Origin of the sequence: Paeniglutamicibacter sulfureus (genome assembly GCF_039535115.1) — a bacterium.
Classification (GTDB): Bacteria; Actinomycetota; Actinomycetes; order Actinomycetales; family Micrococcaceae; genus Paeniglutamicibacter; species Paeniglutamicibacter sulfureus.
Genome location: NZ_BAAAWO010000001.1, coordinates 2740795 through 2797372, shown reverse-complemented (window position 1 = coordinate 2797372; position 56578 = coordinate 2740795). Strand labels below are relative to the sequence as shown.

Annotated in this window: 54 protein-coding genes (2 of these 54 running past the window's edge); 26 read left to right on the top strand and 28 right to left on the bottom strand. The window is 66.6% G+C overall.

The annotated features are described in order from the left end of the window. Positions 1–1260, top strand: the 3' portion of a protein-coding gene (locus ABD687_RS12760; protein WP_310290647.1) for a 2-hydroxycarboxylate transporter family protein. Its footprint begins 150 nt before the window's first position; the window shows 1260 of its 1410 coding nt (coding positions 151–1410); the start codon falls outside the window, past its left edge; the stop codon is at positions 1258–1260. Between the two features lie 56 nt (positions 1261–1316). Here the strand turns inward: ABD687_RS12760 and ABD687_RS12755 are convergent, their stop codons facing one another. After that, the gene (locus ABD687_RS12755; protein ID WP_302263813.1) at positions 1317–2105 is read right to left on the bottom strand and encodes an IclR family transcriptional regulator; all 789 of its coding nucleotides are present in this window, start codon (positions 2103–2105) and stop codon (positions 1317–1319) included. A gap of 54 nt (positions 2106–2159) precedes the next feature. Next, the gene (locus ABD687_RS12750) at positions 2160–4073 is read right to left on the bottom strand and encodes an FAD-binding monooxygenase (RefSeq protein WP_310290650.1); all 1914 of its coding nucleotides are present in this window, start codon (positions 4071–4073) and stop codon (positions 2160–2162) included. A gap of 220 nt (positions 4074–4293) precedes the next feature. Between ABD687_RS12750 and ABD687_RS12745 the strand changes: the two genes are divergently transcribed. After that, entirely contained in the window at positions 4294–5091 is a 798-nt protein-coding gene (locus tag ABD687_RS12745) for a dioxygenase family protein (protein WP_302263816.1), read from the top strand. A 12-nt stretch (positions 5092–5103) separates the two neighbouring features. Here ABD687_RS12745 and ABD687_RS12740 read toward each other — a convergent pair whose 3' ends face one another. Then, positions 5104–5709, bottom strand: a complete 606-nt coding sequence (locus ABD687_RS12740; protein WP_302263817.1) for a GNAT family N-acetyltransferase — start codon at positions 5707–5709, stop codon at positions 5104–5106. Between the two features lie 604 nt (positions 5710–6313). On the opposite strand from ABD687_RS12740, the gene ABD687_RS12735 reads away from it, so the two are divergent. Further along, positions 6314–7774: an aldehyde dehydrogenase family protein gene (locus tag ABD687_RS12735; protein WP_302263818.1), complete on the top strand. Its 1461-nt coding sequence runs from the start codon at positions 6314–6316 to the stop codon at positions 7772–7774. Between the two features lie 143 nt (positions 7775–7917). Here the strand turns inward: ABD687_RS12735 and ABD687_RS12730 are convergent, their stop codons facing one another. From ABD687_RS12730 to ABD687_RS12720, 3 genes are read right to left on the bottom strand one after another with little or no spacing between them, the layout of a single operon-like run. Then, positions 7918–9462, bottom strand: a complete 1545-nt coding sequence (locus tag ABD687_RS12730) for a tripartite tricarboxylate transporter permease (protein WP_302263819.1) — start codon at positions 9460–9462, stop codon at positions 7918–7920. Between the two features lies 1 nt (position 9463). Continuing rightward, complete coding sequence (locus ABD687_RS12725) at positions 9464–10105, bottom strand: tripartite tricarboxylate transporter TctB family protein (protein ID WP_302263820.1); 642 nt, start codon at positions 10103–10105, stop codon at positions 9464–9466. Further along, a complete protein-coding gene (locus tag ABD687_RS12720) occupies positions 10102–11085 on the bottom strand; it encodes a Bug family tripartite tricarboxylate transporter substrate binding protein (RefSeq protein ID WP_264268627.1) in 984 nt (327 codons plus the stop codon). Before ABD687_RS12720 ends, ABD687_RS12725 begins: the two co-directional genes overlap by 4 nt. Positions 11086–11293: 208 nt before the next feature. Here ABD687_RS12720 and ABD687_RS12715 point away from each other — a divergent pair, with 208 nt between their 5' ends. From ABD687_RS12715 to ABD687_RS12695, 5 genes are all read left to right on the top strand, one after another. Then, positions 11294–12847 carry a sensor histidine kinase gene (locus ABD687_RS12715; RefSeq protein ID WP_344760996.1) on the top strand — a complete coding sequence of 518 codons (1554 nt, stop codon included), beginning with the start codon at positions 11294–11296 and terminating at the stop codon, positions 12845–12847. Next, a complete protein-coding gene (locus ABD687_RS12710) occupies positions 12844–13578 on the top strand; it encodes a response regulator (protein WP_310290655.1) in 735 nt (244 codons plus the stop codon). The genes ABD687_RS12715 and ABD687_RS12710 overlap by 4 nt, the downstream gene beginning before the upstream one ends. Positions 13579–13698: 120 nt before the next feature. Further along, entirely contained in the window at positions 13699–15192 is a 1494-nt protein-coding gene (gene tcuA / locus ABD687_RS12705) for an FAD-dependent tricarballylate dehydrogenase TcuA (protein ID WP_310290657.1), read from the top strand. 62 nt (positions 15193–15254) lie between these two features. Beyond that, positions 15255–15896 carry a GntR family transcriptional regulator gene (locus ABD687_RS12700; protein WP_344760995.1) on the top strand — a complete coding sequence of 214 codons (642 nt, stop codon included), beginning with the start codon at positions 15255–15257 and terminating at the stop codon, positions 15894–15896. A gap of 30 nt (positions 15897–15926) precedes the next feature. Further along, the gene (locus tag ABD687_RS12695) at positions 15927–16628 is read left to right on the top strand and encodes an NADPH-dependent F420 reductase (protein WP_310290662.1); all 702 of its coding nucleotides are present in this window, start codon (positions 15927–15929) and stop codon (positions 16626–16628) included. A 73-nt stretch (positions 16629–16701) separates the two neighbouring features. On the opposite strand, the gene ABD687_RS12690 is transcribed toward ABD687_RS12695, so the two are convergent. Together ABD687_RS12690 and ABD687_RS12685 are read right to left on the bottom strand one after the other, a co-directional pair. Next, positions 16702–17502: a 3-hydroxybutyrate dehydrogenase gene (locus ABD687_RS12690; RefSeq protein ID WP_310290664.1), complete on the bottom strand. Its 801-nt coding sequence runs from the start codon at positions 17500–17502 to the stop codon at positions 16702–16704. Between the two features lie 47 nt (positions 17503–17549). After that, on the bottom strand, positions 17550–18923 hold the full coding sequence (locus ABD687_RS12685; protein WP_310290667.1) for an MFS transporter: 1374 nt from the start codon (positions 18921–18923) through the stop codon (positions 17550–17552). 155 nt (positions 18924–19078) lie between these two features. Between ABD687_RS12685 and ABD687_RS12680 the strand changes: the two genes are divergently transcribed. Continuing rightward, positions 19079–20011: a LysR family transcriptional regulator gene (locus ABD687_RS12680; protein ID WP_310290669.1), complete on the top strand. Its 933-nt coding sequence runs from the start codon at positions 19079–19081 to the stop codon at positions 20009–20011. Positions 20012–20035: 24 nt separating this feature from the next. Here the strand turns inward: ABD687_RS12680 and ABD687_RS12675 are convergent, their stop codons facing one another. The 4 genes from ABD687_RS12675 to ABD687_RS12660 all read right to left on the bottom strand — a co-directional run bounded on the left by ABD687_RS12675 (position 20036) and on the right by ABD687_RS12660 (position 23471). Next, positions 20036–20995: a D-2-hydroxyacid dehydrogenase family protein gene (locus tag ABD687_RS12675; RefSeq protein WP_310290671.1), complete on the bottom strand. Its 960-nt coding sequence runs from the start codon at positions 20993–20995 to the stop codon at positions 20036–20038. A 193-nt stretch (positions 20996–21188) separates the two neighbouring features. Beyond that, positions 21189–22067, bottom strand: coding sequence for an SDR family oxidoreductase (locus ABD687_RS12670; protein ID WP_310290673.1), 879 nt, complete (start codon positions 22065–22067; stop codon positions 21189–21191). A gap of 246 nt (positions 22068–22313) precedes the next feature. Then, positions 22314–22736: an arsenate reductase ArsC gene (locus ABD687_RS12665; RefSeq protein WP_310290676.1), complete on the bottom strand. Its 423-nt coding sequence runs from the start codon at positions 22734–22736 to the stop codon at positions 22314–22316. Positions 22737–22796: 60 nt separating this feature from the next. Continuing rightward, positions 22797–23471, bottom strand: a complete 675-nt coding sequence (locus ABD687_RS12660) for a metalloregulator ArsR/SmtB family transcription factor (protein WP_310290678.1) — start codon at positions 23469–23471, stop codon at positions 22797–22799. A 46-nt stretch (positions 23472–23517) separates the two neighbouring features. On the opposite strand from ABD687_RS12660, the gene ABD687_RS12655 reads away from it, so the two are divergent. Beyond that, positions 23518–24255 (top strand): aquaporin, encoded by a 738-nt coding sequence (locus tag ABD687_RS12655; protein WP_310290680.1) that lies wholly within the window; start codon positions 23518–23520, stop codon positions 24253–24255. An 84-nt stretch (positions 24256–24339) separates the two neighbouring features. On the opposite strand, the gene pcaC is transcribed toward ABD687_RS12655, so the two are convergent. From pcaC to ABD687_RS12600, 11 genes are all read right to left on the bottom strand, one after another. Next, positions 24340–24747 (bottom strand): 4-carboxymuconolactone decarboxylase, encoded by a 408-nt coding sequence (gene pcaC / locus ABD687_RS12650; RefSeq protein WP_310290682.1) that lies wholly within the window; start codon positions 24745–24747, stop codon positions 24340–24342. Further along, positions 24744–25559: an alpha/beta fold hydrolase gene (locus ABD687_RS12645; protein WP_302263841.1), complete on the bottom strand. Its 816-nt coding sequence runs from the start codon at positions 25557–25559 to the stop codon at positions 24744–24746. The genes pcaC and ABD687_RS12645 overlap by 4 nt, the downstream gene beginning before the upstream one ends. Further along, entirely contained in the window at positions 25556–26965 is a 1410-nt protein-coding gene (locus ABD687_RS12640; protein ID WP_310290684.1) for a lyase family protein, read from the bottom strand. Before ABD687_RS12640 ends, ABD687_RS12645 begins: the two co-directional genes overlap by 4 nt. A gap of 171 nt (positions 26966–27136) precedes the next feature. Then, positions 27137–27730, bottom strand: coding sequence for a protocatechuate 3,4-dioxygenase subunit alpha (gene pcaG / locus ABD687_RS12635; protein WP_264268644.1), 594 nt, complete (start codon positions 27728–27730; stop codon positions 27137–27139). Between the two features lies 1 nt (position 27731). Beyond that, positions 27732–28565, bottom strand: coding sequence for a protocatechuate 3,4-dioxygenase subunit beta (pcaH, locus tag ABD687_RS12630; RefSeq protein ID WP_310290688.1), 834 nt, complete (start codon positions 28563–28565; stop codon positions 27732–27734). A gap of 58 nt (positions 28566–28623) precedes the next feature. Continuing rightward, positions 28624–29820 carry a 4-hydroxybenzoate 3-monooxygenase gene (locus ABD687_RS12625; RefSeq protein WP_310290691.1) on the bottom strand — a complete coding sequence of 399 codons (1197 nt, stop codon included), beginning with the start codon at positions 29818–29820 and terminating at the stop codon, positions 28624–28626. 202 nt (positions 29821–30022) lie between these two features. Beyond that, a complete protein-coding gene (locus ABD687_RS12620) occupies positions 30023–31069 on the bottom strand; it encodes a sulfate/molybdate ABC transporter ATP-binding protein (protein ID WP_310290694.1) in 1047 nt (348 codons plus the stop codon). Next, on the bottom strand, positions 31066–31917 hold the full coding sequence (locus tag ABD687_RS12615) for an ABC transporter permease (RefSeq protein ID WP_310290696.1): 852 nt from the start codon (positions 31915–31917) through the stop codon (positions 31066–31068). The genes ABD687_RS12620 and ABD687_RS12615 overlap by 4 nt, the downstream gene beginning before the upstream one ends. Next, on the bottom strand, positions 31895–32680 hold the full coding sequence (modA, locus tag ABD687_RS12610; protein WP_310290698.1) for a molybdate ABC transporter substrate-binding protein: 786 nt from the start codon (positions 32678–32680) through the stop codon (positions 31895–31897). Before modA ends, ABD687_RS12615 begins: the two co-directional genes overlap by 23 nt. Further along, entirely contained in the window at positions 32677–33087 is a 411-nt protein-coding gene (locus ABD687_RS12605) for a TOBE domain-containing protein (protein ID WP_302263855.1), read from the bottom strand. Before ABD687_RS12605 ends, modA begins: the two co-directional genes overlap by 4 nt. Positions 33088–33247: 160 nt before the next feature. After that, complete coding sequence (locus tag ABD687_RS12600) at positions 33248–33715, bottom strand: MarR family winged helix-turn-helix transcriptional regulator (RefSeq protein ID WP_310290700.1); 468 nt, start codon at positions 33713–33715, stop codon at positions 33248–33250. Positions 33716–33843: 128 nt separating this feature from the next. On the opposite strand from ABD687_RS12600, the gene ABD687_RS12595 reads away from it, so the two are divergent. The 10 genes from ABD687_RS12595 (at position 33844) to ABD687_RS12550 (ending at position 43940) form a co-directional block, all read left to right on the top strand. Beyond that, positions 33844–34770 (top strand): SDR family NAD(P)-dependent oxidoreductase, encoded by a 927-nt coding sequence (locus ABD687_RS12595; protein WP_310290702.1) that lies wholly within the window; start codon positions 33844–33846, stop codon positions 34768–34770. Between the two features lie 17 nt (positions 34771–34787). Beyond that, positions 34788–35681 (top strand): amidohydrolase family protein, encoded by an 894-nt coding sequence (locus ABD687_RS12590; RefSeq protein WP_310290704.1) that lies wholly within the window; start codon positions 34788–34790, stop codon positions 35679–35681. Beyond that, positions 35678–36865 carry an acyl-CoA dehydrogenase family protein gene (locus tag ABD687_RS12585; protein ID WP_310290706.1) on the top strand — a complete coding sequence of 396 codons (1188 nt, stop codon included), beginning with the start codon at positions 35678–35680 and terminating at the stop codon, positions 36863–36865. Before ABD687_RS12590 ends, ABD687_RS12585 begins: the two co-directional genes overlap by 4 nt. 76 nt (positions 36866–36941) lie before the next feature. Further along, entirely contained in the window at positions 36942–37397 is a 456-nt protein-coding gene (locus ABD687_RS12580) for a MaoC family dehydratase (RefSeq protein WP_302263863.1), read from the top strand. A 176-nt stretch (positions 37398–37573) separates the two neighbouring features. Beyond that, complete coding sequence (locus tag ABD687_RS12575) at positions 37574–39106, top strand: acyl-CoA synthetase (protein ID WP_310290709.1); 1533 nt, start codon at positions 37574–37576, stop codon at positions 39104–39106. Between the two features lie 271 nt (positions 39107–39377). Next, positions 39378–40376 carry an ABC transporter substrate-binding protein gene (locus tag ABD687_RS12570; RefSeq protein WP_310290711.1) on the top strand — a complete coding sequence of 333 codons (999 nt, stop codon included), beginning with the start codon at positions 39378–39380 and terminating at the stop codon, positions 40374–40376. Positions 40377–40503: 127 nt separating this feature from the next. Further along, positions 40504–41481, top strand: a complete 978-nt coding sequence (locus ABD687_RS12565) for an ABC transporter substrate-binding protein (protein ID WP_310290713.1) — start codon at positions 40504–40506, stop codon at positions 41479–41481. Continuing rightward, complete coding sequence (locus tag ABD687_RS12560; RefSeq protein WP_310290714.1) at positions 41478–42317, top strand: ABC transporter permease; 840 nt, start codon at positions 41478–41480, stop codon at positions 42315–42317. Before ABD687_RS12565 ends, ABD687_RS12560 begins: the two co-directional genes overlap by 4 nt. Continuing rightward, positions 42314–43087, top strand: a complete 774-nt coding sequence (locus ABD687_RS12555; RefSeq protein WP_264268660.1) for an ABC transporter permease — start codon at positions 42314–42316, stop codon at positions 43085–43087. The genes ABD687_RS12560 and ABD687_RS12555 overlap by 4 nt, the downstream gene beginning before the upstream one ends. Next, the gene (locus ABD687_RS12550; RefSeq protein WP_310290716.1) at positions 43077–43940 is read left to right on the top strand and encodes an ABC transporter ATP-binding protein; all 864 of its coding nucleotides are present in this window, start codon (positions 43077–43079) and stop codon (positions 43938–43940) included. The genes ABD687_RS12555 and ABD687_RS12550 overlap by 11 nt, the downstream gene beginning before the upstream one ends. A 71-nt stretch (positions 43941–44011) precedes the next feature. Here ABD687_RS12550 and ligM read toward each other — a convergent pair whose 3' ends face one another. Further along, the gene (gene ligM, locus ABD687_RS12545) at positions 44012–45418 is read right to left on the bottom strand and encodes a vanillate/3-O-methylgallate O-demethylase (protein ID WP_310290717.1); all 1407 of its coding nucleotides are present in this window, start codon (positions 45416–45418) and stop codon (positions 44012–44014) included. A gap of 300 nt (positions 45419–45718) precedes the next feature. Here ligM and ABD687_RS12540 point away from each other — a divergent pair, with 300 nt between their 5' ends. Continuing rightward, positions 45719–46717 (top strand): ABC transporter substrate-binding protein, encoded by a 999-nt coding sequence (locus ABD687_RS12540; RefSeq protein ID WP_310290719.1) that lies wholly within the window; start codon positions 45719–45721, stop codon positions 46715–46717. A gap of 79 nt (positions 46718–46796) precedes the next feature. Here ABD687_RS12540 and ABD687_RS12535 read toward each other — a convergent pair whose 3' ends face one another. Together ABD687_RS12535 and ABD687_RS12530 are read right to left on the bottom strand one after the other, a co-directional pair. After that, on the bottom strand, positions 46797–47648 hold the full coding sequence (locus tag ABD687_RS12535) for a methylenetetrahydrofolate reductase (protein ID WP_310290721.1): 852 nt from the start codon (positions 47646–47648) through the stop codon (positions 46797–46799). 196 nt (positions 47649–47844) lie between these two features. Beyond that, positions 47845–48432 (bottom strand): PadR family transcriptional regulator, encoded by a 588-nt coding sequence (locus tag ABD687_RS12530; RefSeq protein WP_264268665.1) that lies wholly within the window; start codon positions 48430–48432, stop codon positions 47845–47847. Positions 48433–48546: 114 nt separating this feature from the next. Between ABD687_RS12530 and ABD687_RS12525 the strand changes: the two genes are divergently transcribed. The 4 genes from ABD687_RS12525 to ABD687_RS12510 all read left to right on the top strand — a co-directional run bounded on the left by ABD687_RS12525 (position 48547) and on the right by ABD687_RS12510 (position 52306). After that, positions 48547–49641 carry a Rieske 2Fe-2S domain-containing protein gene (locus ABD687_RS12525; protein ID WP_264268666.1) on the top strand — a complete coding sequence of 365 codons (1095 nt, stop codon included), beginning with the start codon at positions 48547–48549 and terminating at the stop codon, positions 49639–49641. A 36-nt stretch (positions 49642–49677) separates the two neighbouring features. Next, entirely contained in the window at positions 49678–50688 is a 1011-nt protein-coding gene (locus ABD687_RS12520) for a PDR/VanB family oxidoreductase (protein ID WP_310290724.1), read from the top strand. A gap of 98 nt (positions 50689–50786) precedes the next feature. After that, positions 50787–51260, top strand: a complete 474-nt coding sequence (locus tag ABD687_RS12515) for a DUF3237 domain-containing protein (protein WP_310290727.1) — start codon at positions 50787–50789, stop codon at positions 51258–51260. A gap of 167 nt (positions 51261–51427) precedes the next feature. After that, positions 51428–52306 (top strand): formylglycine-generating enzyme family protein, encoded by an 879-nt coding sequence (locus tag ABD687_RS12510; RefSeq protein WP_310293432.1) that lies wholly within the window; start codon positions 51428–51430, stop codon positions 52304–52306. Between the two features lie 18 nt (positions 52307–52324). On the opposite strand, the gene ABD687_RS12505 is transcribed toward ABD687_RS12510, so the two are convergent. Together ABD687_RS12505 and ABD687_RS12500 are read right to left on the bottom strand one after the other, a co-directional pair. Then, entirely contained in the window at positions 52325–54661 is a 2337-nt protein-coding gene (locus ABD687_RS12505) for an arylsulfatase (RefSeq protein WP_310290728.1), read from the bottom strand. Between the two features lie 92 nt (positions 54662–54753). After that, complete coding sequence (locus ABD687_RS12500; protein WP_310290731.1) at positions 54754–56085, bottom strand: MFS transporter; 1332 nt, start codon at positions 56083–56085, stop codon at positions 54754–54756. A 107-nt stretch (positions 56086–56192) separates the two neighbouring features. Here ABD687_RS12500 and ABD687_RS12495 point away from each other — a divergent pair, with 107 nt between their 5' ends. Beyond that, on the top strand, positions 56193–56578 hold the beginning of the coding sequence (locus ABD687_RS12495; protein ID WP_310290732.1) for a LysR family transcriptional regulator. Its footprint extends 520 nt past the window's final position; only the first 386 of its 906 coding nucleotides appear in the window; its start codon is at positions 56193–56195; its stop codon lies beyond the right edge, outside the window.

Sequence of the window (56578 nt, the reverse complement as noted above, 5' to 3'; positions counted from 1 at the left end):
GCGCTCTTCATCGTGCTTGCCGCCATGGTGTTCATTGCCGCGGCCACCGGCAAGCTGCCGGACTCCATGCTCTCGGGCTTCACCGTCACGATCCTGCTCGGCGGGCTGCTGATCTGGATCGGCAACCTGTTCCCGGTGGTGCGCGACTTCGGCCTGCCCACGGTGCTGTGCACGTTCATTCCAGCCACGCTCATGTCCTTCGACCTCTTGCCTGCGAACCTGGTGGAGGTCGTGGAGAACTTCGTCAAGGGACACGGGTTCCTGGACTTCTTCGTCATCACCATCATCGCCGGCTCCATCCTGGGCATGCCTCGCGCCCTGCTGCTGAAGGCCGGACCACGCTTCGCGGTGCCGCTGGTCGGCTGCCTCGTGGCAACGTTCGTGTTGGTCGGTCTGCTGGGTGCTGCCACCGGCTTCGGGTTCATGGAGGGCATCCTGTTCATCGCCGCCCCCATCATGGCCGGCGGGCTGGGCGTGGGCGCGCTGCCGATGAGCGAGATGTACGCGGCCCGCACCGGTGAGGATTCGGCGACGTTCATGGGTGATCTGATGTCGGCCGTCGTGGTGGCCAACATCGTGTGCATCATCATTGCCGGCATCTACAACGGGCTGGGCAAGACCCGCAAGCAGTTCTTCGTCGGGTTCAACGGCCACGGCGAGCTGATGCGCATCAAGGGCAAGAAATCCGAGCTTTCCCTGCCGCCCAAGAACGAGTCCTCCTCGTTCATTGCCCTGGGCAAGGGCCTGCTCTTTGCCGGCGCGCTGTTTATCTTCGGGCAGCTGGTCGGCTCCTACCTCGAGGTCCTGCACCCCTACGCGTGGACCATCATCGCCGCCGCCGCGGTGAAGATCTTCGGATGGCTGCCCAAGGACATCGAGGAATCCACGGCCGACTGGGGCGACATGGTGGGCGCCACCATGGTCCCGGCGCTGCTGGTGGGCGTGAGCATCAGCTACATCAACATGGACGAGGTCGTAGCCTCGCTGAGCAACCCGAAGTTCATCCTGCTGACCGTCGTGACGGTGCTGATCGCGACGTTGACCTCCGGCATCCTGGGCTGGCTCATGAAGTTCAACTTCGTGGAAGCCTCCATCACCCCGGGCCTGGTCATGGCCGACACCGGTGGCAGCGGAGATGTCGCGGTGCTCAGCGCCGCGAACCGCATGCACCTGATGCCCTTCGCCGCGTTGACCAACCGGCTCGGCGGCGCGCTGGTGCTGTTCGTGACCTCGCTGCTGGTCCCGTTCCTGGTGCTTTAGCCGTTCCCGGCCCGCCGGAAAAAAGGCCCCCGACACTCGGTGTCGGGGGCGCTCCGTCATTCCGGGTGCGTGTCCAGGGTGCCGCGGATAGCGGCGCAGGCCGCCAGCAGCAGGGAAACGACCCGGGCGCCCTGCAGGTCCCCGGCGCGGGAGATCGGTGCGCTGAGGGACAAGGCAAAGGACTTCCCGTTGGCCAGCGGACCCACGGGAGCGCCGATGGCCGCGAGCTCCGGTTCGGTGCGGCCGATGTTGATCGCGTAGTTCCTGGCCCGGACCTGGGCGAGCTCGGAGAGCAAATGGGCAAGGCCCCCGGCATCCAGCTCGTTGCCCTCGCTCCGGGTGGCACGGCGGCGGTAGAGCTGGGCAACGGCCGCATCGGAGAGGACCGAGAGTGCGGCCAATCCGGCGGAGGACGTGCCGGCCGGGAGCACCGTTCCCGTGCGGTCGCCGATCCGCACCAGCTGCGGACCTTCGACGCTGTGGCGGAACCGGGCGCTCGCCCCGATGCGCTCCACCAGGTTCACGGTTTCGCCCGTCGCCGCAGCCAGCGCCTCGAGCTGCGGTCGCACCGCGGCGACCAGTCTTCGGGCCGGATTCCGTGCCGCATCGAGGTGCAAGTTGGGTCCGGCGGCGTAGTGCTTCTGCGGATCCTGCACCGCGAAGCCCCGGTAGACGAGAGTCGCCAGGAGCCGGTGGGCGGTGGAGGGTGCCACGCCCAGCTCCCTGGCCGCATCGACGATGCGCAGCGCATCGCGTTCCTGCAGCAGCACCAGGATGCGCAAGGCATTTTCCACCGATTCGACGGCGTGGACGGGCCGTTTGACGATCCGATTAGTTTTCTGCACAACAGAATCCTACGGGTGGTCGCGGGTTCCGTGGAGCCCGCGACCGCATCAAGGTCAGACGAGCGCCGGGGCGCGCATGATGCCTGCGAAGAAGGCGGCCAGCTCCGCGTGGGCATCCAGCGGCAGCACGTGGGCCACGTACTGGTCGGGGCGGACCACCACGATGGCGCCGAGCTCGCGGTCGATCCCGCGTGCGGCGAAGATGTCGTTCGCCGCATCCGCGGTGAAGACCTTCTCGTAGTCGATGAGTCCCAGCGGCGCCCTGCGTGGAAGCAGGAACGCGGGAACGTCCCCGGGCTCCACGTCGCGGTGGTGCTGCTGGAGCACCGCACGCACGTCGAAGACCGCGTCGTCGTCGACCCCGGCAGGGGTGAAGGAGCACACCGGGGAGGAAGGGGCCTCGGCCAGGAAGGTGCAGAGCGCGGCCAGGCGGGAATCGGCTGCGTCGGGGCGTGCGGCGTCCGCGAACACGTAGATCCGCCAGCGGCCGTCGGCCAGCGCCTGGTGGCCGAGCTGCAGCGGCTTGGCATCGGCGAGCCGGATGACCGGTGAGGAGTGGAAGCGCTCGCCGACCGGGAAGCCGGAGGCCAGGTGCTCGTGGGTGCCTTCCCCGGTGATCATGCCCGGGCGGTAGTCGGTGGCGAATCCGGCGGTGAATCGGCCGCCCTGGGTGAAGATGCCCTGGCGTTCGGCGGCATCCATGCCGCCGGCATCCGGGTTGGCGGGGTCCTTGGGCTTGGCAGCCATCGCGGTGGACCACTTGAGGTCGAAGTCGATCAGTTCCTGGGCGATCACCTGGCGTTCTTCGGAATAGGTGTCCAGCAGGGCCTCGGGGCTGCGGCCCTGCAACACCGCCGCCAGCTTCCAGCCCAGGTTGAAGCCGTCCTGCATGGAGACGTTCATGCCCTGGCCGGCCTTGGCGCTATGGGTGTGGCAGGCGTCCCCGGCGATGAACACGCGCGGGGTGCGGGTGCCGCGGTCCTCGGGAAGCACGTCGTCGAACCGCTCGGCGATGCGCTGGCCCACCTCGTAGACGCTCCACCAGGCGATTTCCTTCACATCCAGCGTGTAGGGGTGCAGGATCTTTTGTGCCGCCTCGATGACCGAATCGGCGGTGAAACGCCCGCGGGCCTCGCGATCACCGGGGTCGATGTCGCCGAGGTCCACGTAGAGGCGCACCAGGTAGCCGCCCTCGCGCGGGATCAGCAGGATGGATCCGCCGGAGGCCGACTGGATGGCGGACTTCAGGCGGATGTCGGGGAAATCGGTGACCGCCAGCATGTCCATGACGCCCCAGGCGTGGTTGCGGGCATCGCCCTGCATCTTGATGCCCAGCGAGCGGCGCACGTTCGAGCGGGCGCCCTCGCAGCCCACGGCGTACTTCGCGGCCACGGTGATATCCGCCCCTGGCTCGGCCCCGGTGCGGCGCAGCGTTGCTGTGACGGGGTGGTCGCCGGTTTCGGCGACGGATACGTCGATGAGTTCCAGACCGTAGTCGGGGACCAGCCGGGAAGGGGAGTTGGCCATGTGCTCGAGCAGCAGGTCCTGCATGCGGGCCTGGTTCACGATCACGTGGGGGTATTCGGAGAGGCCGTCGGCGACGTCCTGGATCCGGCCGGTGCGTGCGATCCCGTCGGCGGAGTCCGGGCCCCAGAAGCTGGTCTCATTGACCCAGTAGGCCTCGCGCATCAGGCGCTCGGCCAGCCCGAAGCCGTTGAACATCTCCACGGTGCGGCAGGCGACGCCGTCGGCGTGCCCCAGTTCGAGGGCCGCCTCGCGGCGCTCAACCACGAGCGTGGAGATGTCGGGGAACTCGGCCAGCTGGGCGGCCAGGACCGACCCGGCGGGGCCGGTGCCGGCGATGAGCACGTCCACCTGCTCGGGGAAGGTTCCCGGTGCGCGGCGGCCGGGTGCGGCGGGGCGGATGTCGGGGTCTCCCGGGCGGTAGCCATCCTGGTAGAACTGCATGCTGCTCCTCGGTATGCCGGCGCCCAAAGGCGGCGTTGTGATCTGGTTCATCAACCGTAGGGCCGGTCTCCTTCCCGGTGCCAGGACATTCTGCACAGCAGAATGTCGAGGCAACGCCAGGCCCGCACGAATCCGCGTCTGGCACCTCCGGGGTTTGGTGAGCGGTGAACAGCACCTTATTTACTTGAAGAATCAACTAAATAAGGTGTATGCTCATTACATGACTACTGCAGCCGACCGCCCACCGGTACTCTTTCTCTCCCACGGCGCCCCGCCCCTGGCCGACGACGCCACGTGGACATCTCAATTGGCAGGCTGGTCGGGGACCATGGAAAAGCCCAAGGACATCCTGATGATTTCCGCGCACTGGGAGAATGCACCGGTGTCGCTGAGTGCCACGCACCGGAAGCAGGAATTGGTCTACGACTTTTGGGGCTTCCCGCAGCACTACTACGACGTGCGCTACGACGCCCCCATGGCACCGGAGCTGGCCGACGAGGTCGCCCGGCTGACCGGCACCCACGGCCACCACGTGGAACGCGACGAGACCCGCGGCCTGGACCACGGCGCCTACGTGCCGCTGAAGGAAATGTTCCCCGACGCGGATGTCCCGGTGGTGCAGATGTCAATGCCCACCCTGGATCCCCAGGGCCTCTTCGCCCTCGGCCAGTCTCTGGCTCCGCTGCGCGACCGCGGCACCATGATCATCGGATCCGGCTTCACCACGCACAACCTGCGCTGGTTCAACCCGGCAGGCGGACCCGACGTCACCCCGCCGGCCGCATCGAGCGAATTCGACCACTGGGCCGAAGAGGCCATGGGCCGCGGCGACGTGGACTCCATCCTCGACTTCCTGCACAAGGCGCCTGCCGCCCGCGAGGCGCACCCGCGCTCCGAGCACTGGGCACCGCTCTATGTAGCCCTTGGCGCGGCATATGCCTCGGGAGGCATCGAGGCCAAGACCGCCATCGACGGCTTCTGGTTCGGGCTCTCCAAGCGCTCCTGGACGCTCACCTAACCCCGAAGTAGGTCAGGGATTCGATCGGAGGTCGCGGCGCATGATCAGCCGCGGCATCCTGCTGGCCACCGCGTCGGTGGTGCCGATGACGCGGAACCCGGCCTGCTCGAACATGGACCGGGTTCCGACGAACGCCATGGTCGTGTCCATCCTGCCCGGGGGATCCACGGGGTGTGCCTCGATGGCCGGCGCGCCGCGGGAAGCCGCGTACTCCACGGCCCCCTCAAGCAGGCGGGCCATGACGCCCTGCCGCCGGTGCCCGCTGCGCACCACCACGCAGATGATGCTCCACACCGGGACACCGTCCACGGGCCGGATGAGCTTTGACGCCGCCAGCCGCGGGATCTCGGCGCGAGGGCCAATGCTGCACCACCCGACGGGCTCGCCGTCGCGGTATGTGATCACGCCTGGCGGATTCTCCCGCTCGCAGAGCCTGCGCATGGCGGTCTCGCGATTGCCGCCGCCGAGCTCCTCGATGTCCTTGACGCCCAAGCGGTGCGAGAGGCACCAGCAGTGCGTGTCCCGCCGGGTCGGGTTGATGACGTCGGCGAAATCCTCGAAGTTCTCGGGCGTGACCGGATGGGTCTGCCACCGGTGGATCGATGCGGTCTCGGGCATATGCCCATTCTGCCGTTCCATCCCGACCCCGGCTACCACCCGGCGACCGTGGACACTGATTTTCATACCTTATTAACTGCCTCCGGCCGCGACATTGAGAATCACCTGAAGATCGCGGCCGGAGCTGTTGGGGCAGCGCTTGGCCTCGGGGCGTCTGGATCGACTTGGCGTGCGCCGATGCGGGTGGAATGCATCCGGCGTCAGCGGGGAGTTGTGTTCATCGACCAGTGATTAAGCGCTGGAAAGCTCCGCCACCAACTTGCGCCCGGGTAGGCAGACAGTGGCGAACACATGGAGGCGCGGCAGGTACTCCTCGACGAGCGGGGGCCAATGCCCAGAATCTCTGGACCCGTGAGCTTATCGATGAGCCCGATGTACACGGGGTGGCAAATTCGTTGGACTGTTGCCAGTTTCCGGCCTAGCGTGGGCATAGGGGGCAGGCCGCACGAGAAGGGCCAGGTTGGAGGGGCAACCAGCGAACCGTCACGGCCGGCGGGATGTTCCCATTACCTGGCAACCAACGAACCGCAAGTTCCCCGACCCAAGCAACCCGCCTGCGAAGCCCATGCACCGCACACCAGTCCACCAGATAAGGAACCACAAAGTGTCATTGCTTGAAGAATCACTCTGGAACTCGAAGATCAACGTCAACGGCTGGGTGGTCGGCGGCGCCGGCACCCAAGACGTCGTGGAGCCCGCCACCGGAAACGTACTTGGCACCCTCGGATTGGCCTCCGCCGACGACGTCTTGCGTGCTGCCACGGCGGCCGCCAAGGCACAGGTTGCCTGGGCCGCGAAGAAGCCGGAGGAACGGGCAGCGGTGCTGCGTAGGGCCGGCCTGCTCTGGGAGGAGCACGCGGACGAGGTCAATGAGTGGCTGGTGCGCGAATCCGGGGGCATTCCCGCCAAGGCTGCGCTCGAGACGCACACCGCGGCCAACGAGTGCTACGAGGCCTCCGCGCTGCCGTCGCTTCCGGCCGGCGAGGTGCTCACCACCAACGAAGAACGCTGGTCCTTCGCCCGTCGCCGCCCGGTCGGGGTCGTCAGCGTCATTGCCCCGTTCAACTTCCCGCTGATCCTGGGCATTCGTGCCGTTGCGCCGGCGTTGGCCCTGGGCAACGCGGTGCTGCTCAAGCCCGACCCGCGCACCTCGGTCTGCGCGGGTGTGACCATCATGCGGATCTTCGAGGAAGCCGGATTGCCCGAGGGGCTATTGCATCTGCTTCCCGGCGGCGCGGATGTCGGGGCCGCCGTGGTCGAAGCACCGGAGGTGCGCGTCATTGCGTTCACCGGGTCGACGGCCGCCGGTCGCAAGATCGGGGAAAGCGCCGCGCGGCTGCTCAAGCGTGCGCACCTCGAGCTGGGCGGCAACAGCGCCATGATCGTGCTCCCCGGTGCCGACCTGGCCAAGGCGGCATCCGCGGCTGCGTTCGGCTCCTTCATGCACCAGGGCCAGATCTGCATGGCCACCGGCCGGCACATTGTGCACCGGGACATTTACGAGGACTATGTGGCGGCACTGGCCGAAAAGGCACGGAACTTGCCGGTCGGCGACCCGAAGTCCGGCACGGTCGCGATCGGGCCGATCATCGATGGCCGGCAGCTGGAGCGGATCGATTCCATGGTGCAGTCCGCCGTTGCCGGCGGTGCCCGGCTGGCGGCCGGCGGGAAGCGCGGCGAGGGATGGTTCTACCCGCCCACCGTCCTGGCGGACTTGGACCCGGACCACGATGCGTGGAAGGAGGAGATCTTTGGACCTGTAGCTCCGGTGCGCAGTTTCTCCACCATCGACGAAGCGGTGCAGATGGCCAACGCGTCGAGTTACGGGCTCTCGGTGTCCATCCTCGGGGACGTGGGGATGGCCATGAAGATTGCCGACCGGGTCGATTCCGGAAAGGTCCACATCAATGAGCAGACCGTCTCCGATGAGCCCAACTCTCCGTTCGGCGGGGTCAAGGATTCGGGCAACGGCGGGCGCATTGGCGGACCGGCGGCCAACATGGAGGCCTTCACCGAGACCCAGTGGCTGACCATGCGCCCGGAGATCGCGCCCTACCCGTTCTAAACCGGACCAACTGACGATCCGTCCCGCAGCGAGGGGTCGGTTCCAGCCCAACTCAAAAAAAGGGGGTGAAGGTCGACACGGTCACAATCCGTGTCGACCTTCACCCCCTTAGCTGGTGGTTCGGGTCAAGCAAGCCCGAATGCCTAGACGCCGATCTTGTCGGAGTCGAATTTCATAGCCTGGTTCCGTGCCGCCTTGCTGTGGCGGAGGTGCTGAATGCCGGTGATCACGAGGGTGATGGCCAGCAGTCCGTACAGCACCATGGTGACCGGGCTGTCGATGAGGATCGACAGGTCGCCTTCCGAGACAGTCAGCGCGCGGCGCAGTTCCGTTTCGGCCAGCGGCCCGAGGATCACCGCGATCAGTACCGGGGCGAGCGGGAACTTGTAGCGGCGCATCAGGAAGCCCAACAGGCCGATGACCAGCAAGATCCACAGGTCGACGATCGAGGAACTGATCGCGTAGACGCCAAGTACCGAGAGCACCGTGATGCCCGCATAGAGGTAGTGCCGGGGGATGAGCAGAAGCTTGGCCCAGAGCACGGCGAACTGCATGTTCAGGATCAGCAGGACGACCAAGCCAATGAACAGCGACGCGAGCAGCGTCCAGACCATCGGACCGCTGCGTTCGAACAGCAACGGGCCCGGCTGCATTCCATACTGCTGGAAGGCGGCCAACATGATGGCAGCTGTTGCCGAGGTGGGAAGGCCGAGGGCGAGCAGGGCGCCCATGGCGGTGCCGGCCGTGGCATTCGCCGCGGCTTCCGGGGCCGCAACGCCACGGATCGAGCCGGTGGTGCCAAAATCGGTGTCTCCATTGCGGGCAGCGAGCCGCTTCTCCGTGCCGTAGGCCAGGAAGGTGGGTACCTCGGAACCGCCGGCGGGAATGACGCCGAAGGGAACACCGAATGCCGTGCCGCGCAACCAGGCAGGCATGGCCCTGCGGATGTCTTTCAGTTCCAGTCGCGGCCGGCCCTTGGATTCAACCCGGACGGCTGTCTCGTCGCGGTGGATACGCGAGGCGATATGCAGGACTTCACCCAGTGCCAGCAGCCCAACGGTGATCACGACGATGGACATGCCGTCGAAGAGCTGCGGCAAGCCCAGGGTGTAGCGGGCAGTTCCGGACGGGCCGTCCACGCCGACCAGGGCAAGGACGAGACCCAGTCCCAAGGACATCAGGCCCTTGACCACTGAATCGGAGACCACGGAGGAAATCGCAAGGAAGGCGAAGACCGCCAGGGCGAAGTATTCGGCGGGGCCGAATGCCGTTGCCATCTTCACCAGCACCGGGGCGAAGAATACGACTACCGTCGTCGCAATGAGGCCACCGATGAAAGCTCCCATGGCCGCAGTGGCCAGTGCCTTCGCGGCCCTGCCATCAAGTGCCATGCGGTGGCCCTCGAAGGTGGAGGCGATGGCAGATGAATTGCCTGGCGTGTTAAGCAGGATCCCGGAGGTTGAATCCCCGAAGAGACCACCAAAGTAGACCCCGGCGAACATGATGAATGCCGCGGTCGGATCAAGCGAAAAGGTAATGGGAAGCAACAACGCGACGGCCATAGCCGAACCGAGTCCGGGCAGCACGCCCACGGCGGTTCCGAGGACCGCGCCGATCAGCACCCACAAAAGATTCATGGGAGTCAGGGCCTGCGAGAAGCCCTCCATCAACAGGGATAAGGATTCCATGTTAGATCAGTCCTTCCAGGAAGCCGGAGGGCAGGTTGAGGCCGAGTCCGGCATTGAAGGCCAGCTGGATGACCGCGGAAAAAAGGATGGAGACGCTGAGGTCGAACAATGGACGTCGGCTTCCCAAAGCGCGGCACACGACCCAGAACAGGCCAGCAGCACTCAGTATCCAGCCCAGGACGGGCAGCGCCAGAATGAACGCAGCCACTGCTCCGATAACCATTCCGAGCGTCTTCCAATCCGAGTAGGCCTTGCGTTTGCCTGTGGCCGAAGGCAGCGTGCTTGGGCCGTAGATGGATGTGCGCTCGGTGTCGGCCAGATCGCCGAGCATGTCCGTGGAAAAGTCGGGGTTCTGCCCTTCGCTGTCCTCGTGCGGGAAACGCCGAGTGCGCAGGATCTGCACCGTGTGGATGGCGGCCACCGAGAACAGCAGCACACAGACGATGGTGGGGAAGAACTGCGGGCCCGGAACGCTGGTGCCCATCACCTGCATGGTCGCGGTCCCGTAGGAGAGGAAGCCGGCGAGGATGAATACCAATGCCGGGACGATCAGCTCGCTGCGTCCCGACCAGAAGCCGGTGATGCGTATCGGGTAGTCATCTGCCGTCCGCACGGTTGCGGAGGATTCGTCGATCGATTTCACAGTCCCAGTCCTTCCACGATGTCCTTGGTCACTGCGACCTCCGAGTCGATGAACTCCTCGAATTCATCGCCCGTCATGAAGCTGTCCGTCCAGCTGTTGCGTTCCAGAGCTCCCTGCCAGTGCTCGGTCTGGCGGTATTCGGAAACGATGTCCACGAATTCCTGCTTTTGCTCCTCGGTGATGCCGGGGGCAGCGGCGACGCCGCGCCAGTTGGCCATCGAGGCGTCGACGCCCTGTTCCTTGAAGGTGGGGATATCGACTCCGGGGAGACGCTCTTCCGAGGAAATTGCCAAGGCGCGCAGGCTGCCGGATTCGATTTGATCGGCTACCTCGTTGTAACCCGACATTCCGCCGACGGTCGTTCCGGAAAGCATCGAGGTCAGCGCCTCGCCGCCGCCGGAGTAGGCGATGTAGTTGGTCTCGATCGGATCGATGCCGACCTTCTGTGCCACCAAGCCGGTCAGCAGGTGGTCGATGGAACCCAGCGAACCGCCGGAGATCGAGGTCCCGCCGGGATTCTCCTTCCAGCGCTTGACGAAGTCATCCAGCGTCTTGAACTCCGACTTGGCCGGCACCACCAACACGGCGAAGTCATCTGCAAGCCGGGCAATGGGCACGATGTCGTCGAAGGTGGACTCGGAGTCGGAGAGCTCGATGGCGCCGACCATGACGCCGCCGGTGACCATCAACATGTCGTGGCGACCGTGCATCTGGACGAACTGGCTCAAGCCGATGGTTCCGCCGGCACCTGGCACATTGACGACCTGCGCGTTGTTCACCACGCCACCTGACTTCAGGGCCTGCTGTGACTCGCGGGCGAACCCGTCCCAGCCACCGCCGGGAGCCGCCGGGGCCATGAGGACGAGTTTCGAACGCGCGGTCGCCTCGCCTCCGCTTGCGGCCGCATTGACCAGTGCCAGGCCCGCCACGACAGCGACGACGGTGCCGTACAGCGTCTTCTTGATTATGCTCTTGCTCATTTTCATCCGTAATCTCATGGGTGGTGGACCGGGTGTCATTGGCGGGTCCCTCGACCACAAAGGTGCCAGAGAAGTGATCTGAAGCACAGCGAAAATGTGCTTTAGTTCATAAGAACAGTAAAGAAAACAAAGTCAACGAAAAGTGAAAGAGGCCCGAAGCACAGTGCGATCCCTGTCTAGACACCGCCGCCGGGCACAGCTCTTGGCCATGCAGCTGGGAATCGTGCTGGGGTTGATGAGCGCAGTGTCCGTGGTGATCCTGGTCTTCGAGGACCACCGGACCCAAGAAGTCGCCTTTGAGCGTGTTCACACCGTGGCTCTCCAGATGGCCGCCAACGGGTCAGTGCGGGAAAGCCTGGATGGACCCAGGGCCACCGAGGTGATCGCGCCAATTGCCGAGCTCGCGACTTCGGTTTCCGGTGTCCAGTATGTGACGGTGGCGGATCTGGCGGGCATCCGGGTGGCGCACCCGGAACCGGAACTCATCGGGGAGCCGGTATCCTCCGACCATGACGCGGTCCGGGAGGGGCAGTCCTTCAGGGGCACGGAGATGGGGCCGCAGGGCGTGACGCTTCGGGCGAAGGAGCCGGTGCGTTTCAACGGGAAAATTGTCGGAACCGTGTCGGTGGGCATCTTGCAGAGCGAGATTCGCGGGGAATTGCTGGAAATCGTGGCGGAGGTGGCTCCCTGGATCCTGGGCGCGGCGGCCGCGGGAACCGTTGCCTCGGCGGTGGTCGCGCGGGTGGTCCGCAGGCGGATCTACGGAGTTGAGCCCGAAGCCGTGGCGGGCCTGCTGCAGTCCCAGCAGGCGTTGCTGTTCAGCGTGCATGACGGCGTCGTCGGCGTGGATTCCGCGGGGCGGCTGACCTTGGTCAACGACGAGGCGCGGCGCCTGCTCGGGTTGACGGGGGAGGTCGTGGGGAAGCTGGCCTCCGAGGTACTCGATCCCACGGTCAGCGCCCAGCTCGGCAGTGAAGACCCGTGGGCCGAGGAAACGCAATACGTCCTGTCGGGGGAGCGCATCCTGGTGGCAACCCGGCGCGAGGCACTGGCCAACGGCAAGTCGCTGGGCCGGACGCTGACGCTGCAGGACCGCACGGAGCTGGAGGAAACGCTGCGCGAATTGCAGGGGCAAAGAAGCCTCGCCGACGCCTTGAGCTCGCAGGCCCACGAGTTCGCGAACCGGCTGCATGTGCTCTCGGGCTACCTGTCCTTTGGCGAGCCGGGGGAGGCCGCCGAGTACCTGCAGCGGATCAGCGGCGCCGCCCTCGGGGCAGACGCCGGGATCCTGAAAGATCCGGCGCTCTCCGGGCTCGTCGGCGCCAATGCGGCAGGTGCGCGCGAAGCCGGGGTGAGGCTGCTGGTGGATCCGGAATCCCGCATCGAACCGGGCTGGCGTGCGGACGAGGACGTCCTGACGGTGGTCGGGAACTTGCTGGGCAACGCGATCGAGGCCGCCGGTGACGGGGGAGCGGTGCGGCTGCTGGTGAAGGCCGGGCCCGGGCGCCTGGGCATATGGGTGGAGGACAGCGGACCGGGCATTGACCCGGGCGAGGTGGATCAGATCTTTCGCCGCGGGGTGAGCAGCAAGGCCGACACCGGGCGCGGCATCGGACTGGCCCTGGTGGACCGGGTGATCCGGCGCCGTGCCGGTTCGGTGTCGGTGGATACGGGGGAACTGGGAGGGGCCTTGTTCGCGGTCGAGTGGAATGGGGTGGCGCCGGGGACGGCGCCGGGAAGCCAAACGGAGGAACCGGCATGATCAGGACCTTGGTTGTCGACGACGATCCGGATATCGCACGCCTTCATTCCCGCTACGTGGCAGCGCTCGAAGGGTTCGAGGTGGCCGGCGTGCTGGAGCGCGGCGGGCCTGTCCTGGCGTTTCTCGAGGCGGAGCACGTCGACCTGGTATTGCTGGATGTGAACCTGCCGGACATGGACGGCCTCCAGGTGCTGGAGGATCTGCGCGGCAGCGGGCACGACACCGGCGTCATCATGATCACCGCTGCCAGCGAGCGCGACACCGTGCGCTTCGCCGTTGGCCGCGGCATCGACGACTACCTGGTCAAGCCCTTCACCGTGACCGATTTCAACCGCCGGCTCGAGGCTTTCAGGGCTTCGCGGTCAGTGGAGGCGGCGCAGGCCGAACCGTCCCTGGCCCAGGAGGACATCGATTCGATGCTGCGGGCCGGGGTGCCGGAGCGGCGCGGCGACGGACAGGCCGTGCCGGCTGCTGCGGCACATGACGCGCCGCTGCCCAAGGGATTTTCCCGGCCAACCGTCGAGCTGGTGGGCCAGGCGCTGCGCGCTGCGGCTGGCGCGGGCGGGACCGGCGACATGTCCGCCGCCGAGATCTCCGAGACCTGCGGAATTTCCCGGGTGAGTGCGCGGCGGTACCTGGAAATGATGGCCGGGCGCGGGCTGGCGGAATTGCGGCCCAAGTACGGCGCGCCCGGCCGCCCGGAACACCGCTACCGCTGGACCGGCCGGTAGCCGCGCCAAGCCCCGCTTCACCGACCAAGGAACGACACCCTCTGGCGCTCTTTGTATATTTGTGTATACACTCGTATCCAGAAGGTTCCGGACGGGGGCCGAAGACAGGGAGGCTCGATCATGGGCAGCATGGAAAACGAAGCAGGCAACGAACTCGCGGCAGACGTCATCGTCGTGGGCGGCGGCAACGCGGCCTTCACCGCGGCGCACGCCGCGAGGGAGCGCGGGCGCAAGGTCCTGCTGCTGGAGAAGGCGCCACAGAACCAGTTCGGCGGCAACAGCTACTACACCGCGGGCGCCACCCGCATCGCCCACGACGGGCTCGAGGACCTGAGCGACTTCATCGAGGCCGACGAGCGCCACGCCGTGAGCGTTGTCCCGCCGTACTCCGCCGCCGACTACGCTGCCGACCTCAAGAAGGTCACCGAGGGACGCAACGACCCGGAATTGACCGAGGTGCTGGTCACCGAGTCCGCACCGGGCCTGCGCTGGCTCCAGGGCCTGGGGTTGAAGTACCGCCTGATGTACGAGCGCCAGGCCTACGAGCGCGAGGACGGCAGCTACCTCTTCTGGGGCGGTCTGCATGTCGGAAACGTCGGCGGCGGAGAGGGCCTGATGCACGACCACGTCGCCGTCGCGGCCAAGCTCGGCACCGAGGTCCGCTACGGGCAGGACGTCTTCGACCTGATCATCGAGGACGGCGCCGTCAAGGGCGTCAAGGTCCGCGCCGAGGACGGCAGCGTGCAGGAGCTGCGCGCCGAATCGGTGGTCCTGGGTGCCGGCGGCTTCGAATCGAACCCTGAACTGCGACGCAAGCACCTGGGCGAAGGCTGGGAGAACGCCAGGATCCGCGGCACCGCCTTCAACCACGGCGAGATGATCACCGCCGGCCTGGCCGCCGGCGCGGCCAAGGGCGGGGACTGGGGAACCTGCCACTCCGTGCAGTGGGATGCAGACCCCGCCATCAACGAATCCAACCGCGAGCTGACCAACCGGCTGACCCGCCAGAGCTACCCGCTGGGCATCATCGTGAACAACCGCGGCGAGCGCTTCCTGGACGAGGGCGCCGACTTCCGCAACCTCACCTACGCCAAGTACGGCAGGGTCATCCTGCAGCAGCCGGATTCCGTTGCCTACCAAGTCTTCGATGCCTCGCTGCGCCCAATGCTGCGGGCCGAGGAATACGAGATGCCCGGCATCTCCGAGGTCATCGCCGACACCATTGAGGAACTGGCCGACAAGCTGGGCGTCGACGCCGCCGCCCTGTCCAAGACCGTCAGCGAGTTCAACGACTCCATCGACACCTCGATCGCCTACGACCCGAACGTGCTCGATGGCCGCGCGGCCAAGGTGACCCCGCCGAAGAGCAACTGGGCCATGCCCCTGGAGACCGGCCCGTTCTATGCCTACCCGGTCACCTGTGGCATCACCTTCACCTTCGGTGGCCTGAAGTCCGACACCCACGGCCGCGTGCTGACCGAGGACGGCGAGCACATCGACGGACTGTATGTCTGCGGCGAAATGCTCGGCGGGCTCTTCTCCGCCAACTACCCGGGCGGTTCAGGGCTTGCGGCCGGCGTCGTGTTCGGGCGCCGTGCCGGTACGCTGGCCTAGGCAAGAAATTACGACGGAGCCCCTTTTACGCGGGGCGGAGGTGGGTTGAGATGGCGGCAAAGGTGGATTCGGAGACGATCCATGCCGAACTGCGTGCCGAAATTTTGCACGGCTCCCACGCTCCGGGCACCGCGTTCAAGGAAGTGGCCCTGGCAGACCGCTTCGGCGTCTCGCGCACCCCGGTGCGCGAGGCGCTGGGCCGGCTGGCACAGGAGGGGTTGCTCGAACGCGGGGTCCGCGGGCTCCAGGTGCGCAACATCGACCCCGAGCAGCTCATGCAGGTCTACGACCTGAGGATCTTGCTGGAGGGGCAGGCCGCCCTGGAAGCGGCCGCCACGCGCACCGAGATGGACTTGATCCGCCTCGAGGGCCTGGTTGATCGGGACAGGGCATTGCCGGATCCGGATGACCAGACGCGTCTGCGCACCAACATCGAGTTCCACTCCGCACTCTGGACGGCGGCGCACAACCCGATCCTGAAGGACCTGCTGGACCGCCTGTCGACCCACCAGATCCACGCGCCCTCCTCGACCCTGTCGGTCGGCGCCAGGTGGGCGGATTCCCTGGACGAGCATGCCGAGATGGTGCGGCTCATCCGGAACCGCGATGGCGCCGAGGCGCAGGAGGCCATGCGCCGGCACATGGGCGAGGCGCGCAGGATCCGGCTCTCGCTCTTTGGGCAGATAGGCCTGCCCAACGGCTGAAACGCCGGCACCGCCCCGCCCGACACGGGCTTGACCGGGCCCCGCCGGTCCGCATGGAATGCCGAGGGCCGTGACGTTGTTGTGATCCACATGACAACCATCGGCATCATCGGTGCAGGAAACATTGGCTCCCAGATCGCACGCAAGGCCGTGCAACTGGGTTACGACGTGGTCATCGGCAACTCGCGCGGGCCCGAAACCCTCGCGGACCTGGTGGTCGAACTGGGGCCCCGGGCGCGTGCCGCGACGGCCTCGGAAGCGGGGACCGCGGCGGACTTTGCCGTGCTCACCATTCCGCTGAGAAACTTGGACCGGATTTCGGCGGAATCGCTGGCCGGCAAGGTAGTGATCGACACCAACAACTACTACTGGGAACGCGACGGCCACATCGAGGCCCTGGATCGCGGGGAGGCCACGACCTCGGGCATGGTCCAGGAGCACCTGCGGGACTCGCGGGTGGCCAAGGGTTTCAACCATATTCTCGCAGCAGAAATCACCACGACCGGAACCCCGGAAGGGACCGAAAACCGAAGGGCGCTGGCCACAGCCAGCGACCATGCAGACGCCTCGGCACTCGTGGCCGAGCTCTACGATGAGTTCGGCTTTGACACCGTGGACATCGGCCCGCTCTCCGAGAGCTGGCGGGTGGAGCGCGACCGCCCCGCCTACGTGGTGCGGCAGAATGCGGCAGAGCTGGAGACAAACCTGGCGCGTGCCCCACGGACCGTCTAGAACGCTGCGGCAAGCCGACCCGTGCGCCGTTCCCGGCAGCACACGGCGCACGACCACCGGGAGACGGTGAAAGCTAACGGGCCGACCAGCCGCCGTCCATGGTGTAGCTGGCGCCGGTGACCATCGAGGCCTCGTCACCGGCCAGCCAGGCCACCAGCGATGCCACTTCCTCCGGTTCGACCAGGCGCTTGATGGCGCTCTCGGTCAGCATGATCTTGGCCAGCACCTCGGACTCGGGGATGGAATGGACGCGGGCCTGGTCCGCCAGCTGCTTCTCCACCAGCGGGGTCCGCACGTAGCCGGGGTTGACGCAATTGCTGGTCACCCCGAACTCCCCGCCCTCCAGCGCGGTGACCTTGGACAGGCCCTCGAGCCCGTGCTTGGCCGTCACGTAGGCGGACTTGAACGGGGAGGCGCGCAACCCGTGCACGGAGGAGACGTTGATGATCCGTCCGAATCCCTGCGCGTACATCTTGGGCAGTGCCGCGCGGATCAACAGGAACGGGACCTCCACCATGAGGGTCATGATCCGGCGGAAGTCCTCCGGGGCAAAGTCCTGGATCGGGCTGACGTGCTGGATCCCGGCATTGTTGACCAGGATGTCCACCCCGTCCAGGGCTTCTTCCAGTCGGTCGTCGGCGACGGCGGCCGGGTCGAGCAGGTCCACCGCCCAGGCGGTGCCGCCGACTTCCGCGGCCACCGTCCCGGCTCCCGCCGCGTCCTTGTCAGCGACGACGACGTGGGCGCCGCGGGCGGCCAGCGTGCGCGCCGCGGCTAGGCCGATCCCGCTGGCGCCGCCGGTGACCAGCGCCCGCCTTCCCGAGAGCGGCTGCAGGGCGGACGTGGTCGCCCGTTCGGTTTCCTGGTTCGTCATGTGTTTTCCCTTGGGTAGAACGTGGTGGGTGCGGGGCGCGGGGGCGCTTAGCCGTTGACCCGGGCGGTGTTCAGCCCGTGCTTGCGGGCATCGGCGTCGTCGATGTCGTGCAGGGAAGCGCCACGGGTTTCCTTCAGGGTCACCACCGCGACGGCGGTGACGGCGCAGGCAGCGGCGACGTAGATGGCCACCGGCAGCCAGGAACCGAAGTCCTTGAGCAAGGCGGTCGCGATGATCGGCGCCATCGAGCCGGCCACGATCGAGGTGACCTGGTAGCCCAGGGAAACCCCGGAGTAGCGCATGCGGGTCGGGAACATCTCGGCCATGATGGCCGGCTGCCCGGCGTACATCAGCGCGTGGAAGCACAGTCCGATGGTGACGGCCAGGATGATGACGACCGGGTTGCGGGTGTCGAACATCGGGAAGGCGAAGAACGCCCAGGTGGCTCCGAGCACCGCTCCGGCCAGGTAGACCGGCTTGCGCCCGAAGGCATCGGAGAGCCGTCCGACCTGCGGGATGACCAGGAAGTGGATGACGTGGGCGACCAGCAGGGCCAGCAGCAGCTGGCTCGTGTCATAGGCATGCACGGTCTTCAGGTACACGATGGTGAAGGACACGATGATGTAGTAGAGGATGTTCTCGGCAAAGCGCAGGCCCATGGCCCCGAAGATGCCCTTGGGGTACTTCTTCACAACTTCAAGCACGCCGTAGCTGACTGCCTTGTCGGCTTCCACCTGGGCGCGGGCCTCAAGGAAGATCGGCGCCTCGGACACGTGGGTGCGGATGTAGTAGCCGATGACGACGATGACCGCGGACAGCCAGAAGGCCACGCGCCAGCCCCAGGAAAGGAACTGGTCGGACGGAAGGATCCAGCTCATGCCCAGCAGCACCAGGGTGGCCAGCAGGTTGCCCACCGGAACGGCGGCCTGCGGCCAGCTGGACCAGAACGCACGCGACTTGTTCGGGCTGTGCTCGGCCACCAGCAGGACGGCACCGCCCCATTCGCCGCCCACGGCGAAGCCCTGGACGAAGCGCAGGATCACCAGCAGCGCCGGCGCCCAGTAGCCGATGGAGTTGAAGCCGGGCAGGCAGCCCATGAGGAAGGTGGCGACGCCGACCATGATGATGGTGACCTGCAGTGTGTGCTTGCGCCCGAGCTTGTCGCCGATCTGGCCGAACACGATGCCGCCCAGCGGCCGGGCGATGAACCCCACCGCGTAGGTCAGGAATGCCGCGATGATGCCGTCCAGCTCGCTGTCGGCGTTGGGGAAGAAGAACTTGCCGAAGACCAGGGAGGCCGCGGTGGCGTAGAGGAAGAACTCGTACCACTCCACCACCGTGCCCACCATCGAGGCGGCGACGATCTTTCTCAGCCCCGAGTCCTCTTTCGTGCCTGCATCCGTCGGCTGGTTGACGCTCATCGGCGCACTCCTTTGTTCTGCCGGTGTCTGCGTCGACCTCGGCGTTGCGGGTGGTCCTGTGACCCATCGCACAGGAAGACTGCACCCAGTATGGACACGAACCCGACTCTGCAACAATGACCACTTAGGCAGAGATTGGGTGCAGAATTGCAGATATGAAATCCCCGTCACCCGGCGGCACCGCCGCCAACCCCGATGACCTGCTGATCCTGCTGTCAGTGGCGCGCACCGGGCGCTTCACGACCGCGGCCGAAAGCCTGGGCCTGAACCACACCACCGTCTCGCGCCGGATCGCCGCCCTGGAAAAGGCCCTTGGGGGCCGAACGCTGGCGCGCACCGTGGGCGGGTGGGATCTGACGGACCTGGGCCGAAGGGCAGTGCGGGCGGCGGAGGACGTGGAAACCGCGGTGGCCACCATCGTGGCGGGCGATGAAGACGCGGACAAGATCGCCGGCGTGGTGCGCATTTCCGCCACGGATGGTTTCAGTGCGTTCATCATTGCCCCGGCGGTGGCCCAGCTGCGCCGAAAGCACCCAAAGCTCAGCGTGGAGATCGTCAACGTCACCCGCCGGGCGCTGCAGCACCGCTCCGGGCTGGACCTGGAGGTGGTGGTCGGCGAGCCGCAGGTGCACCGGGCGGAGGCGATCCGGCTCGGCGACTACACGCTGGGGATGTACGCCTCGCGCCGCTACCTGGATGAATTCGGCACGCCCGCCGGTGTCGCCGAACTGGGCGCACACGGGCTGGTGTACTTCGTCGACTCGATGCTGCAGGTCGATGACCTGGATGCCCCGCGCCGGCTGGTTCCCGGGATGTCGGATGCGCTCAGCTCCACCAACGTCTTCGTCCACGTCGAGGCCACGCGTGCCGGGGCCGGGATCGGCTTCCTGCCCTGCTACATGGCCGACCGCCACCCGGATCTGGTGCGGCTGTTGCCCGGGGACTTCGCCGAACGGCTGCCGTACTGGATGGTGCTGCGCCCGGACTCGCTGCGCCAGCCCGCGGTCGCCGCGGTGGCGCAGGCGCTGCGGAACCGCACGGCCGCCGTCCAGGAGGCCCTGCTGGGCGCCGAGGTGCTGGAGTCCTGAGGATTCCCGGGGCACCGCCCGGGCTCAGCCCAGCAGGTTGACCGGCGTCCCCGCCGCCCACGCGGCAATGTCCTTGACCGCGCCGGTGTAAAAGATCCTGAACTGGTCCTCGGTCACGTAGCCCAGATGCGGGGTGGCGATCACCCCGGGGGTATGGGCCAGGCGGTGGTTGGCGGGCAGGGGCTCGATGTCGAATACGTCGATGGCGGCCAGCGCCGGGGCGCCGAATTCCAATGCAGCCACCAGGGCATCCTCGTCGATGATGGCGCTGCGCGAGGTGTTGACCAGGATCGAGCCGTGCTTCATCAGCGCCAGCTGCCGCGCTCCCACCACGCCGGTGGAACGCTCGGAGAGCTTGAGGTGGATGGTGAGCACGTCGCTGCGCGCAAAGAGCTCATCCTCGCCGACCAGCTCGACCCCGACCTCCGCGGCGCGTTCGGCGGTGAGGTTTTGGCTGTGCGCGATGACCCGCATTCCGAAAGCCTGGCCGATGCGGGCGACCTGGCTTCCCAGCTTGCCCAGGCCGTAGACCCCGAGGGTCTTTCCCGACAGCTCGGTGCCCAGGGTCTGCTGCCACGGTTGGTCGGGTGCCGCCGGGCGTGCGGCGGAGAACAACTCGACATCCAGGCGGCGGGCCGCCGCCATGATCAGCGCCCAGGTGTGTTCGGTAGCGGCCGCGGGGCTGCCGGCGGTGCCGCACACGGTGATGCCCAAGTCGCTCGCCGCGTCCAGGTCGATCGACGCATTGCGCATGCCCGTGGTGACCAGCAGCCGCAACGACGGCAGCCGGCGCAGCCGCTCCGCGGTGAAGGGGGTGCGTTCGCGCATGGCCACGATGACGTCGAAGTCCCGCAGCGCGGCGGCGACCGCGGAATCGTCGTGCCCCAGGAACGCGGTGAAGAAAACGACCTCGCCGGGAAGAGAATCCCAGTCGGCGAGGGAAGAGGCAACGTCTTGGTAGTCATCGAGGACGGCTATGCGCATGGCCCCAGTCTAGAAGCCCCGGGGCGGGGACGGTGCAGACACGACCGCGGTGCACCGACGCGAACTCGGAAGATGCCGCCCGGTCGCGCCGCCGAACGAACCGAAAGACGGACAAGTCCATGAACGGGCGGCAGGGCGTTCCGTGGCGGATACCTCTGCCGGCCGCTCGCCTCGGACCACTGCCCCCCGGCGGTTAGGCCTGTTGGGTGGCCAATTCGCCGGCGGCGGAGCGAACAGCCTGGGCCAACGTCGTGGCGGGCCTGCCGATCAGGGAGCTCAGGGCGTTGCCCTCGACGAGCAGCTCGCCGCGGGCGATGCCGCTGTCGCTGTCGGCGAGGATCCTCGCGAAGGACTCGGGCACCCCGGCGCCCACGAGCAAGCGCGAGAAATCCTCCTCCGGCAGGTCCTGGTAGGTCACTGTCTGGCCCGTGGCGGTGCTGACCTCGCGGGCCAGATCCTCAAGGGTGAAGGATTCTTCGCCGCCCAGCTCGTAGACCATGCCCGCCTGGTCGTCCGCGAGAAGCACCGCCGCGGCGGCCTGTGCCAGATCGGCCCGGCTGGCGCCGTTGAGCCGGCCTTCGCCCGCGCTGCCGAAGACCGAGCCATGCTGCAGGTATCCTTCCAGCTGGTCGGTGTAGTTTTCCAGGTACCAGCCGTTGCGCAACAGGACGTAGGGGATCCCGGAGTCGCGCAGTGCCCGCTCGGTTGCCTGGTGGTCCTCGGCCAGGGCCATGGTGGTGGTGTCGGCGTTGGGGATGCTGGTGTAGGCCAGCAGCTGGACACCTGCCTCCTTGGCGGTCTCGATGACATCGAGGTGCTGGGCCACGCGCGGGCCCGGCTCACTGCCGGATACCAGCAGCAATTTCTCGACACCGGTGAATGCCTCGCGCAGCGATGCGGGGTCGGAGTAGTCCATGGCGCGGACCTGGACCCCGAGTTGGGCGAGGTCGGCGAGCCTCGAAAGGTTCCTGCCCCCTGCCACAATCTGTTCCGCGGGAACGCTTCGCTCCAGGAGCGCTTCAACAACGAGGCGGCCGAGCTTGCCGGTAGCGCCGGTGACGAGAATGGTCATGGGGGAGTCCCTTCAAGGAATAATGACTGTCCCCCATCACAACCGCGGATCCGGAACATTACTTCCCGAAAGTCGGAACGCACTTTAATGCAAGGTGTTTTCACCTCGGCAACCCGGCGCCTCCAACCATTGGATGTTGAGTGCCGCGGCGAGCCGGGATTTGAGTCCGCGCTTGCTACAGGCGAACAGCACTATCGGTGTTTTGCCTGGTCCGCTCACGGCGTGGTCTCTTCGATCCGGGGTGTATTAGGCGGCAGCTGGTGCGAGGGACTCGATGAGGCCCTCGATGCGGGTCTTGATTTCGTCGCGGATCGGGCGGACTGCGACGACGCCCTGGCCGGCGGGGTCCTCGAGGACCCAGTCTTCGTAGCGCTTGCCGGGGAAATACGGGCACTCGTCGCCGCAACCCATGGTGATGACGACGTCGGATTCCTTGACGGCTTCGGTCGTGAGGACCTTGGGGATCTCGGCAGACATGTCGATGCCAAGTTCGGCCATGGCCTCGACGGCGGCCGGGTTGATGGAGTTAGCGGGTTGCGACCCCGCCGAACGGACCTCGATGGCGCCCCGGGAAAGCGTGGTGAGGAACGCGGCGGCCATCTGGGAGCGGCCCGCGTTGTGCACGCAGACGAAGAGGACGGATGGCTTCTTGGTGGTTTCAGTGCTCACGGGTGTCTCCTGTGGTGGGCGGGGCTGGTGTCTGTTTGGATTGGGTTCGGGGATTCGCGGCTAGGCGGCGTGCAGCCGGGGCGCGAGGCCTTGGACGCGGCGGGCGATATCGAGGTAGGCGTCTTCGAAGGCTGCGCCGGTGTCCAGGCGCAGGGGATCGGGCACGGACCAATGGATGCCGTCCAGCTCGGTCAGTTCCTCGTGGGCGTTGTCGCATACCGTCACGATGAAGTCCCCATCGCGGGCCACCTGCTCCAAGCTTCGGGGCGCGAGGCCCGTAAGCTCCAGGCCATGGCGAAGGGCAACCTCGGTGGCGCCTTGGGCAATGCGGTCCGCCGGATGCGTCCCGGCCGAAGTCGCGGGGATTTCGCTGACTTGCCGCCAAAGCGCGGTCGCAAGTTGCGAACGGGCGCTGTTGCGCGTGCAGACAAACAGGATGCGGTGGGCACCATGCTCGGTGCCCGGGACCAGCCCGTCCAGTGCGCCGGTGGTCAGCCGGAAATAGCTACGGCGCTTGTCCGCCTCGGAGCGTTGGCGCATGATGAGGCCGGCCCCTTCCAACGCGCGCAGGTGGTGGGAAAGCAGGTTCGAGGGCATTCCGAGCTCGGCCTGCAGCTCCTTGGGGGAAAGGTCGCCCAGGGTCAGCATGTCCACGATGCGCAGTCGCGCAGGATCCGCGAGGGCGGCATGCCTTGCGGCACGCTCCCTCAGGGAATCCGTTAGCTCAATATTCATTGGTTCAACTTTGACTGAGATAAATTATTCTGTCAAGCTGATTTCCATGACTTCACACCAGCCGCCATTGTGGCGCCGCGCCATCGCCGAAGTGCTTGGAACCGGCTTGCTTGTGGCCATCGTCGTTGGTTCGGGGATTGCCGCCCAGCAGCTCTCCCCGAACGACATCGGCCTGCAGCTGCTCCAGAACAGCACCGCAACCGTGCTGGGCCTGACGGTGTTGATCCTCGTGTTGGGACCGGTCAGTGGCGCACACTTTAATCCCGTGGTTTCCCTGGTCGACTCGATCCTGGGCAGGCGCAGCGGCACCGGGCTGAGCGTGCCCGAGCTTGGAACCTACGTGGTGGCGCAGACGGTGGGCGGCATCGGCGGCAGCGTCTTGGCGAACGCCATGTTCGAGGTGGGCACCTCAATTTCCACCAAGGACCGGGCCACCCCGGGGCATTTGCTGGCTGAGGTGGTTGCCACCGCCGGGCTCGTCCTGCTGATCTTCGCACTGGCCGCCACCAACAGGGGCGTGTTGGCCGCGCCGGCGGTTGGTGCCTACATCGGGGCGGCGTACTGGTTCACCTCCTCGACATCGTTCGCGAACCCGGCCGTGACCGTGGGACGTATCTTCAGCGACACGTTCGCCGGCATCGCCCCCGCATCGGCCCCCGGCTTCATCGTGGCGCAGCTGATTGGTGCGGCGGTGGGCCTGGGCCTGCTCCTTGTCCTGTTTCCGTTCGCGGGACGCTCCGCGGACGACGTCATCTTGCCCCACAGCGCCGAGGGCTCCAGGTAGCCCAAACACCTTTCGGGCAAAAATCCGGGCCTCGTCCAATTCCCTGAATTGGACGAGGCCCGGATTTTTCGGCGGCGAGAGTTGCTACTTGGCGTCCTGCGCCTCATATTCGGCAAGGACTGCCTTGCCGATCTTGAAAGCGGTGTTGGCCGCAGGCACCGAACAGTAGATGGCCGACTGCAGGAAGACTTCCTTGATCTCGTCCGGGGTCATGCCGTTGCGCAATGCGGCGTGCACGTGCATTTCCAGTTCTTCCCAGTAGCCGCCGGCGATCAGCGCGGTCAGCGTGATGGCGCTGCGTGTGGTGCGCGGAAGCCCGGCGCGGGTCCAGATGGTGCCCCAGGCGTAGCGGGTGATCATTTCCTGGAACTCGTCGGTGAAGTTGGTCGAGTTGGCCGTGGCGCGCTCGACGTGCTCGGTGCCGAGCACCTGCATGCGGACCTCGAGCCCGGCGTCGTAGGAGTCGCCCGGCAGGCGGGAAGAATCGGTCATGCCTTGGTCTCCTGTGTGACGGAAGCAAAGAACTCGACCAACAGTGCGGCGGTCGCCTTCGGGTCCTCGGCCGGGGCCAGGTGCGCGACGGTGTCGATGGTGGCAGCCTGGGCGTTGGGTGCGTGCTCGGCGATGAACTGCGCGTCGGCCGGCGGGCAGACGACATCGTGGGCACCGGCGATGGCCAGGATCGGGTCCTGCATGGAGGGAAGCGCCTCGCGCAGGTCGAAGCCGGCCAGGGCGCCGCAGACGTGCGCGTAGGCGAACCGGTCCGCATCCTGCAGGTTGTGCAAAAGGTCGGTGGACACCACCGGGTTGGCCTCGATGAAGCCGGGGGCGAACCAGCGCTCGGCCGAACCGGAGAGAACCACCGGGGTGCCGGCCTTGGCCACGAGCTCGGCGCGTTCCGTCCAGCCCTCCGGGGTGCCGATCTTGGCCGCGGAGCAGATGACCGAGAGCCCGGCGAAGGCACCGGGGAAGTCGTTGGCCAGCTGCAGGGCGATGGCCCCGCCCACGGAAACGCCGGCGTAGAACAGCGGGGCGGACGCGGTGATGGCTTTGTCGGTCTCCAACGCCTCGATCATCTTGATGACACCGGCGGCCAGCTCGGCCATGGAGAATTCCTCGGTGGACGGCGCGGACTCGCCGTGGCCGGGCAGATCCCAGGCCACCAGCTGGAAGTGTTCCTTGAGGAACGGCACGGCCGGTCCCCACAGGGCCAGCGAGCCGGTGCCCAGCGAGGGGCCCAGCACCAGGGTGGGGAGGTCGGCTGCCGAATGCAGCAGGGACGGGGTCAGGGCGGGAATGCTCATGAGTCCTTCCAATCTGTGAAGTCTTCGCGGATACGGGTAATGAAATCGGTGGCCGAACCCAGGTAGCCGGCCGGGTCCAGCAGGTCATCGAGGAACAACTGGTTGTCCATGTCCGAGGGCAGCGCCCCCTGCAACAGGGTACGCAACGGGGTGCCGGTGCGCAGGGAATCAAGGACCAGTTCCTGCACCGCGGCCTTGCCGCCCGCAACCAGGGGTGCTGCGACGGTGGCGATGCGTTCGGAAACCAAAAGGTCCCCGGACAGGGCCATGTTCCGCGACATGGCCTCGGGGTGCACGCCCAGCCCGGTGGCCAGGACTGCCGCATGGTGCGCGGCGCCCCCGGCCAGGCGGACCAGTTCACGCAGTGAAGCCCATTCGGCGTGCCAGCCGCCGTCGGGGCGTTCGTCCACCGCCGTGCCGGCGGCGGTGTAGAGCGCGGCAACGTGGGCAGGGGCGGAGAGCGCGGCGTTGCGCAGCAGCACCGAATGCACGGGGTTCTGCTTTTGCGGCATGGCGGAGGAACCACCCTTGCCAGCCTCGCGGGGTTCGGACAGCTCGCCGATTTCCGGACGTGTTGCGGTGAGTACGTCCGCGCCGAAGGTGCCGGCGGCGGCGATGACGGAGCCCAGCGCGGAGCCCAGCCCCAGCACCGGCTGGCGCACGGTGTGCCACGGTGCGATCGGTGCGACCAGGCCGAGTTCGGCCGCAAGCGCGGCGGTGAGCTCGTGGGCGCGTTCGGCCAGGCGCTTTTCGGACTTGTACGGCAGCGCGGAACCCAGGCGCTGGTGCAGCGAGGCCAGGGTGCCCACGGCACCGCCCCATTGCAGCGGCAGGGAGGCGGCGACGGCGTCCAGTTGGCGCCCGGCGGCGGTGAGGGATGAAAGCCAATTGGCGGCGCGCAGCCCGAAGACCGTGGGCAGTGCATGTTGGGTGAGCGAGCGCGCCACGCACAGCGTCGAGGCATGGGCCGCACTGATCTCGGACAGGGCGCCGGCTGCGGTGAGCAGGTCGGTGCGGATCCCCGCGATGGAGCGGGAGGCAACGAGCATCAGGGCGGAATCGATGATGTCCTGGCTGGTGGCCCCGCGGTGCAGGGCGGTCGCGGCGGTGGCCGGTGCCCCCGTGTCAGCGAGTTGCTTGCGCATCATGCCCAGCAGCGGGATCAGCGCGTTGGCGCCGTCCGGGCCCGCGGAGGCGAGTGCGGCCAGGTCGTAGAGTTCGACCTTGGCGATCTGCTCCACGGCCTGCGCATCCGCGGAGCTGCACAGCCCGGCTTCGGCCTGGACCTTGACCCAGGTTGCCTCCACATCGAGCATTCCCTGGGCGAAGGCGGCGTCCGAGGCGGTTTGCGCCACGGGCGTGGCCGCCCATGCCGGGGTCAACAATCCGTAATCGGCCGGGTACATGGGCGGTGCTTCTCCTGTGGGTCTGTGGTTCGGGGGGTGTTGCAGGCGGTGGGGGCGTGAACCCCACAAAACCCCCGCAGCGCGGGAACCCGCCTTTTCCATCATCCCGGTTTGGGAGGGGATCGGCGAGTTCCGTGGCGCACGGGGGTCACATGCGGGATGCGGCGTTGGCTAGCTCTCGCGCGGGTAGGAGAGGAACACCGTTTCGTCCTCGCCCTGGAGCGAAATGTCGAAGCGCAGCGAACCGTCCTCCTCGCGGGTGGCGATCAGCGTCTTGCGCTGTGCGTCGTCCAGCGAGGAGAGCAGCGGATCGCTGGCCAGTGCCGCTGTGTCCTCCGGCAGGTAGATGCGGGTGAACAGGCGGTTGAGCAGGCCGCGGGCGAACACCGTGAGCATGATGAACGGTGCCTTGCCGGCCTCGGTGGCCCCGGGGTTCAGCGTGGTGAAGGTGTAGTGCCCGACGTTGTCCACGGCGGTGCGGCCCCAGCCGGTGAAGGTGTAGCCGTCGCGCACCAGCGAGCCGTCCTTGGAGACGATGTTGCCGTGCTCATCGGCCTGCCAGATTTCCAGCAGGGCATCGGGGATCACGGTGCCGGCACCGTCGGTGACCACGCCGTGCAAGCGCACCGAAGCAGGGTGGGCCTGGTTGACCAGCTCGTTGTCCTTCTCGAAGGGCAGCGCGTAGCCGTAGAACGGGCCGATGGTCTGGCCCGGCGTGGCGGCGAGCTTGAGCGCGGGGGCCTGGGTGTTTGGTGACTGTGCCATGTTAGTGATCTCCCTCTTCGTCTTCCATCCAGGTCCGGTTGCTGCCGGTGAGCACGATGTCCCAGTTGTAGCCCGTGGCCCATTCGTGGGAGGTGATCGAGTGGTCGTAGGTGGCGACCAGGCGGTCGCGGGCATCCTTGTCCGTGATCGCCTGGTAGATCGGGTCGAGGGGGAAGAGCGGATCGCCCGGGAAGTACATCTGGGTGATCATGCGCTGGGTGAAGTCGGTGCCGAAGAGCGAGAAGTGGATGTGCGCCGGGCGCCAGGCGTTGTGGTGGTTCTTCCACGGGTATGGGGCCGGCTTGATGGTGGTGAAGGAGTATTCGCCGTTGGGTCCGGTGATGGCGCGCCCCACGCCGGTGAAGTTCGGATCGATCGGGGCAGGGTGCTGGTCGCGCTTGTGGATGTAGCGTCCGGCGGCGTTGGCCTGCCAGATTTCCACCAGTTGGCCGGCGACCGGGCGGCCGTCTCCATCGAGCACGCGGCCCGTGACCACGATGCGCTCGCCGATGGGCTCGCCGTTGTGCTGGATGGTCAGATCCGATTCCAGGGCGTGCACGTCGCGCTCGCCGAAGGCGGGGGAGTGCAGCTCGATGGTCTCGGGGTCCGCGTGGTGCAGGTTCTTGGTGGGGTGGCGCAGCAGCGAGGAGCGGTAGGGGGCGAAGTCGATGCGCGGCTGCGTCTCGGCTTTCTTCCCGTCCACGACCGACTGGCGGTATGCCGCGTGGATGTCGGTGATTTCCTTGCTGATGGATTCCTGCGAGACGGTCGTGGCGGCGGGGTCCAGGACGTGCGAATCGTTGAACGTCTCGTTCGCGGTGGTTTGGGTGCTCACTGCGTGCTCCTTTCGGTGGGGCGTGCGGATGTGGTGAAGGGGGTGAACGGGGGCGGGGCTAGGCGTGCGGCCAGCCGGTGTAGGACTCGGCCAGGTATTGCTGTCCGTAGCGCGAGGAGGTGACGGTGTCGAGCTCGCCCAGGGCGCGCTTGGCCATGAACGGGTCGGCGTCCACCGGGGTGTGCAGCATCGAGGTCATCCAGTAGGAGAAGTTCTGCGCCTTCCACACGCGTTTGAGCGCCTTGTCCGAGTAGCCGTGCAGCAGGGACTCGTTCTGCGTGGAGTAGTAGGAGTCGAGGGCCTCGAAGAGCACCTTGACGTCGGCGAACGCGAGGTTCAGGCCTTTGGCGCCGGTGGGCGGGACGGTGTGCCCGGCATCGCCGATGAGGAACATCCGGCCGTGGGAGAGCGGTTCGCGCACGAAGGAGCGGAACTTCAGCACGGTCTTGTCGAAGATGTTCCCGGTCTTCAGGGTGAACCCGTCGGGTCCGTCGACGCGGCGCTGCAGCTCGTTCCAGATGCGGTCCTGCGACCAGTCATCGACGTTCTCGTTCGGGTCGCACTGGAAGTACATGCGCTGGACGGTCTCGGACCGCTGGGAGATCAGCGCGAAGCCGTGCGGGGAGTTGGCGTAGATGAGTTCGGGGGCGGACTTGGGTGCTTCGGTGAGGATCCCGAACCAGGCGAAGGGGTACTCGACCTTGAAGTCCTTGCGGTTGGTGTCGGGCATCTGCCGGCGGCAGAAGGAGCGCGAGCCGTCCGCGCCGACCAGCACGTCGCAGTGCACCTCGAACTCGGCACCCGTCTCGTCGGTGAAGCGGAACTTGGGGGTGTCGGTTTCCAGGTCCAGCAGTTCGGTGACCTCACTGGAGTAGCGCACGTCCCCGGCATCGCGCTTGCGTGCGGCGGCGAGGTCGACAAAGACCTCGTTCTGCGCGTAGAGGGTGACGGTGGCGTCGACCAGGTCGCGGAAGTCCAGCGGGTGGGATTCGCCGTTGAAGCGCAGGTCGATCCCGGCGTGCTTGTCCCCGTGGGTGAGCACGCGTCCCTCGACACCGGAGTCCACCAGCATCTTCACGGCCTGGGACTCCAGGATCCCGGCGCGGTGGGTGTTGCGGATGGTCTCGTGGTCCCGGGCCTCCACGACGATGTTCTCGATGCCGGTCTTGGCGAGCAGGTGCGAAAGCATCAGGCCGGCGGGGCCGCCGCCGACGATGCCGACCTGGGTCTTGAGAATGGTGCGCGCTGTTGCCATGGGGGGATCGCGTTCCTTTGGTGCGGCGGATCGGCGGGTGGCAGCGGCACGTCGTCGTGTGGTGTGCGCCCGGCAGCGATCTGGGTTTGTGGGGTATCTGCATCCAGTCTGTGGGCGCGGACACCAAACGGCCACGACCATCTCATTGAATGAGAATTATCTGCCGCGTCTCCCGGCGTCCCCGCAAAGACCGAAAGGCAGATCAGGCCGCGTAAATGGTGACGGCGGTGGCCTTGAGCACGAAGTAGGCGAGGGTTCCGGGCACCAGCCCGAGGTCCGCCAGCGCCGCCGGGGTGATGTCGGCGGCCAGGTCACCTGCGCGCACCCGGATGGCGTCGCCGTGCGGCTCCAGGTCCGTCACGGTTGCCTCGAGCATGTTGCGCGGGCTTCCGTGTGGCGGATCCAGGTACACCGAGACGGCGGAAGCGGGGAATGCCGCGGCCGCCGCCTCGCCGGGGACCAGCTCGGATTCACGAGTTCCGAAGATCCGCCCGAAGGCCGTGTCGATTCCATCCCCGTGCGCGGTGCCGGTGACGAGGTTCAGCCCGGCGAGCCCGGCGGCGAAGCGGGATCGCGGCCTTCCCAGTACGTCCCGGGTTGGACCGCTCTCGGTGATACGTCCGTTCTCCAAGATGACGACCTTGTCCGCCAGCATGAGCGCATCGAGGATGTCGTGGGTGATGATGATGGCACTGCGCTCGGCGAGGACGTGTTTGAGCAACCGACGCATCAGGGGCGCGGCGTGGATGTCCAGGGCCGCCATGGGCTCGTCGAGCAACAGCAGGTCGGGTCCCGCTGCCAGCGCCCGGGCGACAGCGACCCGCTGCGCCTGTCCGCCGGACAGTTCGCCGGGTTTCCGTGCGGCCAGGGTCTGGGTGTCCGTGGCTTCGAGCCACCGACGGGCCGCCACCCTGGATTTGGCCGCGCCGGTGCCCTTGCTCCGCGGACCGAACGCGACGTTCTCGAGAACGCTCAGGTGCGGAAAGAGCAGTGGTTCCTGCGCAAGCAACGCGGTGCCCCGCGCGTGCGGCGCCAACCATTGCGGGCGCGCGGAATCGAGGTCAAAGAGCGTGCGCTCGCCGATGGATGCCGTTCCGGAATCCGGGCGCAGCAACCCGGCCATGATCGAGAGCAACGTCGACTTGCCGGCCCCGTTCGGTCCCAAGACCGCGAGGGTCTCCCCCCGGGCCAGATCCAGGGAGACGACGAAATGCCGTGCGGTGAGCGTGGCCTCGAAGCGGATCCTCACTGTGCGGCCCCCGGCATGGCCTTCTTCGTGCGGTGCCCGCCATAGGACAGTGCCACCACGATGACGGCCACTGCAACCAGGACCAGGGACAGGGCCACTGCCGCATCGGCATCGGTCTCGCGCTGCAGGTAGATCTCCAGGGGCAGGGTCCGCGTGACACCCTGCAGGGAACCGGCAAAGGTCAACGTTGCCCCGAACTCGCCGAGGCTGCGTGCAAAGGAGAGGACCGCCCCGGAGGCCAAGCCGGGCAGCACCAGCGGCAGGCTCACCCGACGCAGCACCGTGGTCGGCCGTGCGCCCAGAGTTGCTGCAACGGCTTCGTACTTTCCCCCGGCGGTGCGCAGCGCGCCCTCGAGGCTGACGACCAGGAACGGCAGGGCAACAAAGGTCTGGGCCAGAATGACCGCTGTAGTGGAGAACGCGATCTGGATTCCCGCAATCTCAAGACTGCGGCCCAGCAGGCCTTGGCGCCCGAAGGTGTAGAGCAGGGCGATGCCGCCCACCACCGGCGGCAGCACCAGTGGCAGGAGCACGAAGGCCCGCAGCACGCGCTGGCCCGGGAAGCTTCCACGGGCCAGGACCAGCGCCAGCGGAACGCCCAAGAGGATGCACAGCATGGTGCTGGCCGCCGAGGTGCGCAGACTCAACCCCAGCGCGCTCAGTGAGGATTCGGAGGTGATGAGGGGAATGAACTGGGGCCAATTAACCCTGGCGAGCATCGCCAGCAGCGGGAGCAGCACAAACAATGCTCCCGCGCAGGCGAGGACGTAAATCCACGGGGGAACGGCGGAGTACCCGGTGCCGCTGCGGCGAAACACCGGGGCCCTACGGCTTTCCGAAGCCGGCATCGGCCAGGACCTTCCTGCCCTCGGGGCCGGTCACGGCGGAGATGAACGAGTTGGCCAGATCCTTGTTGGCGCTGGTGGCGACACCGGCTATCGGGTAGGCGTTGACCGCCGTTTTGGATTCGGGGAACTTGATTCCCTTGACCTTGTCGCCGGCCGCCAAGACGTCAGTGACATAGACCAGCCCGGCATCCGCCTCACCGCTGGTCACCTTGCCCAATACGTCGGTGACGGAGGATTCCTCACTGACCGGAGTGAGCGTTGTCCTTGCGGCATCCTCGACGCTCTTGGTTGCTGCACCGCACGGCACCTGCGGCGCACAGATGACGACCTTCACCCCCGGAGTTGCAAGGTCGGAAAACGTGGCGATCGAGGCCGGGTTGTCCGGTGGGACCGCGATGGCCAGGGTATTGGTGGCGAAGGTTGTGGGCGCGCCGTCGACGAGACCCGCCGCGGAAAGCTTGTCCATGTTGCTTGGGTCGGCCGACGCGAACACATCGGCGGGTGCTCCGGCGGATATTTGGGTGACTAGGTCAGAGGACCCGGCGAAGCTCAGCCCGATCGCCGTGCCCGGGTGTTTCGCCTCGAATCCTTCCGCGATCTCGGTAAACGGGCCCTTCAGCGAGGCCGCGGCAAATACGGTGATTTCCCCGCTCGGGCCCGCGCCGACCGGTGGTGGCTGAGCGGGGGATGCGCATCCGGCCAGTCCCAGGACCCATGCCAAGGCGAGGACGATTGCAGCGCCGATCCTGCGGCGGGCGCTCATGTCCCCGTCTTTCCCTGCGGGGATTCGATGATGACGGTGGTCGCCTTGACCACTGCCGTGGCGATCGATCCCAGCTCGAGTCCCAGTTCGCGGGCGGCTTCGCTGCTCATCAGGGACACGACGCGAAACGGGCCGCATTGCAGCTCGACCTGGGCCATGACGGTATCCATGGTGATGCCGGTGACCAATCCGACGAACCTATTGCGGGCCGAGGACCCAACCAGCGACTGGTCATCGGGGAGCTGGGCCTGGCTGCGTGACAGTTGGGCAAGCTCGAGTCCGTCCACGGCCACGCGACCGGAATCGTCCTTATGCGCGGTAAGGGTTCCGTTGTCGGTCCAGCGGCGAATGGTGTCGTCGCTGACACCGAGGAAGCGGGCTGCTTCGGAGACTCGAATTTTCGGCATGGTTCAATAATGCCTCATTTGCGGTGATTTGAGGTTGATATCGTCGCAAATTCCAAATCCGAAGGATGCTGTCGAGACCAAACGGTGCTGCGGAGGGGCGGGTGGTTCCTTCGTTGCGCAGTGGTGCGGGGGCTGCGCGGGCGTTGCCGGGGGACTCGGTCTAATCACGGAAGGCAATGCGCGAGAGCAGTTCGCGCAGGGTCTCTTGTTCGGGCTTGCTCAGCATCGCCATGGCAATGGCTTCACCTTCGGCCGTGGCCGTCCGTGCCTTCTTGTAAAGCTGCTCGCCGGCCTTCGTCCCGGTGATGACCTTCGAGCGGCGGTCGTTGGGGTCGGCGGTCCGCTCGACCAGCCCCTCGCCCTCCAGCGCGTCCACCAGCGGCACGATCTGGCTCGGATCCAGCGAAAGGAATTCCGCCAGTTCGCGCTGCGTGGGTGCCAGCCCGCTGCAGGCCAGCGAGAGCACCGAGTAGGAGCGGACCTTTAGCCCCAGCGGGGCCAGGAGCCTGTTGGCGCGTGCCGATCCCAGTGAGCGGGTGCGGGCGGTGAGGAACTCGATGTCTCCCGCCAGTTCGCTGTCCAGGAATCGGTCAATGGTGTTCATGGTGGTGCCCGGCTTGGTCGCCATGCTGCTGCCCCTCGGGATTGATAAGAAACTTAATCGTTGACTTTATCAAGAGTTTAAGTTGTTATGTATATAGCAAGGTTCCCACGACAGGGTCGGCGGGGGCAATAACTACCCTTGAAGGAGCAGACATGTCACTGGCTGGAAAAGTTGCAATCGTTACCGGCAGCGGCCGCGGACTCGGCCTGAGCTACGCGCAGGAACTGGCCCGCCAGGGTGCCGCAGTGGCCATCAACGACGTCGATGCAGACGTGGCCGCCGAGGCCGTAGCCTCGATCAACGCGGCGGGCGGCAAGGCCGTGTCGGTCGTGGCCCCCGTTGGTTCCACTGAAACCGCCAAGGCGCTCGTGGCCTCCGCCGTGGAAAACTTCGGGCGCCTGGACATCCTGGTCACCAACGCCGGCGTCCTGCGCGACAAGTCGATCCTGAAGATGACCGACGAGGACTTCGACCTGGTCATCAACGTGCACCTGCGCGGCACCTTCACCTGCGTCCGCGAGGCCTACGGCTACTTCAAGGAAAACAACATCGCCGGCCGCATCATCACCATCGGCTCGCCGACCGGGCAGCGCGGCAACTTCGGCCAGACCAACTACGCCGCCGCCAAGGCCGGCATTGTGGGCATGGTGCGCACCTGGGCCATGGAAATGAAGCGCGCCGGGGTCACCGTCAACGCCGTCATCCCTGTGGCAGCCACCGCCATGACCAAGACCGTCCCGTTCTTCGCCAAGGCCGTCGAGGCCGACGAGCGCGGCGAAGCCATGCCGGACTTCTTCCGCAAGGAACTGGGCTTCGGCACCGCCGACGACGTCGCCGGACTCATCGCCTTCCTCGCCTCGGAGGAAGCCGGCAACATCACCGGCCAGGCGATCGGCGCCGGCGGGGACCGCCTGCAGCTCTGGAGCCACCCGGAGGCCATCGCCTCGGAATTCAACGACGGCGGCTGGGATTACGCCGCCTTGCGCGAACGCTTCCCGTTCTCCGATAACCTGCAGTCGGTCGGCGAGACGTTCCCCGAGCTGCCGGCCGAGCTGCAGCCCGAACCGGCCGCCAAGTAGAAAGCACCCGCACCACGATGAGCGTTCGCTACGAATCCAGGATCGACCTTGAGGCGATCACCGCAATCGACATGCACGTGCATGTCGAGGTCGACGATTGCGGGCACAAGGCCATGCCGGAGGACCTCTTCGAGGCCTCGGCCGCGTACTTCAAGTCCGAGGAACGCACGCCTTCGGTGGATCGCATCGCGCAGGTCTACCGCGACGCGAAGATGGCCGCGGTGCTCTTTACCGTCGACGCGCGCACCGCGCTGGGCCACGAGCCGAACTCCATTGACGACCTGGTGGCCGGGGCCGCGCGCAACAACGACGTGCTGATCCCCTTCGGCTCCGTCGACCCGCGCACCGGCCCGGCCGCGATCACCGAGGCGCGCCGCCAGGCGGACGAGCTCGGGGTGCGCGGCTTCAAGTTCCATCCCTCGCTGCAGGGATTTGACCCCTCCTCCCAGGAGTTCTACCCGCTGTGGGAGGTGCTCCAGGAACTGGGGCTGCCGTGCATCTTCCACACCGGGCAGAACGGCATGGGCGCCGGGCTTCCCGGCGGGCGGGGCATCAAGCTGCGCTACTCCAACCCGCTGCTGCTCGACGACGTGGCCGCGGACTTCCCGGGGCTGACCATCATCATGGCCCACCCCTCGGTGCCGTGGCAGGACGAGGCCAACTCGATCGCCACGCACAAGGCGAACGTGTTCATCGATCTTTCGGGCTGGAGCCCGAAGTACTTCCCGGCATCGCTGGTGAAGATGAGCAACAACGTGCTCTCGACCAAGGTGCTCTTCGGCACCGATTACCCGTTGATCACCCCGGCAAAGTGGCTCGGAGCCTTCGCCGAGCTGCCGTTGAAGGACGAGGTTCGCCCGCTGATCTTGAAGGAGAACGCGGTGCGGGTGCTGGGACTGGGCAAGTCATGACCGATTTCTACCCCAGTGACCAGTACGGCTTCGCCCGGATGCTGTCCGACGCCGAACGGGCGGCGCTGCTGCGCCTGCGCGCCGTGCTTGATACGCACGTGCGTCCGGTGCTCGCCGACCATTGGGAGCGCGGGGAATTCCCCGAATCCATCGTCGCCCCGCTGATCGAGCTGGACATGATGCGCCCGGCCGAGGTGCTGGCCGCCGGCGAACAGGTTCGCGGCCTCTTCGGGGGCTTTAGGAACTTCGAGCTGGCCCGGGTGGACGCCTCGGTGGTCACCTTCTACAACGCCCAGTCCGGGCTGTTCCGCACCACGGTGAACCTGGGCGGCAGTCCGGAGCAGGCCGCGGAGCTGGATCCGCGCATCGCCTCTTACGAATACAAGGGCGTCTTCGCGCTCACCGAACCGGACCATGGATCGGACATCGCCGGGGGACTGGATACCGCTGCCACCTTCGAGCCCGGGGCCGACGGCGGGCACTGGATCATCAACGGGGCCAAGCGCTGGATCGGCGGAGCGGCCCAGGCGGACGTGCTGGCCGTCTTCGCCCGCGACACCGCGGACGGAAAGGTCAAGTGCTTCCTGGTTCCCACCGATGCCCCCGGGTTGAAGCTGAGCAAGATCGAGCGCAAGACCAGCCTGCGGATCATGCAGAACGCCGACATCGAATTGGTTGACGTCACGGTTCCGGAGACGGCGCGGCTGGCGAACATCAACTCTTTCGCCGACGTCGCGGCGTGCCTGCGCAACATGCGCTCGGACGTCGCCTGGATCGCCGCAGGCGCGGCGGCCGGCGCCTACGAGGCAGCGCTGAAATACGTCACCGAACGCCACCAGTTCGGCAAGCCGCTGGCGTCCTTCCAATTGATCCAGGAAAAGCTCGCCACGATGCTCACCAACGTGACAGCCTCCCTGGCCATGGTCACCAGCCTGACCCAGGCCCAGGACGAGGGCATCTACAAGGACGAGAACTCGGCCATGGCCAAGATGTTCACCGCGCGCATGCTGCGCGAGACCGCTGCCCTGGCGCGGGAGGTCTGCGGGGGCAACGGCATCGTGCTTGACTACGATGTCGCCCGTTTCCACGCCGACGCCGAGGCCATCTATTCCTACGAGGGCACCGACGAGATCAACGCGTTGATCCTCGGCCGGGCCATCACCGGCATCGGGGCCTTCCGCTAGGCCAGGGCCCCGGCACCGCCAAAATTCCTACCAAACACGTCAACACAAACCACTTAATACATAAGGAGTACCCATCATGGGCCAGACAGTTCTTTCCTACGAACAGCTCGCAACCGCCGCCGGCACCGACCTGGGCTACAGCGACTTCCGCACCGTCACCCAGGACCAGGTCAACACGTTCGCCGACGCGACCGATGACCACCAGTGGATCCACACCGACCCGGAGAAGGCCAAGGACGGACCCTTCGGCGGACCGATCGCCCACGGATACTTGTCCCTGAGCCTGCAGATCGCCTTCTGGTCCGAGCTCTTTGACGTCACCGGGGTCTCCACCCGCGTGAACTACGGCCTGGACAAGGTCCGCTTCCCCTCGCCGGTGCCCGTCGGTGCACAGATCCGCATGAAGGCTCAGATTTCCGAGGTTGAAGAGGTCAAGGGCGGCTACCAGATCGCCGTCGACCAGGTCGTCGAGGTCGAGGGCGCCCCGAAGCCGGCCGTGGTGTCCCGCGGCATCTACCGGTTCTACGCCTAGCCGTCGTTCCGGGCACGCCGCGCGGCGGCTGGCCCGGTGCGGCTGACCCAGGTGAGCGCGGGAAGCCCCGCGCCCACCTGGGGCGCCCCCCTTGTGCCCGAAATTGCACAGCCCCCACACTTGAACACACCTCGGCAGCGCCATCGAAACAGCGGTGGATGGAAGGAGAAACGCTCATGTTGAACCAAGGACTTGGAAGCTGGATCCACAAACGCCGCGTGAAGTCGCACGGACAAGCGGCCGTCATTGACGGCGCGGTGACGCTGCGCTACGAAGAGCTGGCCGAGCGCATCGACAGGCTGGCCAACGCGCTCGCGGGTGCGGGGATCGGGCGCGGGGACCGCGTGGCCTACCTGGGCAACAACCATCCCGCCTTCCTCGAGACGCTCTTTGCCTGCGGCAGCCTCGGCGCGATATTTGTTCCGGTCAACACCAGGCTGGCACCGCGCGAGGTGGCCTTTGCCCTGCAGGATTCCGGAACCAGCCTGCTGGTCAACGCCCGCCAGTTGGAGTCCCTGGCCGTGGCGGCCACCGAGATCGCCCCCGTCGCCGCGCGGCTCGTCGTGGAGGAGAACCCCGAGACCGCGGGGTCCTACGAGGCGGCCATCCGCTCGGCTTCGGCGGAACACCGGGACGAGCCCGTCGCGCTTGAGGACACCGCCATCATCCTCTACACCTCCGGCACCACCGGGAACCCCAAGGGCGCGATCCTGACCCACGGGAACATGACGTGGAATTCGCTGAACGTGCTGGTCGACTACGACGTCACCAGTACCCAGGTGGCGTTGATGATCGCACCGATGTTCCACGTCGCTTCCCTGGGGATGGGCGCGCTGCCCACCCTGCTCAAGGGCGGAACCCTGGTCCTGCAGGACCGCTTCGAGCCCTCGGCTGTGCTGGCGGCCATCGAACGCCACGGCGTCACCGCGCTCTCCGGGGTGCCGACCACCTACCAAATGCTCGCCGAGCACCCCGCGTGGGATGCCACCGATCTTTCCTCGATCCGCATGCTCACCTGCGGCGGATCCGCCGTCCCGATGCGGGTGCTTGAGGCCTACGAGGCCCGCGGGTTGTCCTTTTCCGGGGGCTACGGCATGACGGAAACCGCCCCGGGGGCCACGTCGCTGCAACCCGAGTACTCCCGCGAAAAGGCCGGATCGGCCGGGCTTGCGCACTTCTTCACCGGCATCCGCGTCGTCGACGCCCTGGGGGAGGACCTTCCAGCCCACGAGGTCGGGGAAATCCTGATCGAGGGCCCCAACGTGATCCCCGGCTACTGGAACCGGGAGGACGCCACGGCGTCCTCCTTCCAGGACGGGACGTGGTTCAAGTCCGGCGACATGGGGTACCTGGACGACCAGGGTTTCCTCTTCATCTCGGACCGCCTGAAGGACATGATCATTTCCGGCGGGGAAAACGTCTACCCGGCCCAGGTAGAGCAGGCCATCATGGAACTGCCCGCGGTGGCCTCCGTGGCGGTGATCGGCGTTCCGGACGAGAAATGGGGCGAGGCCGTGCATGCGGTCATCGTTCCCGCGGAGGGACAGCACGTCACGCGCGAGGACATCGCCGCCCACCTCGATGGGAAGCTTGCCCGCTACAAGATCCCGCGCACCATCGAGGTCGTTGCGGACCTGCCGCGCACTGCCAGCGGAAAGATCCGCAAGACCGACCTGCGCGAGAGCCACCGCAAGAGCACCCTGGCCTGAGCCCGGGGCAAGACTACGGAGGCGGGGGAAGACACAAGCGTGTCTTCCCCCGCCTCCGGCGTTTCCCGGCTGCGGGGCGAACGGCCACCTGCCTTCCTGCCCGCTGACACGGGCCCCGCAGCCCATGTGCCAAGACCGACCAGAGCATTCAATGAACAATTATTGATTTACTCAATGGTTTGGTTTAGGTTGTAGATATGGCCTGTGGCGAGGGTCACACATCGCAAATGAAGCCGGGGTTTCTTGGCCCCCGGACTAGCAAGGAGAACTCATGAAGAAGCGTCTTTCCACGCTCATCGCAGGCGCCTCGATTGCCGCGCTGGCGCTGACCGGTTGCGGCCAGGGCTCGATTTCCGGCTCGGCCGCGTCCGACAGCGAGTCGGCGGGCGCCTCGGGCGACGGCGCGTTGACGAAGGTGGTCGTCGGGGTCTTGCCCATCGCTCCGTCCGTGGCGGTGAAGTACGGAATCGACAAGGGGATTTTCGAAAAGCACGGGCTGGACGTGGAATTCACGACCAGTTCGGCCGGTGCCGCGATGCTGCCCGCTGTCTCCACCGGGGACCTGAACTTTGCCGTCGGCAACCCGCTCTCCGTGCTGACCGCCGTGGACAAGGGCCTGGACATGAAAATCGTCTCCGGCTACTCGGATTCCAAGGCCGAGGGCGATGACATCAACGGCGTGGTCGTGCGCGCCGACTCGGGGATCAAGGACTTTGCCGGCCTGGCGGGCAAGACCACCTCGGTCAATGCACTGAAGACGCAAGGCGACCTGACCATCATGGAATCAGCCACGATCGACGGCGGGGACGCGGGCGCCCTGAAATTCTCGGAGATGCCGTTCCCGGACATGGAAGCCCAGCTCGACCGCGGCAACATGGACGCCGTCTGGCTCCCGGAGCCGTTCCTGTCCAAGGCCCTGGCCAACCCGGACAACGAACTGCTTGGCTACCCGAACCAGAAGGCCATCCCGGGCTTGCCGACCATGGTCAGCTTCACCAGCGGCAAGTACGCCCAGGAAAACCCCGAGGTCGTCGCCGACTTCAAGGCCGCAATGACCGAAACCTTGGCAGCGGCCGAGGACGACCAGGCCGGCGCCAAGGCCATGTTGCCGGAATTCATGAAGATGGACGCCAAGGTGGCCGAAAACCTGAAGATGGAAACCTGGGACGGCGTCGTGCCCAGCGATCAGCTGGCCAAGCTCGCCGAACTCGCAGCCAAGCTCGAATTCCTCTCCAAGGCCCCGGACGTCGAGGCCATGACCGTCAAGTAGCGGCCGCGCCCCGGGGCGCGGCATGCAGCAACCAGCGTGCGGCGCGGAGGGCACTCCCGCGCCGCACGCCCAACGATCCATGGCGGGGCATCCCGCCGCACCCACCGTCAAGGCACGATGAGGATTCATGAGAAACAAACTTACACTCGCAATGGCCGCACTGGGGATCCTGGCCCTGGGCGCCTGCGGTTCGGGGTCGCCCAGCGGCCAGACCGCCTCCACGGCCGCGGATGGCGGAGCCGGCCTGGAGAAAATCACCGTCGGAGTCATCCCGATCGTGGACACCGCGCCGATCTTCTTGGGTGACTCCAAGGGCTTCTTCGAAGCCGAGGGCCTGGACCTGGACATCCAGACTGCCACTGGCGGCTCGGCCATCGTGCCGGGGATACAATCCGGAAGCTACGACTTCGCCTTCTCCAACTACGTCTCGCTCATGGTCGCCAACGACAAGGGCCTGAGCATGAAGGTCGTAGCCAACGGCGTGACCACCTCCGGGAACGAGGACGGGGACTTCGGTGCCGTGGTGGTCCCGAAGGACTCGCCCATCAAGAGTCCGAAGGACCTGGCAGGCAAGAAGGTCTCGGTGAACAACCTTTCCAACATCGGAGACATCACCGTTTCGCAGGTCGTCAAGGACGACGGCGGGGACCCGAGCACCGTTGACTTCGTCGAGGTTCCGTTCCCCGAGGCCCCGGCGGCCCTGGAAAACGGCATCGTGGATGCCGCCTGGATCCTCGATCCCTTCCTGGTCCAGGCCAAGGGCGACGGCGCGCGGGTCGTGAGCAACAACTTCTCCGACTTCGATCCGGAACTGGACATCGCCGGCTACTTCACCTCCACGGACAAGGTCGCCGCCGAACCCGAGCTGACGGCCAAATTCCAGCGCGCCATGAACAAGTCGCTGGAATACGCGAACGAGAACCCGCAGGAGGTCCGCGACATCGTGGGCACCTACACCAAGATCGACGAGGAAACCCGCGCCAAGCTGGTGCTGCCGCGCTACCGCGTGGACATCAACAAGGACGCAGCACAGAAGCTCGGCGATGCGACCCGGGAATTCGGGGCCATTTCCAAGCCTGTTGACCTCGAGGCCCTGTTGCCATGACCCAAACGACCGAACAATCGACGCGCGCCGCGGTGAAGGCCAAGGCCTCCCGCGTGCCGTCCAAGGGTCTGCCGAAGTGGGTGTTGGGTCTGGTGGGCATCGTGGTGTTCCTGGGGTTCTGGGAGCTGATGCCGGCACTGGGCGTGGTGCAGGCGAAGTACCTTCCCCCGGCTTCCGAGGTCATTGCGGCACTGGTGACCGACTTGGGTTTGAGCGCGTTCTGGGTGGCCGTGGGTGACACCATGGCCGCCTGGGCGATCGGGTTGGCGATCGCGGTGGTGGCCGCGCTGGTGTTGGGCCTGGTGATCGGGATGTCCCCGTTCCTGCGCCGCTTCACCAACTCGTCCATCGAGTTTTTGCGTCCGATCCCGTCGGTGGCGTTGATCCCGTTGGCGGTGTTGCTCTTTGGCATCAAGATCGAGTCCTCGCTGCTGCTGATCGTTTACGCCTGCTTCTGGCAGGTGCTGATCCAGGTGCTTTACGGGGTGGCGGACGTGGACAACGTGGCGATGCAGACTGCGCGGTCCTACGGCTTTTCCTACGCGCAGCGGGTGCGGGACGTTGTGTTCCCGACCATGTTGCCGTACCTGATGACGGGTATCCGATTGGCCGCCTCGGTGGCGCTGATCCTGGCGATCACCGCGGAGTTGCTGATCGGGTCCCCGGGTCTGGGCAAGGAGATTGCCCTGGCGCAGTCCGGCGGCGCGATCTCGGGGATGTATGCGTTGATCCTGGCCACCGGGTTCCTGGGAGTGGGCATCAACGCGGTGACGCGTGTGGTGGAGAAGCGGGTCCTGTCCTGGCACCCGTCGGTTCGCGGGGAGGCGACGGTATGAAAACCCTGAAATCCTTCGGCTACCTGTTGGGGTTGCCGCTGATCTTGTTGGCCTGGTGGTGGCTGGCCACCTCCGGGGAGCCGAACTTCTTCGTGCCCACCCCGGCGAAGCTTCTGACGACGTTCGTGGAGACCTGGTTCGGGGAGCGGATGCTCACCGACGTGCTGCCGAGCATCATGCGCCTTCTGGTCGGCGTGCTGGCCGCGATCGTGCTGGGCATTGTGCTGGGGCTGGCCGTGGGCCTGAACCGCACGCTGCGTGCGGTGACCGAGCCGGTGTTCGAGTTCTTCCGCGCGCTGCCGCCGCCGGTGCTGGTGCCGGTGCTGATGCTGCTGGTGGGCATCAACGACGGGATGAAGATCGCCGTGATCATCTCCGGGTGCGTCTGGCCGGTGCTGCTGAACACCATCGAGGGCGTGCGTTCCATCGACCCGGTGCAGAACGAGACCTCGCGGTCCTACGGGATCACCGGGTTCTCCCGGATCCGCTACCAGATCCTGCCTTCGGCGACCCCGACGATCATGGCCGGGGTGCGCCAGGCGCTGTCCATCGGGTTGATCCTGATGGTCATCTCCGAGATGTTTGCCTCGTCCTCCGGGCTGGGTTTCACCATCGTGCAGTTCCAGCGGTCCTTCGCGGTCCCGGAGATGTGGTCCGGCATCGTGGTGTTGGGCCTGATCGGTGTGGCCTTGTCCTTTATTTTCCAATGGGTCCAGCGGCGCGTGCTGCGCTGGTACCACGGCCTGAAAGAGGTTGAAAATGCTGTCTAACAATCCCACGTCCCACCAAGGCGGGCGGACCCTGCCCGAGGGGCAGGCGCTGCTGTCGGTCCGCGGGCTGAAGAAGGTCTATCACACCGATGCCGGGGACATCGAGGCGGTGCGGAACCTGACCTTTGATTTGGGCCGCGGCGAGCTGGTCTGCCTGGTCGGGCCCTCGGGCTCGGGCAAGACGACGCTGCTCAAGTGCATTGCCGGGCTGTTGGGCACCACCGCCGGGGAGGTGCTCCTGGACGGGCAAAAGGTCACCGGGCCGCCGAAGAAGATGGCGGTGGTGTTCCAGGAATACGGCCGCTCCCTCTTCCCCTGGCTGCGGGTGGCCGAGAATGTCGAGTTGCCGCTGAAAAACGCCGGGGTTCCCAAGGAGGAACGCAAGCGCCTGGTGGCAGAGGCGCTGGAGGCGGTGGGCCTGGCGCACGTGCCCAAGTCCTATCCGTGGCAGCTCTCCGGCGGCATGCAGCAGCGCGTGGCGATCGCCCGCGCCGTGGCCTACCAGCCGGAGGTTCTGCTGATGGACGAGCCCTTCGCCGCGGTGGACGCGCAGACCCGTGCGGACCTGGAGGATTTGATCCGCAGCGTCTGGAAGAAGCTGGGCGTCACGGTCCTGTTCGTCACCCACGACATCGACGAGTCGATCTACCTGGGGGAGCGGGTGATCATCCTGTCCTCCTCCCCGACGATCGTGCAGGAGGACATCGTGATCGACCTTCCGGCCGAGCGGGACCAACTGGAGACCCGGTCGCTGCCGCGCTTCACCGAGCTGCGCCACCACGTGTATGCGGAGATCCAGAAGGCCAAGCAGGGGCACCGCCCCGAGGAAGCCATCACCATGACCGCCAAGTAGCGCCTTGGTCGACCAACGACGCAGGGCCGCCGACTCCCGAGGGAGCCGGCGGCCCTGCGTCAGTGACCGGCCTACTTCCCGTAGGAGGTGCGCCATCCGCCTTGGTAATCGGCCCGGGCCACGTTCGAGTACGGCACCGGGCTGACCACCACGCGGGCCTCGAACTGGCGGTGCTCCTCGACGGTGGTCTTCTTCGTCCCGCCGTCGGGCTCGCCCCAGACCACCCGCAGCTCGGTGCCCTCCGGAACATCCGGATCGACCACGGCCAGGGACAGGCCGCGGCGCTCATTGGAGCTGTAGCCGGTGAACATGGACAGGCCCACGGTCTTGCCGTCGGCATCGATGACGCGGTCGTAGTTCGAGGATCCGTAGTTGGCCAGCGGCAGGTCGAAGTACTTGTAGGGGAGGGCGTCCGGATCGAGCATGGAGGTCAGGATGGCGCCCAGGTCCTCGGCGTTCCAAGCCAGGGTGACCTTCTTGCGCTGGGTGGCCGGATCGATCTTCTCCAGTGCCTCGCGGCCGATGAAGTCGTGGTCGAATTTCACGAAGGACCCGTATCCGAGCTCCCAGGGCGTGTGGTAATAGTCTTCGATATTCGGTGAAACGAAGCTGCCCGCCACGGCATTGAGCGCCTCGTAGCTGTCCGCGCCCAACCATTCGCGGTAGCCGCGCAGCTCCTCTCCGGTGTAGATCCCCGGCAGCGGGGAAGGAATCCAACCGGATTCCAGGGTGTTGGAGGGATACGCCCTGGCTCCGACGGGAACCATTCCGAATTCGGCCCCCGCATTCAAGACGGCCTCGCGGATCACATCGTAGGAATCGTACGGACCCCAGATTTCCAACCCGGGTGCCCCTGCCATGCCGTGGCGCAGGGTGCGCACCTGCTGTCCGGCGATGGACATCGTGCCCATGGTAAAGAAGCGCTGTTGTTCCAGCGGCTCCCCATTCAGTTTTTCGATGATGTTCCAGGCCTGCGGTCCCTGGATCTGGAAACGCCAGTACTTGCGTTGCACCGGCTTGCCCATGGGGCGCGAGGGGGAGCGGCGGTCCACCTCGATCTGCACGTCGTACCCGCCGGTTTCCGCCTGGAAGAGCAGCCAGTTGGCTGCCGGCGCCCGGCCCACATAGACGTACTCGTCCTGCGCCTCGTGGAAGAGGATGCCGTCGCCGATGACGTGTCCGGCGGGGGTCGTGGGCACGTATTGCTTGGCCCGGTTGACCGGGAAGGAGACGACGCTGTTGATCGCGGTGTCCGAGATGAGCTTCAGGGCGTCCGGACCCTTGATGAAGAGGTTGTCCATGTGGTGCGTCTGGTCGTAGAGCACTGCGGACTCCCGCCACGCGCGCTGTTCACTGCGCCAGTTGGAGAATTCCGGGGCCACGACCGGGTAGACGTAGGCACCAAGCTGGGAATTGCGCAACAGCTCGACGGTGTTTCCGGCGGCATCCAGGACGTCTTGTAGGTTCTTGGGTGACATGCGAGAAGGCTTCCTTTCCTTGGGGGAGCGGTGCCCGCAACGACGGGGTCCGCCCTGGAACTCGAAGGCGCAGCCTACCGGCCGCTACCCTGACCCTAAGCCACCCAACTCACTAAGTCGATAGCTATTCACGCGAAAATCAGGCCGCGCCCGCCTGACGGTGATCGAGGTGAGGGTCCACAAGTTGGCGAGGCGCAAAAGATTAGTTCCAAACTCTCCCCAAATCACTATCAAAATAGGTAGTATGCGACGTACATCACTCGTCGTTCGGGGAGACCCCCGAGAATCCTGGAGACCAGCATGAAAAAGATCAAGGGGGCCCTGGCCCTGCTTGCGGCATTGAGCCTGGCCGCCTGCGGCAGCGGATCGCCGTCGAGCGGCCCGGCCGAATCGTCCACGGGGGCGGCGACCGGCAGTGGTGCGGCCACCGCGCTGGAACAGATCGAGGTTGGCGTGATCCCGATCGTCGACGTTGCCCCGATCTATCTTGGCGTCAAGGAGGGGCTCTTTGAAAAGGAAGGCCTAGACGTCAAGCTGACCCTGGCCCAAGGCGGAGCGGCCATCGTCCCGGCCATCACGAGCAAGCAGATGGACTTCGGCTTCTCGAACGTCACCTCCATGATCGTGGCCCGTTCAAAGAACCTGCCGCTGAAGATGGTGGCGCCCGGGGGCAGCTCCACCGGCGACACCAAGGCGGACTTTGCCGCGGTGATGACCAAGCCGGACAGCGGCATCAAGGACATCAAGGACCTGGTGGGAAAGAAGGTCGCCGTGAACACCCTGAACAACATTTCCGACTCCACCATCAGCGAGGCCGTGAAGCTGGCTGGCGGAGACTACACGAAGGTTCAATTCGTGGAGATGGGCTTCCCCGACATGGCGGCACAGCTCGCTGCCGGCAACGTCGATGCGATGGCGGCGGTCGAACCCTTCGTGACCATCTCCGAGGCAGACGGAAACGTTCCGGTCTTCTCCAACTACGCCGAGCCGGTCGATGACCTGACCGTCGCCGTCTACTTCACCTCGGATGAGTACATCGAGGAGAATCCCGAAACGGCGGCCAAGTTTGCCCGGGCCATGATTGCCTCGCAGAAGTTCGCCGATGAGAACCCGGATAAGGCCAAGGCGGTTCTTCCCGACTACACCTCGCTGGAACCGGACGTGATTGAGAAGCTCACGATGCCCCGCTTCTACACCGAGGTGAATGAGGCTTCCATTGAGAAGATTGCCGAGATCTCGCTGGACCGCGGGCTCATCGAGCAGGTCCCGGATCTTGTGGCACTGCTGCCTGCCAAGTAGCACGCAGATGACATGACGGCGGTGGCCCGCCGGGAATGGGATTTCCCGGCGGGCCACCGTTGTCGCATGTTGTTGGGCGTCAGCGATGTGCGGCGACCCAGTCCGCGGTCGTCTCGATGCCGCCGAAGGTGTAGAAATGCAGCTTGACCTCACCGTGGACTCCCGAATTATAGTGCCGTGCCAGATCGGCGATAAAGCGCTCGGGACCGGCGGTCCCGAGCAGATTGCCCAACGAAAACCCGTAGCGCTTGGCGACCCCGGCGGAGGAGACCACCCCGAACCTTCGTGCGTAGCCCAGCAGACGCTTGATTCCCGCGGGGCCCGGGACTCCGATGCGCGCCGGCAGCGTGATTCCACGGCCACGCAGCTCAGTGAGCCAGTCCAGCACCGGAACGGTGTCGAATCCGAACTGGGTGATGATTTCCCCCTGCAGGCCCTGCTCTCGCAACGCTGCGTTCTTGGCCTCGAGTGCGGACCAAAGGGATTTGGCCTCGATGTCAGCGTGGCCATCGGGATAGCCGGCGATCGACACCTTTTCCACGCCGAATGCCTCGAGCCGGCCGGAGGTGATCAGCGACAGGGAATCGGGAAAGGGGCCGAGGGGCTCGGCCGGATCGCCTCCCACAGCAAAGACGTGGCTTGCCGCCTCGACTTGCCCCAGTGCCTTGAGGAAACCGTCAAGTTCAGCGTGGGATGAAAGCCTGCGGGCCGAAATGTGCGGCACGGGATGAAGTCCGGCCTTCTTGACGGCCGCGGCTGCCGCCACCCGCATCTCCAAGTCCTCGTTGCCTAAAAAGGTGACGTTGACCGGGGTTCTGGGCGGCAGTGCGGGTGACGCAGCTTCGAGTGCCGGGATGTCCTTGCCCGTCATTTCCAGGGAAAATCCGGCTAGCAGGTCGCCGACCGTGATGCTGGAATGGTCCGTTGCCATCGGTGTAGCCCCTTCCGCGCCCCGTGGGGCAGATCGACGTCATTGCCTATGCCCATAGGTATATCCCGGATGCCGGCCACTGTCCATGGCCCGAGATGGTGCGGCGGCACGGCGCGGTGCTCGAGGTTGACATCCGGCTACGGGCTCTGGCCGTCATCAAGGGCATGCGATGTTAGTCCGCTGGGGGCAAGGGGAGTCACTGCTCGCTGTTGAGCCGATCGACGAGCTTGAGTCCGCGCCGCGCCCAGGCGATCTCGGCTTCGGCCTGAGTGATGAGTCCCTCGTAGGTGAATGTCTTGTAGGCCTTGGTTTTCGCGCGGTCCGCATCTGAAGTCTTGGACAGGCGCCGGTTGAGCATGGCGCTGGTGCCGTCTTCTATCTCCGTGATCTTCTCCCGCCACTGTTCCAGCAGTCCGGTGTGGTGCTCGATGTGGACGCGCAGTTGTTCCTTGGCTGCTTCCGGGTCCGCCCATTCCAAGTAGGCGGCCTTCAGGTGCGCGGGGTCGCGGGTGCGCGCGTATTCCAGAGGGGTGTTCATCCAGGTCCTGAATGCCGCCTTGCCCGCCTCGGTGACATGGTACTGGCGTTTCTTGCCGCGCGGGCCCCAGGGGATTTCCTCGCCCTCGAGCAACCCCTCGGATTCCATGCGCTTGAGTTCCGGATAGATCTGGGAGTCGGGGGCATGCCACACATGTCCGACCGAGGACTCGAACTGCTTGTGCAGGTCGTATCCGGTCATCGGTTCGACGACGAGCAGGGCAAACAATGCGTTACGGAGACTCATGGCAACTTTCCTCGGACGCGGGTGTTGCAAATCACTATATCCGCAGTTAGTCTATGACCACCGCCACTAACTATGTCGATAGGTAGTTAGCTACCGTATCGAAAGGAAAATCCCATGACCGTCGTCTCCGCCACCAGCTCCACCACCAACAAGGTCCTGCCACACCCGCTGAACGCGTGGTACGTGGCCGGCTGGGACCACGAGGTCACGCGCAAGCCGATGTCCCGTCGCATTGCCAATCGCCCGGTGGCGCTTTACCGCACCGAGGACGGGAAGGCCGTTGCGCTGGCCGATGCCTGCTGGCACCGACTGGCCCCGCTGTCGAAGGGCAAGACCGTGGGCAAGGACGGGATCCAGTGCCCGTACCATGGGATCGTCTACAACTCGGCCGGCCGCTGCGTCTCGATGCCCGCCCAGGAAACCATCAACCCCTCGGCCACCGTTCCCTCCTTCCCGGTCGTGGAGCGCTACCGCTACGTGTGGGTTTGGCTGGGAGATCCGACCCTGGCCGACCCGGACCTGGTACCCGACATGCACCAGATGTCCAGCGACGAGTGGGCGGGGGACGGGCTCACCATCCACGCGGCCTGCAACTTCCAGCTGGTGCTGGACAACCTCATGGACCTCACCCACGAGGAATTCGTGCACTCCTCCACGATCGGGCAAGAGGAGCTGAGTGAATCGGACTTCGTCACCGTCCGCGAGGGCAACAAGGTCACGGTCACCCGCTGGATGCGCAATATCGACGCCCCGCCGTTCTGGGCGAAGAACATGCGCGACAAGTTCCCCGACTTCGAAGGCAAGGTCGACCGCTGGCAAATCATCAACTTCGAGGCCCCCTCCACCATCAACATTGACGTGGGCGTGGCCAAGGCCGGCACCGGAGCCCCGGAGGGCGACCGCAGCCAGGGCGTCAACGGATTCGTCATGAACACCATCACGCCGGAGACCGACCGCTCCTCCCACTACTTCTGGGCCTTCATGCGCAATTACCGCCTGGACAGCCAGCTGATCACCACCCAGCTGCGCGACGGCGTCCACGGGGTATTCGGCGAGGACGAGGAAATGCTCATGGCCCAGCAGGCAGCCATCGACGCCAACCCGGACTACGAGTTCTACAACCTGAACATCGATTCGGGCGGGATGTGGGTGCGCCGCATCCTCGAGGCGATGCTGGCCGCCGAGGGACGTCTGGCCGTCTCCGCCTAGGGGCGGACGGACAGCGAAGGAATACGGACAAGGACCATGGCAGCAACAAACATTGAAACCTGGCAATCGGCCACCGTGGCCGAGGTGCTCCCGGTCGCCGACGGCATTGCACGCATCGTGCTCATACCCTCCCTGCCGCTGAAGGCCGAGCCGGGCTCGCACGTGGACCTGATGGTTCAGGTCAACGGGGAGGCGGCCAAGCGCTCCTACTCGGTGGTCGAATCCAGCGACGACGGCACCCGTCTGGTGATCAGCGTGATGAAGGCCCCGCTCTCGCGCGGCGGCTCGATCTTCATGCACTCGCTGGTTCCCGGGCAGCAACTGGAAATCACCCAGCCGCTGCAGAACTTCCCGCTGCGCGTCGGCGCGCGGCGCTACATCCTGCTCGCCGGTGGCATCGGAATCACCGCCATCGCCAACATGGCAGCGGTGCTAAAGCGGCTGAAGGCCGACTACACCCTGGTGTACGTGGGCAGGACCCGCAGCGCGATGGCCTACCTGGACGAACTGTCCGAACTGCACGGGGACCGGCTGCAGCTGCACGTCGACGACGAGGGCAGCCCGCTGAGGGTCCCCGAGCTGGTGGGCAGCGCAGATGCGGACACCGAGCTGTACATGTGCGGGCCCATCCGGCTGATGGACGCCGTGCGCCGCAACTGGGCCGAGCGCGAACTCGATTTGCCGAACCTGCGCTATGAGACCTTCGGCAACAGCGGCTGGTACGACCCGGAGGAATTCATTGTGCGCGTCCCCAAACTGGACCTCGAGGTCGTGGTCCCGCAGGGCCGCTCGATGCTCGAGGCCCTCGAGGACGCCGGGGCGGAAATGATGTACGACTGCCGCAAGGGCGAATGCGGACTTTGCGAGGTGCGCATCACGGCGCTCTCCGGGGCCATCGACCACCGCGACGTGTTCTACTCCGAACGCCAGCAGCGGCTCTCCACCAAGATGAATTGCTGCGTCTCGCGCGCCGTCACCTCCGCCACCGGCGCCCGCTCCGACGCGGCCCACGCTGGCCCGGCCGTCATCACCATCGAGCCGAACTGATCGCCGCACCCGGGGCGCCGCACCCGGCGTCCGGCACGGGCGCGGGTTGCCCGGCCGAACAGGGCGAAATGAAGGCAGACATCGTGAAAGGAACGGCCGTGGCCCAGACCCCAACCCCGCCCGTACTCGACTTCGTGGCTACCATCGACGTCGAGGTCTCCCCGACCATCGACATCGGCACCACCGCCCAGGGCATCCGCCGGGTGGCCCCGATCCGCGGCGGGACGGTGACCGGCCCGGGCCTGTCCGGGAAGGTGCTCGATGCCGGGGCCGACTTCCAGCGCTACCCGGCGCACGACCTCGCGTTCCTGGAGGCCAACTACGTCCTGGAGCTGGACGACGGCCAGCGGATTCTGGTGGAAAACCGGGCTATGCGCACTGCGGACCCCGCCGACCTGGAACGCATGATGGCCGGCGAAACCGTCGATCCCTCCCGCGTCTACTTTCGTTGCGTGCCCGGCCTCTCGGCCGACGACTCCGGGCCGCACGCCTGGATGAACCGCACGCTGTTCCTGGGCGTCGGCGAGCGCCTGGCGACCGGCGTGCGCATCGACGTATTCCGCGTGCGGTAGCCGATCCCCGTCGGCGGCGGGGATCCGGCGGTGTGCCTCCGCTACCCTTGAACAAAGCCCGAAGCCCGAGGAGAACCGCCTTGTCCTGCTGCCACCCCGCCGACCGTCCGCGTCCTGCCACCGCGGGAGCCGCTGCCCCCGCCGCGGACCCGGCCGCGCCCTCCGGCGTGCTCGACGAAGGCCCGCGGACGGTGGGAGAGGTTGCGCTGGCCGGCGGGCGCTTTGCCATGGGGGACGCCTTCGACGAGGGGTACGCGCAGGACGGCGAGGTCCCGGTGCACGCCGTTCGACTTTCCCCCTTCGCGATCGATGCCACCACGGTGACCAACACCGAGTTCGCCCGGTTTGTGGAGGCCACCGGGTACCGCACCGAGTCGGAGGTCTACGGGTTCTCCGCGGTGTTCCACCTGCTGGTCCGGGCGCCGAAGCGGGATATCGTGGGCACCGCCGAGGGCGCCGGTTGGTGGCTCACGGTGCGCGGGGCCGACTGGGCCCATCCGCACGGGTCCGAATCCAGCTGGCGGGACGCCGCCGACCATCCGGTGGTCCAGGTCTCGTGGAACGACGCGCGGGCCTACTGCGCCTGGGCAGGCCGGTCCCTGCCCACCGAGGCCCAATGGGAATACGCCGCCCGCGGCGGTCTCGAATCCCGGCGCTACCCGTGGGGCGACGAGCTGCACGGGCCGGACGGGGAACACCTGTGCAACATCTGGCAAGGCGAATTCCCCACGCACAACACGCTCGGTGACGGCTTTCAGGGCACCGCCCCGGTCAAGTCCTTTCCGCCCAACGGCTTCGGGCTGCACGAAGTCAGCGGCAACGTGTGGGAATGGTGCGCCGACTGGTTCCTGCCCAAGTACTACCGCAATTCGCCCGACGCCGACCCGGCCGGGCCCAGCATCGGGCGGGGGCGGGTCATGCGCGGCGGGTCCTTCCTCTGCCACGACTCCTATTGCAACCGCTACCGGCTTTCGGCGCGCACCTCCAACAGCGCGGACTCGGCCAGCAGCAACACCGGCTTCCGCACCGTCGCCCGCACGGGCTGACGGGCGGAAGCCGGCCGGCTATTCGAAGACCCGGGCCATCTCCCGGTCCAGTTCCAGCACCTGTTCCGGGTTGTAGTCGGCCTTGGCGCCCGGGGTGTAGTGCACCCGGTGCAGGGTCCCGGAGTAGCGGAAGGCGCCGTGGCGCCGGGACAGCTCCCAGTCCACGGGGCCGCCGCGGTCCAGCCCCACGCTGATCCCGGCAAACGGCGCCATCCCGGTCAGCTGCAGCAGGTTCTCCAGCCGCGCCGTTTCCACCCCGTCCACGAGCAGCCGCACATCCCACTTGATCCCGGGCCGCGCGATGAAATCGAGGGTGACCAGGTGGCTGCCGGGCTCCAGCGGTGCGCCGATGCACAGCATCTTCCCGTACTGGTTGTAGGCCAGGGTCAGGTTCCCGTCCTCGGTGTACAGCACGTAGCCGCCACCCTGGTCGCCGTGGGCGACGAGCACGCCGGCGGCTCCCGGCCCGTGGTCGATGGCCACGTCGACGGTGAAGGAACGCAGACGGATCAGCTTGGCGGAGCGGAAGCGCTCCAGCGTGGGGGCGCCGGGGTACAGGGTCACCGGTGCCTCGAGCAGCAGCTCGGTGGCGGGGCGGTTCCGGTTGAAGGAGCCGTCGTCGTTCAGCGGGAACACCTGGTTGTGCCAGGCGGCGGCCCGCCAGCGTTCGGCCAGCTCGCGCACCTTCTGCGGGTGGGCGGCTGCCACGTCGATGGTCTCGGTCGGGTCGGCTGCCAGCTCGTAGAGCTCCCAGGTGCCCTGCTCCCAGCCGGGCCCGTTGGGTTCGGGGGCCACGGCCTTCCAGTTGCCGTCGAGGAGGGCGCGCCGGCCGTTGAGCTCGGTGTACTGCTCGGTGTGTGCCGAGTCCAGGGTCGGCTCGCGCAGCCACCTATCGAAGGGGATCCCGTCGGTTTCCTGGGCCGGGACCCCGTGGCGCTGCTGCAGCGGGGAGACACCGGCGAGGGTCAGCAGGGTCGCGCCGACGTCGGTGGCGTAGGCGTACTGGTGGCGGATCCCGTCATCGCCCGCGGCCTTCGGCAGTCCGGCCGGCCAGGACAGCAGCATCGGCACGCGCGTGCCGCCGCCGTAGGTGTGCATCTTGTAGAGCCGGAACGGGGTGTTGGAGGCGTAGGCCCATCCGCGCGGGTAGTGCACGTAGGCCCGCGGCCCGCCGATCAGTTCCGGGTCGCGGGCCACGTCGGCGTCCCAGTCCTCGGGCAGGCCGAAGCGCGGGGCGCCGAAGCGGCTGAAGTAGCTGCGCGTGCCGGTGTCCCCGCCCTCGGCGGTGGCCCCGTTGTCGGAGGTGAACACGATGATGGTGTTCTCGTATTCGCCGGTGGCCTTCAGGTGGTCGGTGATCCGCTTGAGGTTCTGGTCCACGTTGTCCACGGCAGCGGCGTAGGCCTCCATGTAGCGGGCGAAGAGTTGGCGCTGTTCCGCCTCCAGCTCGTCCCAGGGCACCACCTCGGCGCCCGGCTCGGTGTTGCGCGGCGCGCAGGCGGTGCCCTCGGGGAAGAGCCCGGCGGCGATCTGGCGGGCGAAGCGCGCGGAGCGGATATGGTCCCACCCGGATTCGTAGCGTCCGCGGTATTTTTCCAGGTCCGCGGCCTTGGCCTGCAGCGGGCCGTGCACGGCCTGGTGGGCGAAGTAGAGGAAGAAGGGCTTGGCCGGGTCGTTGGCGCGCAGCTCGCCGATCATGCCCAGCGCCTTGTCCGTCAAATCGTCGGTGAGGTAGTAGTCCGCGGGGTATTCGTCGATGACCACCTGGCTGTTGTCGGAGATGATCCGGTGCGGGTGGAAGAGCGAGGTGAACCCGTCCATGCAGCCGTAGTAGCGCTCGAAGCCGCGGGCCAGTGGCCAGCTGTCCTTCGCCGCCCCGTCGTGCATCTTCGATTCCACGGTCAGGTGCCACTTGCCGACCATGAAGGTCGCGTATCCGCCGGCCCGGAAGTTCTCCGCCAGCGTCGGGGCATCGGCGGGAAGCTCCATGGCGGTGTTGGGGAACCCGGGATCCATGTGCGGGACGTAGGCGAAGCCGGCGCGGTGCGGGTTCATCCCCGTGAGCAGCGCCGCCCGGGCCGGGGCGCACATCGGCGGGGTCTGGTAGTTGCCCAGCCGGAAGCCGTCCTCGGCAATCTCGGCCAGCGTGGGGGTGTCGATCTCGCCGCCGAAGGGCGAGATGTCGCTGTATCCCATGTCGTCCATGAGCATCACGATCACGTTCGGCGCCCCCCGCGGTGCGCGCACCGGCGGCTTCCAGGCCGGGACCGAGTCGCTGGCCTTTTCGGAGACCTCCCCGGTGAAGGAGCCGTACCCGCGCACGGGGAAGGGGCCGGAATTTATCTGGGCGGACATCGTGGGACTTCTCTTTCGCTGGATTTCGTGGGACAACGTGCCGGCACCCCGGCCACCGCGGTGCTGCGGTGGCCGGGGTGGCCGGTCGGCTGTTAGGAGAGGCTGGTCTTCGAGCTTTCGCGGGTCAGCAGCACCGCGACCAGCCCGATGGCCATCACGACCATCCAGAACCCGGCGACCAGGCCGAATCCTCCGCCGGCGGCGATGACAAGCCCGGAGGCGATCATCGGGGTGAACCCGGCGCCGACCACCGAGGCGCCCTGGTAGGCCAGCGAGGCACCGGTGTAGCGGACGTGGGTGGGGAACTGTTCGGCCACAAAGGCGCCGATCGGGCCGTAGAGCAGGCCCTGGACCAGTCCGTTGCCCACAACGATCGCGACAGCGAAGCCCCACATGGTGCCGTTGTTCAGCAGCGCCATCAGCGGGTAGGCCAGCACGATGCCGATGATGCCGGCGAAGACCAGCATGCGGCGGCGGCCCACGCGGTCGCTCATCCGGGCCGCCCAGAAGGTGACGACGAGGGTCAGCACCGCGCCGGCGGCCTTCCAGTTCAGCACGCCGGAGCGCTCAACTCCGTTGGACACCGCGATCGAGACGCCCCAGACGGTCAGCAGGCCCTGGCAGCAGTAGAAGCTGACGGTGGCCAGCAGGGCCAGCACCACGGCGCGCGGGTGGTTGCGCAGCACGTCCAGCAGCGGCATCTTGCGCTTTTCGCTGGCCTCGGCGAGCTTGTTGAACATCGGCGTTTCGGCGACCTTGAGCCGGATGACCATGCCGACGGCGATCAATGCAGCGCTGAGCAGGAACGGGATGCGCCAGCCCCACGTCAGGAACTGGTCCCCGGTGGCGGCGGACACGGCGGAGACCACCAGGGTCGCCATGATCGCGCCGGCCGGGCCGCCCGCGTTGGCGAAGGACGTGGCAAACCCGCGCTTGGACTGCGGGGCGTGCTCCAGGGCCATGAGCGCGGCCCCTCCCCATTCGCCGCCGACCGCGATGCCCTGCACCACGCGCAGCACCACCAGCGCCGTCGGGGCGAGGATGCCGATCTGCGCCGTGGTGGGAAGCAGGCCGATCATTGTGGTGGCCACACCCATCATCAGCATCGAGAGCACCAGCATCTTCTTGCGGCCGATGCGGTCCCCGAAGTGGCCGAAGACGATGCCGCCCAGCGGACGGGCCACGTAGCCCGCGGCCAGCGTGGCGAAGGAGGCGAACAGTCCGAACGACGGGCTGAGGTCCGAGAAGAACACCTTGCCAAAGACGATCGAGGCGGCCGTGGCGTACAGGATGAAGTCGTAGTACTCGATGGCGCTGCCGACGAAGCTGGAGGCCAGGATGCGGCGCATGTCCTTGGTGTTCAGCGAATCGTGGGGAGCATGGCGTGGCGGCGTCTTTGCCGTCCCGATGGTCTTGTTGCTCATGGGGAGTTCCCTCGGTAGGTCGGATGATGATTGGCTTGCATCCAGTGTGCTCCACGCCACATGATATAGATAATCAATTGATTCAATGAGATTCATCAGGAGAACTTATGGGCGAGCTGACGCTGCGCCAGCTGCAGTATTTCGTGGCGGTCGTGGACCACGGGTCGGTCACCGCGGCTGCCGACGCCTGCCATGTTTCCCAGGCGGCGGCCTCCATGGCGATTGCGCAGCTGGAAAAATCGCTGGGGGTGGATCTGTTGATCCGCAGCCAGTCGCGCCGGCTCTCGCCCACCGCGGCCGGGACCGAGTTCGCCGCCCATGCGCGTGCGGTGCTTGAGCGCCTGGCGGAGGCCGAGGCAGTGGTGTCCGAGAGCGTGGGACAGATGCGAGGGGCCCTGCGCGTCGGCTGCAGCCCGACGCTCTCTCCCCGGCTCATTCCGCCGCTGGTGCAGTTTTTCACACGTCACCATCCGCAAATTGACCTGCGCATCAG

Bases quoted from the DNA above. Each gene is read 5' to 3' on its own strand.
- ABD687_RS12750 (WP_310290650.1), bottom strand. From the start codon at position 4,073: ATGCAGTTCTACCAGGATGGCTACCGCCCGGGAGACCCCGACATCCGC.
- ABD687_RS12745 (WP_302263816.1), top strand. From the start codon at position 4,294: ATGACTACTGCAGCCGACCGCCCACCGGTACTCTTTCTCTCCCACGGC.
- ABD687_RS12740 (WP_302263817.1), bottom strand. From the start codon at position 5,709: ATGCCCGAGACCGCATCGATCCACCGGTGGCAGACCCATCCGGTCACG.
- ABD687_RS12730 (WP_302263819.1), bottom strand. From the start codon at position 9,462: ATGGAATCCTTATCCCTGTTGATGGAGGGCTTCTCGCAGGCCCTGACT.
- ABD687_RS12720 (WP_264268627.1), bottom strand. From the start codon at position 11,085: ATGAGCAAGAGCATAATCAAGAAGACGCTGTACGGCACCGTCGTCGCT.
- ABD687_RS12715 (WP_344760996.1), top strand. From the start codon at position 11,294: ATGCAGCTGGGAATCGTGCTGGGGTTGATGAGCGCAGTGTCCGTGGTG.
- ABD687_RS12710 (WP_310290655.1), top strand. From the start codon at position 12,844: ATGATCAGGACCTTGGTTGTCGACGACGATCCGGATATCGCACGCCTT.
- tcuA (WP_310290657.1), top strand. From the start codon at position 13,699: ATGGGCAGCATGGAAAACGAAGCAGGCAACGAACTCGCGGCAGACGTC.
- ABD687_RS12690 (WP_310290664.1), bottom strand. From the start codon at position 17,502: ATGACGAACCAGGAAACCGAACGGGCGACCACGTCCGCCCTGCAGCCG.
- ABD687_RS12685 (WP_310290667.1), bottom strand. From the start codon at position 18,923: ATGAGCGTCAACCAGCCGACGGATGCAGGCACGAAAGAGGACTCGGGG.
- ABD687_RS12680 (WP_310290669.1), top strand. From the start codon at position 19,079: ATGAAATCCCCGTCACCCGGCGGCACCGCCGCCAACCCCGATGACCTG.
- ABD687_RS12675 (WP_310290671.1), bottom strand. From the start codon at position 20,995: ATGCGCATAGCCGTCCTCGATGACTACCAAGACGTTGCCTCTTCCCTC.
- ABD687_RS12670 (WP_310290673.1), bottom strand. From the start codon at position 22,067: ATGACCATTCTCGTCACCGGCGCTACCGGCAAGCTCGGCCGCCTCGTT.
- ABD687_RS12660 (WP_310290678.1), bottom strand. From the start codon at position 23,471: ATGAATATTGAGCTAACGGATTCCCTGAGGGAGCGTGCCGCAAGGCAT.
- ABD687_RS12655 (WP_310290680.1), top strand. From the start codon at position 23,518: ATGACTTCACACCAGCCGCCATTGTGGCGCCGCGCCATCGCCGAAGTG.
- pcaC (WP_310290682.1), bottom strand. From the start codon at position 24,747: ATGACCGATTCTTCCCGCCTGCCGGGCGACTCCTACGACGCCGGGCTC.
- ABD687_RS12645 (WP_302263841.1), bottom strand. From the start codon at position 25,559: ATGAGCATTCCCGCCCTGACCCCGTCCCTGCTGCATTCGGCAGCCGAC.
- ABD687_RS12640 (WP_310290684.1), bottom strand. From the start codon at position 26,965: ATGTACCCGGCCGATTACGGATTGTTGACCCCGGCATGGGCGGCCACG.
- pcaG (WP_264268644.1), bottom strand. From the start codon at position 27,730: ATGGCACAGTCACCAAACACCCAGGCCCCCGCGCTCAAGCTCGCCGCC.
- ABD687_RS12625 (WP_310290691.1), bottom strand. From the start codon at position 29,820: ATGGCAACAGCGCGCACCATTCTCAAGACCCAGGTCGGCATCGTCGGC.
- ABD687_RS12615 (WP_310290696.1), bottom strand. From the start codon at position 31,917: ATGCCGGCTTCGGAAAGCCGTAGGGCCCCGGTGTTTCGCCGCAGCGGC.
- modA (WP_310290698.1), bottom strand. From the start codon at position 32,680: ATGAGCGCCCGCCGCAGGATCGGCGCTGCAATCGTCCTCGCCTTGGCA.
- ABD687_RS12605 (WP_302263855.1), bottom strand. From the start codon at position 33,087: ATGCCGAAAATTCGAGTCTCCGAAGCAGCCCGCTTCCTCGGTGTCAGC.
- ABD687_RS12600 (WP_310290700.1), bottom strand. From the start codon at position 33,715: ATGGCGACCAAGCCGGGCACCACCATGAACACCATTGACCGATTCCTG.
- ABD687_RS12595 (WP_310290702.1), top strand. From the start codon at position 33,844: ATGTCACTGGCTGGAAAAGTTGCAATCGTTACCGGCAGCGGCCGCGGA.
- ABD687_RS12590 (WP_310290704.1), top strand. From the start codon at position 34,788: ATGAGCGTTCGCTACGAATCCAGGATCGACCTTGAGGCGATCACCGCA.
- ABD687_RS12585 (WP_310290706.1), top strand. From the start codon at position 35,678: ATGACCGATTTCTACCCCAGTGACCAGTACGGCTTCGCCCGGATGCTG.
- ABD687_RS12580 (WP_302263863.1), top strand. From the start codon at position 36,942: ATGGGCCAGACAGTTCTTTCCTACGAACAGCTCGCAACCGCCGCCGGC.
- ABD687_RS12575 (WP_310290709.1), top strand. From the start codon at position 37,574: ATGTTGAACCAAGGACTTGGAAGCTGGATCCACAAACGCCGCGTGAAG.
- ABD687_RS12570 (WP_310290711.1), top strand. From the start codon at position 39,378: ATGAAGAAGCGTCTTTCCACGCTCATCGCAGGCGCCTCGATTGCCGCG.
- ABD687_RS12565 (WP_310290713.1), top strand. From the start codon at position 40,504: ATGAGAAACAAACTTACACTCGCAATGGCCGCACTGGGGATCCTGGCC.
- ABD687_RS12560 (WP_310290714.1), top strand. From the start codon at position 41,478: ATGACCCAAACGACCGAACAATCGACGCGCGCCGCGGTGAAGGCCAAG.
- ABD687_RS12555 (WP_264268660.1), top strand. From the start codon at position 42,314: ATGAAAACCCTGAAATCCTTCGGCTACCTGTTGGGGTTGCCGCTGATC.
- ABD687_RS12550 (WP_310290716.1), top strand. From the start codon at position 43,077: ATGCTGTCTAACAATCCCACGTCCCACCAAGGCGGGCGGACCCTGCCC.
- ligM (WP_310290717.1), bottom strand. From the start codon at position 45,418: ATGTCACCCAAGAACCTACAAGACGTCCTGGATGCCGCCGGAAACACC.
- ABD687_RS12540 (WP_310290719.1), top strand. From the start codon at position 45,719: ATGAAAAAGATCAAGGGGGCCCTGGCCCTGCTTGCGGCATTGAGCCTG.
- ABD687_RS12535 (WP_310290721.1), bottom strand. From the start codon at position 47,648: ATGGCAACGGACCATTCCAGCATCACGGTCGGCGACCTGCTAGCCGGA.
- ABD687_RS12530 (WP_264268665.1), bottom strand. From the start codon at position 48,432: ATGAGTCTCCGTAACGCATTGTTTGCCCTGCTCGTCGTCGAACCGATG.
- ABD687_RS12525 (WP_264268666.1), top strand. From the start codon at position 48,547: ATGACCGTCGTCTCCGCCACCAGCTCCACCACCAACAAGGTCCTGCCA.
- ABD687_RS12520 (WP_310290724.1), top strand. From the start codon at position 49,678: ATGGCAGCAACAAACATTGAAACCTGGCAATCGGCCACCGTGGCCGAG.
- ABD687_RS12505 (WP_310290728.1), bottom strand. From the start codon at position 54,661: ATGTCCGCCCAGATAAATTCCGGCCCCTTCCCCGTGCGCGGGTACGGC.
- ABD687_RS12500 (WP_310290731.1), bottom strand. From the start codon at position 56,085: ATGAGCAACAAGACCATCGGGACGGCAAAGACGCCGCCACGCCATGCT.